Raw genomic sequence first — 47,636 nt, 5'->3', positions numbered from 1 at the left:
CTCCACCACCAACATCCCGATCTCGCCACCTGGAAAACCAGGCAGCCCGCTACACCATCGGAATGAGGGGTCCCTTTTAGACGCCGATCACCCCGCTAACGGGGTCCCTTTTGCACGCCGGTCCACAGTCAGCGCGCATGCGCCCGCCCCCATGTCACGTCCGTTTCCCAAGCCCGCAGAGCAGCAACTACGTCAACAATGTCGCGGTCCAGCGCCCCGCTTTCGATGGCGGGCAGAATGTCGTTCTCAACCCATGAATCAAAACTTCCGAACCAGATAGCAATGGGTGACTGTCTCGGCTTCCCCGCGTCCTCGATCCGCTTCACACGGCGCTGGAGTGCGCGGAGACTCATGTGGTCACCTAAGCCCGAGCCGCGCGCGCAGATTGTCCGGTCGCGCGCGCTCGCTGATGACCACGACGGGCGGTGCTACCTTGCGCAGCGGTTCCGCCTCAGGGGCTGTGACAGGTGCGGCAACAGGCGGCATTGGCGTCCGGTTGAGCACCGCATAGGCGGTACATGCGATGCGGAGGTTGTGGTCAAGCACACCGGCAGCGACTAGCTGTTGCTCCTCCATCACCTCGAAATGGCGTCGGACAAGACGGTTTGCGTCAACATTCCCAACGGCACTGGCAAAGCCAACCTGTCGATTGACGGCATACAGAATTAGACGATGCAAGGCTTTTGGATAGCCCTTGGCGTTGGCGTGTTCATGCCACGCCCGTTCAGGTCCACCGGAAGGGCAGGCTGGCGGCTGGCGAGCATGATAGCCGTGCGCACGAAGCACAAATTGGGCGTGAACGGGTTGCCAATGGTCTTGGCAGTTGCCGCCGCTGGAATGGCCTGGCGCAGGCCCGGCGCGGCAAGAGCGGCGCGGCAACGCCAGTGGCCACCACATACTTGTTCGGGTCGCCAGCGAACGTCACCACGTCACCCGCCAGCCAAAATGCACTTTTCATGCGTTGCACCTCTGGGGATATGGCCAGATTTTTACTGGCGAGGCCCCTGACGCGCGGGGGCCGACTTGGCCTGCGTCGGGTTGGTTTCCTGCTTGTAGAGCGCCAGTTGCTCGCGCGAGATATAAGCGTGGATCGCCTTGGCCTCGCCTGGCGTCACGATGTCGGCAAAGCTGCCCATTCCCATCGATGCATAGGCGCCCTCGAGCACGATCTTGTTGAAGTTTTCGTGCGTTGCGTCTGATATCCGGCGCAAATCGGGTACGAGGCCGCGTCCGGGGACGTGGCAGCCACTGCAGCCCTTGCGCGTAAACAGCAGCTCGCCTCGTATCGCTTCTGCGGCCAAGAACGCAGGCGGCCTCGGCGGAGCTTCGAAGCGGGCGGGCGGCACGGGCTTTGGCAGCGGCACTGGTCCGCCATCGAGCTTGAACGCCAGCACGCGGCCTTCATTGCCATATTTGTATCCGGCCGTGTCGGGCGCGAACAGCCAGTTACCAGCGCCGCCCATGCCGACGGTTATCGCCACATATTGCTGCCCCTTGACCGTGTAGGTCATCGGCGCAGCCATGATCGCGCCCCCGGTATCGATCGAGCGAACCAGCGCGCCGGTATCGGCGCGGCGGATGTTCAGATGCCCGGTGATGTCCCCGCTGAACACCAGGCCGCCCGCCGTGGACATGACACCGCCTTCGGTCAGTGCTCTGGCACGGGTTTGCCAGACCACGCGCCCGCGCACCGGATCCCACGCGCGAATGAAACCCTGACTGGCAGGCTTGCCCGGACCACCTGCGGTGCGGGCAAGATCGGCCATCACGGGCAGATCACCGAACATCGACTGCAGAGCCTTGGGATCATAGTCCTCCACCATCAAGCCGGCGGAGGTGAATGCGCCCGGAATTGATCTGATCGGGCGTTTTGCGATGTCGACATAGATCATCGGCGCATCGACAACCGGAATATAAACCAGACCGGTATCGGGGCTGTACGACATCGGATACCAGTTGTGCCCGCCAATCATCGATGGATAGACCAGCTTGGGCGATTTCATGTAATTGGCATCGGGATTGAAAATCGGCCGTCCGGTCTTGAGATCGATCCCTTTGGCCCAATTCTGATAAGTATAGGGCTTGGCCGAAATCAGCTCGCCGGTCGCGCGGTCCAGGACATAGAAAAAGCCATCCTTGGGAGCCTGCATCAACACATGCCGTGTCTTTCCACCGATCTTGAGGTCGGCGAGGATCATCTTTGCAGTGGCGGTGTAGTCCCAATATTCGCCCGGCACGGTCTGATAATGCCAGCGCGGAACACCCGTCTTTGGATCGATCGCGACGATCGAGGCGAGGTAAAGATTGTCGCCTTTGCCTTTCGAGCGGTCGAGATAGTTGTAGGGGCTGGCATTGCCCGTGCCGACATAGAGCAATTTCAGCACGGGATCATAGGCCATGCCATCCCAGGCGGTTCCCCCACCTCCCTTGCTCCAGTCCGACTGCGGATCCCAGGTCTTTAGCGCAGCGTCGAGATAGGGCCTTTCCTGCGGGCCATTCTTCGGGTCGTGCGGCACGGCCCAGAACGTCCATTTGCGCGCACCGGTCTTCAGGTCGAACGCGCGAACAAAGCCGCGAACACCATAGTCAGCCCCGCCGTTGCCAATGACCACGACATCCCCTGCGACCTGCGGCGCACCCGACGTGGTGTAAGGCATATGCTTCGCACGCGCCTCGGCATCGAGAATATCGACCTTCCACAAGCGCTTGCCGGTGGCGGCGTCGATTGCGTGCATGTAGTTGTCGGTCGAGCCGACATAGACGACCCCATTTGCCACCGCGACGCCACGGTTGACGACGTCGCAACAGGCGTAACGGCCCCATTGGCCATCGACTTCCGGGTCGTAAGTCCACAGCTCCTTGCCGGTCTCGGCGTCCATGGCCGCGACATGTCCCCAGTTGGTCGAGACATAGAGCACGCCATCGACAACGACCGGGGTCGCTTCCTGCCCGCGGGTCTGGTTCAGGTCGTACTGCCAGGCAAGACCCAATCGCTTGGCGTTGGAGGCATCGATCCCGCGCAGCCCCGAATAGTACATGCCGCGCCAGCCGTTGCCTCCGGTGAGCCAGTTACCGGAATCGCCCTTGTCCGCCAGCAAGCGCGCCTCAGTCACATCACCCGCAGAGTGCTGTCCGCACCCTGCCAGCACGAGAAGCGCCGCCATCGCCGAACTTTTTACCCGATTGACCGGCCTCATTGGTCAGCCCCTTCCCTAAACTACTCAGAAGTCCGTCGAAAAAGTCAGCAAGCCGCCAAGCTGCGCGAACCACAGCAAGGCAACGAAGGACAGTGCGAGCAATCCCCCCCAAAGCTTGGCAAACCAGCCAGACTTTTCGCTCAGCACGGCGTAGAGATTGTAGAACGCCGCCAGCAATCCGCCGCCAAAACCCAGCAGCACAAGGCCGCTGACCACCAAGATTGGCCAATCGTTCTCGGTCAGTGCCTGAAGCCCGCCATCGGCGGAAATGCTGGCAAACAGGGCAGCGACGGCGCCAATCGCCATGAGCGCCACAACTGCACCGATACGCACAAGGCGGTATGCCTTGGCCCGCTTGCCGATCAGAGGAAACTTTGCGCCATGCCGGCGCCGCACCAGCGCAATCACCGGCCAGCCAAGGGCGGTCAGGATGACGATCAGTGCACCTGCCCCAGAGAACGGCAAGATCCACGATGCATCCTGCCACCAGGCCACGCGGTTGAACACCATGAAGCCGGCCAAGCTGTCGGACGAGACGCGCACAACCTTGCCGTCCTTGACCACTGCACCGAAACGCTCATGACCGCCCACCGCGCGCCACACGAATGGCGCGATTTCGCGGTAGTGGATCGGCTCGCCGCTCGCGCGCGGGATCACCGGGAAGATGACAGTGCCGTCGGGGTCGGTGGTTACCGTGACTTGCCCCATCAGCCCGGCAAGCGAAAGGAAGTTCGTGAAAAAGCCCCGCACGCCATAGTAATTGCCCGAAACCAGCTTCGCGTGCTCGGCAGCGGTCTTGGCATCGACCTTGCCATCGTTCTGCACGCCGGGGAAATAGCGGTCGGCAAAGGCCTCGAACAACTGCCCCCGCGAGAACCCGTGGTTGACGCCGGAGCTGTTGACCGAGACGAAAAGGCCGACATTTTCGCCCATGAACAGCCACAAGCCGCTGTGGAACAGCGCGGTATCGCCACCATGGCCGATGACCTTGTGCCCGTTGATGTCGTTGACCATGAAGCCAAGCTCAAACCCGTGGAGCGGCGGCATGAGCTGGGTCAGCGAATTGTGCATCTGCTGGGCGGTCTCAGGCTTCAGGATTTGCGTGTTGCCGAATTTGCCGTCCTGCAAGTGCGCGATCATGAAATGCGCCATGTCGTCGCCAGTGCCCGCCATGTTGCCAGCGGGCGTTGCGACGATGTTTTCGAACGGCTTGGCTGGCTTGGTCGCGTCGGGATAGCCCTTCGACATCAGATCGAGGATGCGCTTTTGCATCGGCAGCGAGAAGCTGGAGTTCTGCATGTCGAGCGGCTTGAAGATATGGTTCTGCACATAGACGTCGAACGGCTCGTGCGAGACGCGTTCGACGATATAGCCCGCCAGCGACGCGCCATAGTTCGAATAAGCGGGCGTCGTCCCGGCATCGAACACGCGGGCAGGCGACCGGTGGCGCATGAAAGCACCCAGCGACGGATTGCGAAGCTTCGGATCCTCCATGCCCTTGAAGATTTCCTCGAAACCGGGCGTATGAGTCATCAGATTGCGCAGCGTGATTGGCTTGCCGCCCCGCGGCGGAATCCTGTAATCGAGATACGTGTTCACGTCGGCATCGAGGTTAAGCTTGCCCTGCTCGACCAGTTGCATCACCGCCGTCCATGCAAACAGCTTCGAGACCGAACCCGGGCGAAACGCGGTGCGCTTGGGATCGACCGGCGCGCCTGTGGCGACATCGGACACGCCAAAACCGCGCTCGGTCAATATCTGTCCGTCCTTGACCACGACAACGACCGCGCCCGCAACTTCGCCCCGCGCAAGCGCCGCAGGCATATAGCCGTCAAGCCAGGCATTGACGTCATCGGCCGTCAAGGCTCTCCCGGCGGGTGCAATGGGAGCAGCGGATGGCGCCGGGTTGGCTGACGTTTGCGCTGTGGCGCCGAACACGGCGAGTGTCGCCATCAAGGCCGCAGCCAGATATTTCTTCATGATCCCCCCAGGGTATGATCGACTCGCCGGGCACTTTGATGAAATCCACGGCAGGTTATTTTCCAATCAGCATAGTCTATCCCAATTGGAAAATGTCAATTGCTTTGCCAACCGTTTTGAATGCGGTCGAGCATTGCCGGATCGCTCAGTGCATGTTGCCGATAACGCCCTTGCCCGGATACGCCGTGGTCACGATCGCCCCATGATCGACCACGAGTTGGCCAGCGACGATGACATAGGGAATGCCCGTGGATGGCTCTGCCGGTTTACGGAAAGTCGCGAGATCCTTGACCTTGTCGGGATCGAACAGCGTCAGATCGGCATCGGCACCGACTTGCACGCGGCCTTTGTGCCGCATCATCGGCGCGACACCTTCCATGCGCCGCGCAGGCAGCAGAGTCATCTTGCCGAGCGCATCCATCAGCGACACTGCGTGCTTCTCACGCACGTAGACGCCGAGCGTACGCGCGAATGTGCCCGTCGACCGGGGATGGCCAGCGCCATTGACGATTTCGCCGGCGTCCGAGATGATCATCACCCCGGGGTGCGAAATTCCGGCAAGCACACCGGCTTCGGGGATCATGTGCAGGATGACGCCTGCCGACGGAAATTCCTTGCGGAATTTCTCGAAGCTTTCCGCAGTCAGCCGCTCACCGGTCGGCGGCCATTCGACATCCTTGTAATCGATGCCGATATGCCCCTGCCAACCCGGGTTGAAGATCGAACTGCCCAGAATTGTTCCTGCCGCGTCATAGGGATAGACTTCGGTAGTGACATCAACGCCATGCGCGCGCGCACCGTCCATCAGCCCCAGCAGCAAATCGACCGAGCCCTGCCCCTTGGAACCGATATGGCAATAGTGCACCGGCGCGCCGGTCGCCGCGCTGTCCGCGATCATTTCCTGCAAGGGCGCAAGCAAGTGATCGGGATCCGACCTTTCGGCCGCGCGCGCATGGACGAACACCGGGGCATGCACCTTGCCCGCCACGCCGAACATCTCCAGCACTTCGTCGCGCGCGAGCCCCGGCAAATATTCGTACAGCAAACCCACGCCAAGCCCACCTTGGGCAAGCCCATCAGCCAGCAAACGGTCCTGCTCGGCGCGTTCTTGCGGCGTGAACGCGGTTTCGGCCCATTCCGCTTTTCGCGAGAAGATCGCGTTGAACGGGCCGTTACTATCATCCTGCCCGGTCTTGATCCTGATCCGGATACTTTGGACGCCGACGCTGGCGCCGTAATTGATCCGGGTACGCCCCGCGCGCGCGGCATAGAAAGGTGCGATCGGATAGACCCCGGCCTCGAGTTCGAGCGCGGTCGTCACGCCATCGCGCGCCTGCAGATCATAGCCGAGCGGATATTGCGCATGCGAATGCAGATCGATGAAACCGGGGCCGACGACAAGGCCATGGGCATCGACTTCCCGCGCGCCGTTCAGCGGCTCGGCGGTGAGCGCGGCAATCTGCCCGTTCTTGACCCCCACGTTGAGCACCCGATCGGTACCGGTTTCAGGGTCCATCACGCGGCCACCCGTGATCACCAGATCAAACCGGTCTGCCGCAGCAGCGGCGCGCACCGAGCCGCCGCAAAGCAGTGCGGCCATGGCAAAAGCGGCCAGTCCGATCGGAAGGGCGCGGTGGTGTAGTTTTTTCATCGTTTGTATCCTCCCACTCGGCTTACTGACCGACGTAAACATATTCATGCTGGCCATCGCGGATGGTCAGGGTCGGATGACCATCCTTAGTGCCCGCGACAAACGTTCCATGGAATGAAGCGGGATCGGTACAGGCAAAGCTAACCATGCCCTCGGGCCCATCGATCTCGGCGACCCGGCTTTCGAACATGCCAAAGTTGAAAAAGACCTGCCCGCCGCCCCGCCGCACATCGATCTTGCCAAGATCGGGCGATGTGTAATGCGCCGCCAGGGCGTTCGCCGCCGCCTCGCTCGGCGGATACTTCGAGCCGGCCGTGGCCGCCGTTGTCATAGCGGCAGCGCGCCGCGCAAACTCTGCGACGTCAGCTGCGGCGCGCGGTTTGGCATCATAGACGATCTCGATCACGCGGCGCTCGAAAGCATCGATCAATCCACCGCCGCCTTCGGAGTTGGTGAGCAGGACCATGCCGATCTGCGCCTCGGGTATGACTGCAAACTTGCTGGCGAAGCCCGCCGAGCCACCGCTGTGGTGGACCACTTCGACCCCACCGTAGTCCTTGGTCGCCAACCCCATGCCGTAGTACTCGCCCTTGCCCATGAGCATGCCATGGCGTCGCCGCGCGAGCAGATTGGCTTGCGAGAACAGCACACGTCCATCAGGCGCACGCCCCTGACCGAGTTCGATCTGCGCATATTTGATCATGTCGTGGACGCTTGACCAGGCCGCGCCCGCCGGGCCAATCGCCTTGTAGTCCCCGATATAGGTTCCGGTTGCGGGCTTGCCCGAGCGATCGAAGCCGTGCGGCCAGGCATGGTCCATGGTCAACACACGGTCGAAGTCGAAGGTCGTCTGCGTCATGCCAATCGGATCGAAGATCTTTTCCTGCATCGCCAGATCATAGGCCTTGCCCAGCGGCAGATCGGGATGGAGCACATGCCCCGCGACGAACCCGGCGGCCGCCGCCATGGTATTGCTGTATTGAAACACCTGACCGAATTGCGAAGTCGGCTCGGTCGTCGCGAGCAGGCGGAAGGTTACGGCGGGATCGCTCCTTTGATCGGTGCCAAGCACCCAGTCGAGATCCTTGCGCGGCATGCCGGTGCACGCGCAGACAAGATGGCGGACTTCGACCTTGCTGGTGGTTTCGGCGCTGCCCAGCCGGAAATCGGGATAGATTTCGGTCACAGGTTCATTCCAGGTGATCCTGCCCTCGTCGACCAGCTTTGACAGCAGCAGCGTCGTCATGCCCTTGGTGTTGGAGGCGATCTGAAACATCGTGTTGCCGGTGACCGGCGCCGGGTAGCGCAAGTCCTTCACACCAAGGCCGTCCTCGGCGACCACTTTGCCGTGATCAACCAGCGCAAAGGCCGCGCCGGGGATGCCGAGTTGCGCCATGCCGGTTTTTAGGAACGAACGGAGCGCTTCGATCTGTTCGGGGCCAAGCCGGTGCGGTGTGCGTCCAGCCAACGTCTCGACGACATATCCCGGCGCCTGAAGACTTTCCGAAACGAGCCGTAGCGCTCCGAACCACTTTTCGGCACCGGCTGAACTTGCGCTGGTGAACGCGACCGTCCAGCCGCCTTCCCCTTTCAGCGCAAGGCCGCTCACGACCCGATTGGCGTTCGTGCCGCTTGCAAACGCGATCGAGCGCCGCGCGGTCCAGCCATTTTCGGGAGGAATGGCCGAGGTTTGACCGGGTGTCGGTGCCCGGTCGCCAAACACGGCTTGCTCGGCTTTGACGACGGTCGCATCAAGACCAGAGGCGTCCGCTATCGTGACAATCGCCACAAACGGATCCTCGCCCGGCGCGGACAGCCGCAGCACGCCGTTTTGATCGTTCAGTTCCCACCCCTTGGGCACCACGAATTGAACGCCAGACGGGGCCCTGGTGACCGTATCGGCGGCAACGGGTGTAGCCAACGTGGGCGCCGGAGCCGCAAGTAGCAGGGCGCAGACCGCAGCTTGCGCAAGACCTGCGCGCAGCAAGGCGCGTGGCCGGAGGGCGTAGGTCGATTTATGCTGCGACATCGTTGAACTCCGGCTCGCCCGCAATCGGGGCACTGCAAAATTTGGATAAAGTTCTCTGCAGCGCAGGGCGATACTGCGCGATTGCAGCAAGCTTGACCGGTCCATAGCCGCGCACCTGGTCCGCCAGCGACAAGGCCTCGACCGCCAGATCGAAATTGCTTTCATTCAGCCCGGCCTTGATGACCTCGATGGCGACCCGATATTCGGCGACCAGCGCGCGTTCGATCTTGCGTTCCTCGGTCGCGCCAAACGGGTCCAGCCGCGTTCCGCGCAGCCGCCGCCCTTTGGCCAGCAGCACAAGCATGGGCCGCATCCAGCCACCAAATTCGCGTTTTGCGGGGCGCCCGGTCGCCACATTCATGCGGGCGAGGAACGGCGGCGCAAGGTTGTAGCGAAGGGTGAAATCGCCTTCGAACTGGTCCTGCAGTTCGCGGGCGAAGTCCGGATCGGTAAAGAGCCGGGCAACCTCGTATTCGTCCTTGTAGGCCATCAGCTTGGCCAGATTGCGCGCTGCGGCAAGCGCCAGCTCCGTCGATCCGGGCCGCACGCGGGTTTCGGCGGCGCGAATCTGTTCGATGATGTCGCGAAACGCCTGCGAATAGGCGAAGTCCTGATAGGCCTCCAACCGTTCCGCACAGTTCCGGATGGTCGCCTCAAGCGTTTCGCCGGGTGTTTCGGGTGGCGTATTGGCGATAGCTTCATCGGGCTGCCCCGGCGAAGTTGCGATCATCCGTCCGCGCCGGAATGCGGCGAGGTTCTTGTCGACTGCAACACCGTTAAGGCGGATTGCTGCTTCGATCGCGGCGGATGGCAGCGGCACATTGCCAAGCTGGTAAGCCACCCCCAGCATGATCATGTTGGCGAAGATCGCGTCGCCAAACCGCATCTCGGCGTCCTTGGTGGCATCGAACTGCAGCCCGGACCTGGCATCGGTGGCTGCCTGTATGGTCGAGAGTGCGCGTTCGCCGCCGAGATCGAGCGTGCGATCCTGCTGAAACGCTGCAACCGCAACAAGGTGCGTGTTGAGCGCGACCGACGTAGCCGCATGGTAGGTCTTCACCGCTTCGGGTCCAGCTGCGACAAGCAGATCGCAGCCGATCACCGCGTCGGTTTCGCCCACCCCGATTCGAGCCGCCGGAATATCGGCGTCGGTCAGGGCCAGACGCACATGGCTGAGCACCGCACCGTTTTTCTGGCTGAGACCGGTCAGATCGAGCAGCGAACACGATTTACCCGACAGGTGCGCCGCAACGCCGATGATCGCGCCAACCGTCACCACACCCGTGCCGCCGATGCCCGTCACCAGAATGTTGAAGCATCTGGCTTCGCGGATCGGCGGGTCATCGGGCATCGTCTGGACGCCAGCATCGGCTGGGGACGGATCGGCCGCGCGCGAACGCACCTTGCCGCCGATCACCGTGACGAACGAGGGACAGAAGCCGTCGACGCACGAGTAGTCCTTGTTGCAGGAACTCTGATCGATCCGGCGCTTGGTGCCGAACGGCGTTTCGACTGGTGTCAAACTGACGCAGTTCGACTGCCTGCCGCAATCGCCACACCCTTCGCAGACCGCGCTGTTGATGAAGATCCGCTTCTGCGGGTCAGGAAACTTGCCCTGTTTGCGCCGCCTGCGCTTTTCGGCCGCACACGTCTGGTCATAGATCAGCGCGGTGACGCCCGGAGTGCGCGCAAGCCCTTCCTCGACCGGGATAAGCTGTTCGCGATCTTTGACTTCCACGTGATCGGGCAAACCCTGAATCTGGTGATAGTCGGCCACATTGTCGGTCACGACGACAACGTGGGACACGCCCTCGGCGGACAACTGCGCGACGATACGCGCGACTGTCAGCACGCCATCGACCGCCTGCCCCCCCGTCATCGCGACGGCATCGTTGAACAGTATCTTGTAAGTGATGTTGACCTTGGCGGCCACGGCTGCGCGGATCGCCAGGATGCCCGAATGGAAATAAGTTCCGTCACCAAGGTTCTGGAATACGTGAGGTCGCTCGACAAAAGTCGACATGCCGATCCAATTGGCGCCCTCGCCGCCCATTTGTGTCGGCCGCATGGTGGCCCGATCCGGCATGTAAATCGCCATGGTATGACAGCCGATCCCGGCGAGCGCAGCCGCGCCTTCGGGCAGTTTTGTCGATCGATTGTGCGGACAGCCCGAACAAAAGGCCGGCGTCCGGTTTACCGTCGGCCGCACCATGGCCAGCGCCGCCTCCTCACGCCGGCACAAGTCGGCATGGATGGCGCGCAGTTCGTCGGTCAGCCGCCCCAGGCGGTCAAGGCGGTCGACTACAACAGCGCGCACTTTGCCGGGCGTGAGTTCGCCCTGCTCGTTGAACAGAGCAGCGCCCTCGTGGCTGCGCTTGCCGCTCAACAGCGGGCGATCTCCGCCCGCATTGAACAGTGCATTTGCCACCTGAGGCTCGACGAATGCCCGCTTTTCCTCGATGATCAGCAGCTCCCGGCAGCCCGAGGCAAAGGCGCGCAGCTTGACCGGCTCGATCGGCCAAGCGAGTTGCAGCTTGTAAATGCCCAGCCCAAGCGCCTGAAGCTTTGCCACGTCGAGGCCGAGTTGGCCCATTGCCTGCATCAGGTCGCCATAGGCCTTGCCCACCGCGACCAGCCCAAGGCCACCACGCGGTGGCGCGACCACGATCTCGTCGATTGAATTGATCCGTGCAAAATCAAGCGCCGCAGGCAAGCGGTGGCCAAACAAGGCCTCCTCCTCATGGGCCTGCTGCATGACGTGCGCGGGATTGCGGAATTGCTGGGGAATGACGACTTCGCCCGGCTCGAACCGGATGCGCCCGAGATCGAAGTCGAACCCCGCGGTCGTTTCGATGATGTCGGTCACGCACTTGAAGCCGGCCCACAAGCCGGTCGCGCGCGACAGCGCCCAGCCAAACAGCCCGACCTGAAAATAATCGCGCACCGAGGCCGGATGCAGCACCGGGATCACGAACGATTGCAAGGCATGGTCGGACTGGTAGACCAGTGTCGACGACTTGCCGCCATGGTCGTCACCGGCCAGGACCAGCACCCCGCCCTGCCGCGATGCCCCCGCATAGTTGCCGTGCTTCAAGGCGTCGCCAGCGCGATCGACCCCCGGCCCCTTGCCGTACCAGATCGCAAAGACCCCGTCGTGACGAGCCCCGAATGGCAACTGGTTGGCCTGTTGCGACCCCCACACGGCCGTGGCCGCAAGTTCCTCGTTGACACCTGGCACGAAGTGGATGCCGTTCTGCTCCAACCGCTGTTTCTGACCGGACAGCGCCGTGTCGAAGTTGCCCAGTGGCGAGCCCCGATATCCCGAAATGAACCCGGCGGTATCGAGCCCGGCCGCCTGATCGAGTGCGCGTTGCAACAGAGGCAATTTGACCAGTGCCTGATTGCCCGTCAGATACTGGCGACCATCGATCTGGTCGAACCGGTCGCTCAGGCGCCAATCACTGTTGAACGCATTGGGTTGCATGTTCATCGCTTTTTTTCGGGTTGAGACCGGACAGGCCCCGATCGTACCCGGGGATGCTGACGGCCCGATAATCCGCCATGGCGACCGCGCTGTCTTGCGCGTTTGCCCCCGCTACGATGCCGCAATCGGCTAAATTGCGGATTGCACCTGTCTGGCCTGCCAGGCGCTGGGCGCGATCCCGAAAACCTTGCGAAAGGTGCGGGTGAACGAGCTGTGATCCGAATAGCCGCAGGCATAGGCGATGCTCGCTACGCTAGTGCCCTGATCGAGCAGTTCGAGCGCCTGCTCCATCCGCGTGCGCGACAGGAAATCACGTAAACTCATGGCGAACACGCGCCGAAAATCGCGTTCAAGCTGCGAGCGCGAGACGTTGGCTTCGCTTGCAAGCTGGTCCAGCCGCAAGGGCTGGTCGAATTCCGCGCGCAGCCGCGCGACAATGCGGGTCAGCGTCTGCAGCGCGGGATCGGCCGCCCCCCGCCCGGCGATCCGTCGCGCGTTGGCTGCAACGCCGATAACCGTTCCATCTGCAGCAATCACCGGACTACGCGTGAACAACAGCCACGACGCGCGCCCCGGCGCCGCGCTGAAATCGAGCACATTGGTCATCGACCGCCGCATCGTCAGAACCCGCCGGTCATATATGTCATAGCGATTGGCCAGTGGCCTTGCAAACAGATCGTGCGCGGTCTTTCCATAGAGCTCGGCGGGCCCCTTGACCCCGCACAAGCGCGCCATCGCCGGGTTGGCCGCAACATAGCGCAGCCCTTCGTCCTTGACGAAAAACGGACTGTCCGGCTGACACGCCATCAACTCTTCCATGAGCTCAAGGTCGAGCGTGCCGAACAAGCGGCGGGTCATGATCGCGCGTCCTGTTCGAGCAGGGTCATTTTTGCAGCGATGATTGCGACCGTTCGCAAACGGACTTGAACACGTTCGCCAGTTGCTGGAACTCTTGCGGGGCATCCTTGCGCGCCTTGGCCAGCACGTCTGGCGGCAGCACTTCCTGCGCAAAATAGTTGATCACGAACTTCGTTCCGGAGCGGGTTGGGACAAGACTGAAATCGACGAAGTTGCGAAAGGTCAGTCCATGCTTGGGAAAGGCATACCATACGATCCGCCGTCCCGGTTCCAATCGGGCAGTGACCGTCACGAATTCGTCGAGGGGTTTGCCTTCCTCGTCGGCGACGTCCTTGTGAATGAGCATGACCTCGCCCTCACCCCCACGCACACCGCTGACATGCTTGACTGTGGCTCCTACGAAACTGGGCTCCCAATCCTGAAAGTTCTTCATCACCTGCCAGGCGTGCGCCGGGCTGCAATGCGTCAGGCTTTCGGCATGATAGACCGACGGAATCAGGCCCAGTTCGTCGACGGGGGGAAGGTTGCTGGCCAAATCTTGCGCAAAAGCGCTGCTGCCATGGACAAAAGTCGTCGCAAGGGCGGCTGCAAGGACAGCGGTTTTGAGATGCATTCCAGGTACTCCACAGGCTCTGCGCACCTCACGGAGCGCAGTTTGGCTGATTTTGGGGTGCGCGATGTCGTCCATCACGGCATCGCTCAGATGACCGGCTTGCCGTCCACCTTGTAGATTTTGCCGCCCTTCATCACGAAGCCGACATGCTCCAGCACGGTGACGTCGCTCAGCGGATCACCGGTGACAGCGACAAGGTCGGCAAGACGACCGACCTTGACCGATCCGATGTCGGCCGAGTCACCAATCAGGTCGGCGGCGTTGCGGGTTGCAGCCAGAATGGCATCCATCGGAGTCATCCCTGCCGCGACCATGAGGGCGAATTCCTGCGCATTTTCGCCGTGCGCGCTCAATCCGAACGTATCGGTGCCGAACGCGAACTTCACGCCCGCAGCGTAAGCGTCATGCACGTTCTTCTTGATCAGGGCCGAGACCACCAACATCTTGCCGACGGTCGACGGATTGAACTCTTCGGGATGCGACCTGCCGCGTTCGGCGCCCTTGGCGGCGACCAGCATCGTCGGCACCAGATACGTGCCATGCTGCTTCATGGCGGCATAGGATTTGGCATCGGCGTAGGAACCATGCTCGATCGAATCCACGCCGAGTTCGCTCGCCCGCGTTATCGCGCCCTCGCCGTGCGCATGAGCCGCCACTTTCATCTCGAGCACGTGCGCGGTGTCGATGACCGCTTTGACCTCATCATCGGTCATCAGCTGGATCTTGGGATTGTCGCCGATCGACATGACGCCGCCCGACGGTGTGATCTTGATCAGATCGGCGCCCTCACGCCACAATCGCCGAACCGCCTTGCGTGCCTCGTCGGGGCTATCGACGACCGAATCGCCCCAGTGCGAATGCGCCAGTTCCGGGTCGAGCCCGTTGGCCGGGTCGCTGTGGCCGCCGGTCGGTCCCAGCGGAGTTCCCGAGACCCACATGCGCGGTCCCGGAATCACGCCCGCATTGATCGCGCGCTTGATTGCCACGATCACCGGCGTCGTCGCTCCGACGTCGCGGATCGTGGTGAAGCCCGCCAACAGCGTGGCGCGGGCATTGTTGATTCCGTCGATTTCGTCATCATAGCCGGTGCGCGTCACAGCGTTCCGGATCGGATCGCCCTTGTGGTACGAAACCGTGATATGATCATGGCAATCGATCAGGCCGGGCAGCACTGTCGAAGTGGAAAGGTCGATGACTTGCGCCCCGGCGGGCAAGGTGAATCCGGGCTGGATCGCGGTGATGCGATCATCGTGGATCACCACTGTCACGTTCGTGACCGGCGCCGCACCGGTGCCATCGATCAGCTTGCCGACATGGAGCGCGATGTCGCTCGCCGCTGCGGGCGCAGGCGACGCTAGCAAGGCACCCGCAAATCCACAAGCGAGAGCGCTGCGCATGAAACTTCGCTGCATGACGATAACTCCTTTGATCAGATCAGGCGAACACGGGCCGCGCAGCACAGGGGTCAGTCTTGGTCTGCGAATGCAAGGGCGCGGGAAATGCTGGCCGCCACTGCGGAAAGGTGGGCCTCGTTCTCGAATACCTGTGAGCGCACCACATAACCTTTGCCGCCACCCAGTTTGGACAGGCGGTCGGCAAGGTCGCGCACATTGCCGATCATGCGGGCGTTTGACATCACCGTGCGGGCTTTGGCCTCGCCCAGATCGGCCACAATCGCCTTCGACAGTGACTCTTCGAGGCCGCCGACCTCGATCAGAACACGCGGCGCAGCCTTGCCCGTAGTGACCGCAAGGCTGAACGCGGCTTCGTCCTTCAAAACCTCGCGATCGTTCCACCAGATCGACGGACTGCTGGCGATATAGCTGCGGAAAGCTTCGGGATGGTTGAACAGCACATGCAAAGTGAACAGGCCGCCCAGCGAATGGCCGTAAAGCGCCTGATTCTTCGGATTGACCGGGTTCGTGGCAGCGATTGCGGGGCGCAATTCTTCGGTCAGGAACCGATAGAACGCTTCGCCTCCGCCATAATCGGCCGCCTTGGCGTTGGGGCGATCAATAAGGACTCCGCTTGGCGGCGTCGGTGTCAGATCCTTGTTGCGCAACTGCATGGGGGCGGCAAGGTCGTCGGTCGGGTAACCGATACCGACAACCATCACGGCGCTGCCTTCCAGCGTGTTGATGTCCGCCTGGCCTGCGGCAACCGGGAAGGTGCCGTTGCCGTCGGTGACATAGAGCACCGGATAACCACCCGGCGGCGGCGGAGTAGCGGGCGTGTGCACAAAGATGCGATAGCTGCGCCCGTTGATCTTCGAGGTCATGTCGAACTGGACACTGCGCGACATGGTGTATGGCTTGACGGTTTGCTGCGCGAAAGCCGGACCGGCATGCACCGGAATGGTCGCGATCAGCAGCGTGGCAATCAGTGATTTGACAGACATTTCGAATACTCCCGCTGATGCGTTGAACTTCATTTGGACCAGGTCCAGTCCGCCGCCGAAGCGCGGCAACCGCCGCCCTGAGCACCCGTCCACGCGCGTCCGTGAACGAAGCGGCCGGTCGGCGCGCCGGTTGCCTTGCCGTCCTTCAGCGCAAAGCCGCCGTTGATGATCACATCGCTGACACCGGTCGCAAGCTGGGCCGGCTTTTCGAACGTGGCGTGGTCCTGAATGGTCACCGGATCGAACACCACGATGTCGGCGAAATAGCCCTTTTTCAGCATGCCGCGATCCTTCAACGACAGGTTCTGCGCGGGCATCGCCGACAGCTTGCGGATCGCTTCGGCCAGCGTCAGACGATGTTCGTCGCGCACATAACGGCCCAGCACCCTTGCGAAGTTGCCATAAGTGCGCGGATGGTCCGATGATTGCAGGAACACGCCTTCGGGCGCAGGCGCACCGGCGTCGGAACCGAAGCTGACCCACGGCAAGGCCACCTCGCGCCGAACGTTGTCTTCGGACATGAGGAAATAGGCGACGCCGACGCGGGTGCCATCTTCGATCACCAGTTCGATCGCCGCCTCTTGCGGTGAAACCCCACGCAAAGCGGCGACTTCAGCCAACGTCTTGCCGTTGTATTTCTTGAGGTCAGGGTTCTTGAACGCCAGCAACAGAGTGCCCTCGGCACCGGCAGCACCCAAAAGGTTTTCCCAATCCTTCGGGTGCTTGTCCAGCATCTCGGCTATCACCCTGGCGCGCGTTGCGGGATCTTTCAGACGTTCGACCCACCGGTCATATCCGCCATCCTGAACCCATGTGGGCATTGCGGCGTCAAGACCGGTCGCCCCGGCCACATAGTTGTACATGTTCGCAGTGATCCGGGTACCCTGCGCGCGGGCCTTCTCGATCTTGACGATTGCCGGATCGAGTTTGGACCAGTTGTCGCGCCCCGACTGCTTTAGGTGATAGATCTCGGCCGGCGCACCCGATGCCCTGGCGATCTCGATTGTCTCATCGACCGCTTCAAGGAAGCGATCGCCTTCGCTGCGGATATGCGCGGTATAAATCCCGCCACAACGCGCCGATTCCTGCGCAAGGGCGATCAGTTCCGGCGTCTTGGCGAAGGTATTGGGCGCATAGATCAGTGCGGTGGTGACGCCGAGCGCGCCTTCCTCCATCGCCTGACGGACCAGACCCTGCATGGTCTTGAGCTGGTCGGCGTTCGGCTGGGTGCTGTCCCCGTTGAACAGGTTCTGGCGTACGGTGCCTGCGCCGACGAACGAGGCGACATTGGGCGACACTCCGCGCTTTTCCAGACCGTCAAGGTATTGGCCAAGCGTGGTCCAGTCGACCGGGTATCTCAGATCACCCTGACTGGCTTGCAACTCTGACTTCATCTGCGGCGTCAACGGCCCCATCGACATTTCGCCCATGACTTCAAGCGTGACGCCCTGAACAAGGTCGCTAAGCGCGCGATGGTCGATCAGCAGGCTTTCTTCGGGGTGGGCGAGCATGTTGATGAAGCCCGGCGATACCGCCTTGCCGCGGGCATCGATCTCCGCCTTGCCGCGTGCCTTGATATGCGGCGCGATGGCGACGATGCGATCTTGCCGGACCGCGACATCGCCCTTGAAGGGGGTTTTGCCCGATCCGTCGTAGATCATGCCGCCCCGGATAACCACGTCATAGGCCGGTTGCGGTGCGGCTGGTGCGGTTGTCGCGATATTGGCAACCGCGATGGCCAGTACGCTGGCGGCAAGGCGTTTCGTAAACATGGCGGGTATCTCCTAGACTTGCGACAGCGACACAGGGTTCGGGCTATGCGCATGGAATTCAGGCATGCGTCTGACCGAAAGCGTCACGCCGGCGATGGCGCCCACGCCAACAAACGGCAGCATGGCGTAGAGCACGGTGGCAGCATCCTCACCCGCGCCGAGCAACTGCCCGGCCACCAGTGGCCCAAGCAGCGAGCCCAGACGCGCCGCCGCCACGGCCGCGCCTACCCCGGTGCCACGCACGCTGGCCGGATAGCACTGCGGCGCAAACGCATAGAGCATGGCCTGATTACCCAGGATCCCGAAGCCGACAAGCGCACCGACGACGATGGCCACTGCTGTCACCGCAGGCATCGCTGCCAGCGCCAGCAGAAAGGCGATGGTCGCAACGAAACTCGCCAGCGCAACGATCAGGCGATAGCTGCTGTCGATCAACCTGCCGATCACCACGCAGCCCAGCACCCCGCCAAGATTGAAGGCAATCTGCACTTGCGCGGCGACGGTCCGCGTAAAGCCTCGTCCGACCAGCAGGCTCGGCAACCAGTTGAGCAACAGATACATCACCAGCAGGATGAAGCTGAACGCCGTCCACAGCAGCGCAGTGCTGGCCGCGCGCCCATCGCCGAACAACGCCCGGACAATCCCGACACGCTGCTGTTCGGTGCGTGTGGCAAGGGCCTCGCGGTGTGAATCCTTCAGCGCAACGATCACGAATGGCACAAGGATCAGCGGCACACCGCCACCAAGATAAAACACGTCGCGCCAGTCGGACCCGCCGATCATCGTCACCAGGCTGGCCATCGCGCCGCCCAATGGCATGCCGCAATACATCAGCGCCACGGCGAGGCCGCGCCGGTCAGGACGGCTGTTTTCCGAAGCGAGCGTGACCAAATTTGGCGCCGCTCCACCAAGGCCGATCCCGGTGGCAAAGCGCACGACAAGCAGGCTGTCGAAGTCGAACGCGAAGGCGGTGGACAGCGCGAAAAGACTGAACACAACGATCGAGATGACCAGCATCAGCTTGCGCCCGACACGGTCGGCCAGCCATCCGGCCAGTGGTGCGCCGATCAGCAGACCCAACGTGCTGGAACTGAAGAACCAGCCCGTCTGGACAGGCGTCAGTCCGAACAGCGGCACGATGTGCGGTGCCGCAACCCCGGCCGCTTGCAGATCTACTCCCTCGCAAATGGCGACCAGAAAGCAGATCAGGACGGTCAGCGCCCCATGATTGCGCGCGATGGAGCCTGGCATTCAAATTCCCCCAATTGGTCGGCTCAACCGACCGCCGTTTCGGTTCTTTGGTTCTTCGGTTATTTTGCTGGCTCGATCACCGGCAGCACGATGCGCGAGGGCATGGTCGGCGTGGTGTAGATGCGTTGCCGCGCCGCTACGAAATCAGCGGCCTTGGCGGTATTGATGTTAGGCACGAAGGTCTGCGGGTTGCGGTCGATCAGCGGGAACCAACTCGACTGGACCTGCACCATTATGCGATGCCCTGCGCGAAAAACATGGTCGCGGTCGCGCAAGGGGACCGCCCATTTCAGCGGTTGGTCGGGCTTGAGCGCGGATGGGTGTTCAAAGCTGGCGAGATAGCGACCCCGCCGGACTTCCATCGCGATCGGCAATTGGTAGCCGTTGGGGCTTTGGGCAAATTTGCCCGGTTCTGGCCCCACGTCCTCGGCCCACGGCGGCGACTGCGCGTCATCGGGAAACACGTCGATCAACTTGACCACGAAATCGCTGTCGCTGCCCGATGTCGATGCGAACAACTCGGCCGACACTTCGCCGGCAACCGTGACATCGGACGCGAGCGGTGCGGTGACAAAGCTCAGAACGTCGGGTCGGTGGTCGACAAACCGCTGGTCCGCCGATTCCCAGCGGCGCCAGTCGCCATCGGGATAGGTCGGCGAGATCGGTCGGGCACGATAAGGCACCGGGTTCGCCGGGTCTGACACATAGTCGTGATGCGCGTTCTTTTCGTTTGGCCCCGGCGCGACGAAGCTGAGGCTGCCATCGGCATGAAGGTAAAGATCGGTCGCCTTGGCCGCGGGAGGCCACGCCTTGTAGGTGCGCCAGACGTTCGATCCCGTCTCGAATATTTTGGCCGCCCAATCGGGCTTCTGCCCTTTGCCGTGCAGCCAATAGGCGAAGTACGGCGCCTCGATTTCGCGGCGGAACGTCTGCCCGGTGTTCTCGCCAAGCGGCATCTCGCCTAGCTTGGACACATTTCCCCGCCACGCGCCGTGGAACCAGGGCCCGGCTACCATCAGGTTCCTGCCATCCGGATCGGACCGCGCGGACCGCTTGAATATCTGCCAGGGGCCCCATGGATCTTCCTGATCCCAAAATCCCGCCACGTTGAGATTGGGAACCGTAGCGCTGTTCACCGCGTCGATCCACGCCCGCTGTTTCCAGAACGCGTCATAGTCGGGATGCGCCAGGTTCTCGTTCCAGAACCCGATCTTGCCGTGCAGATAGGTGTCGTTGATGCTGGAGAGCGGGCCTGCCGAAAGATACCAGTCGTAGCTGTCCCATTTGTCGAACTTGAAGTGCGAGTTCGCACTCTTCTCGGCCTCTTCGAGTACGGCGTATTCCAGCGTATAGCTCAGCCGCAGCGCACCATAGCGGTGGTGGTCGTCGTTCATCCACTGGTCCACCGGTGAGGCCTGTTCGCTGACCGCCTTCAGCGCCGGATGCGGCCCGAGCAGCGTCGCCGCCGCAGTATAGCCATCGTAGGACACGCCATAGATGCCGACCCGGCCGTTGTTGCCCGGCACGTTCTTGACCAGCCAGTCCACCGTATCCCAGCCATCGCGCGTTTCGATGGTGCCCTTGCCCGGATCGATCCGCGTGTCTTCTGCAAGGCTGAACGTGCCTTCGGATTTGAACCGGCCGCGCAAGTTCTGCACGACAAGGATATAGCCGTCCGCCGCAAGCGCGCTCAGTTGCTCGGGCATTTCGGTGTAAGGCTTGGCCGGTACGCCATAGGGGGTGCGGCGCAGCAAGATCGGCAAAGCGCCAGTGGCGTTCCTTGGGACCATGATGACGGTCTGCAAGCGTACGCCATCGCGCATCGGCACCATCACCTCGCTGTAGGAATACAGCGCGTGAGAGTCTGGCGCCGCAGCTACCGATTGCGCCGCCTGAGCATTCGCAACGCCCTCCTGCACGGCCAGCAACGCCAGAAGTGTCACCGCCATTTTCGACGATTTACGCATATTGCCCCTCACCCGTGCCCACTCCGCCAGTGATCGCTGTGGCAGTGACCGCTGCGGCAGTGACCGCTGCGGCAGCCGCGCGCAGCCTTGTTTCAGACTACGCTTACCTGCGCCAAAGATCATCCGGCATGCCCTGATCGCAACGCACCGAATGGCGCAGAACCCTGTCATTGTTTTTCAAATCAAGACGCTATATCCCGATCAGAAAACTGTCAAGGCACCCGCCAACAAGGGGGTATCCGGACAGGAATGCTCTGAAACACAACAGGAAAGTTGAACGGACCGCGCGCCGGTTAATGGTCAGACGACCCGCACCCTCGTTTGCGTCCCTGCGTCGGAGTGATCGCGTTAGGCCCGCAGAAAATCAGCGATGGCTGCGATCACCGCACGGTTTTCGTGTTCAAGGCCGAGCGTGATGCGCAATGAATCGGTGAGCCCATACCCCGCAACGCCGCGCACGATGATGCCACGACTGGCAAGGAATGCCTCTGCCGCCTTGGCCGACTTGTCGCCGGTTCCGGGAAAGCGCACGAGCACGAAATTGGTGGCCGATGGCCAGGTTTCCAATCCCAGCTCGGCCAGTTGCTCGGCCAGCCAGATACGCCAGTGCGCGACGTGCTTGAGCGAGGCGGCGATGAACGCATCGTCATTCAACGCGGCCAGCGCTGCGGCTTGCGCGGGCAAATTGATGTTGAACGGACCGCGGATGCGATCGAGCACCGAAACGACCTCGGCCGGTGCATAAGCCCAGCCGACCCTCAGTCCCGCAAGCCCGTGCAGCTTCGAGAACGTGCGCGCCACGACCACGTTGTGCGCGCCACGTGCCAGCGCCAGCCCGTCTTCGTAGGCCGGGTCGTGGCAGAATTCGGCATAGGCGCCGTCAAGAACCAGAATGACGTCCGAAGGTAGCCCGGCATGCAATCGGCGCACTTCTTCTCCGCTGTTCCACGTACCGCTCGGGTTTGCCGGGTTGGCCAGAAACACCAGCCGCGTACGATCGTCCACCAGCGCGAGCAGTCCATCGACATCGACCCGCCGATCGGGCTCGGGCGCGCTGCGGACAACGCCCTGCACGCTTCGCACCGCAATCGAGTAGGACAGGAAGCCGTATTCGCCCTGAACCGCATTGTCGCCGGGATTGAGGTAGCCGCGGCACAACAGCGTGAACGCTTCGTCCGAACCGGCGGTAAACAGCAGCCGTTCCGGCTCAAGGTCGTAGCGTTTGGCCACCGCTGCGCGCAGATCGGCGCTGTGTCCGTCAGGATAAAGATGCAACCGGTCGGCGGCAGCAAGATAGGCGTCGCGCGCGCGCGGCGAACAACCGAGCGCATTTTCGTTCGAGGACAGCTTGTGCGAACGCTCCACGCCCTCGACATGCGACTTCCCGCCAATGTAAGCATGGATGTCGAGCAGACCGGGCCGTGGGCGCGGCAGGCTGAGTGTATCGGTCATTGGCGGCAACCTTTCATCACTTGGTCGACGAGGTGGAGGAGACAGGTCGTTCGAACCGCTTGAAGAAGCTGTCGCTGTTCCAGTGCGGAACCACCGGCTCGCTGGCGACTCTGGCAACCAGCGCGGTCAGATAGGCGTTGAATACCGAGGCGGCGACTTTATCGACCGGCTGCGACAGGTTGTCCTGTGGGGTATGGTAGCGGGTCAGGAACCAGTCCGCGACCTTCGCGTCCTCGGGCGTTCCCTTGGGATGGCCGAAGGTGAGGCCGATCGCCGGGACACCTGTCCTGATGAAGCTGTAGTTGTCGGAACGAACGAACAGCATCCGATCCGGCTCACCATCGGGAACCGTGTCGAACCCTTGCGCAAGCGCGGTTGCGCGGGCGATGGGACCAAGCGAACTCTGCTCCTCGCCCATGACAAGCAGGTGTTTGAGAGGGAACAGCGGCAAAGGCTGGTCAAGATTGATGTCCGCAACAATCGAGCCCTTCGGAACCGTCGGATTTCCGGCGAAATAACGCGATCCCAGCAAGCCCTTTTCTTCGCCGGTCACGGCAACCAGCAGGATCGAACGGCGAGGCTTGTCGGCTTTTTTCGGCAATTGGTTCGCAACTTCGAGCATCGAGGCGACACCCGAGGCATTGTCCATGGCGCCGTGATGGATTGGATCGCCCTTGACCGGATCCCCGATCCCGACATGGTCGAGATGCGCGCTGATCACCACATATTGTGTCTTCAGCTTGCCCGAACCCGGCAGCAAGGCCACCACGTTGGGCGAGGTCAGTTGCCGTGTTGTCATGGCAACGTTCGCGGTAATCGAACCGTTGAGCGGGAAACCGGCGATCGGCTGTTGTGCGCTGGCTGCAGCGAAAATGTCGTCGAGGGAATGGCCCGATCCCGCAAACAGCGCCGCCGCCTTGGCTGGGTTGATCAAACCGTTGAGATGCGGCCCGACGAAATCCTGCTGGGCCGGATCATCGATATACATGCCGCTGTGCCGGCCGTTCCTGCGGACGAAGTCCCACGGGATGTCACGATGATGCGGCGGGATGATCGTGATCAGGCCGACCGCGCCCGCTTTTTCGAGCGCCTTTGGCAGCGCATAAGCCTGAGAATGTGCCAAGAGCGCACCGCTGATACCGCTGGGTCCGCTATAGATCCGTACCGCGACTTTGCCGCGCAGATCAACATCGGCAAAGTCGTCGTGACCCGCCTCAGGGATGGCGAGGCCATAGCCGATGAACGCAAGCGGCGCGGTCAGCGCAGCAGGCTGCGGTACCCCGGCCGACAGGACGATATCCTCGCCGACCGCCAGCGGCGTCGATGCGCCGGCGACGTCCACCCGCACGCCCGAGCGTGCCGCATCGATCGCTTCGGAGACGAGCGGAACCGCCTGGAAATAGGTTCCCCCTGCTCCAGCGGGCTTGGCCCCGGCCTTGCGAAATTCCGCAGCGACGAAGTCGGCGGCAGCGAGGTGGCCGACCGATCCGGTGTCGCGCCCCTCGAACGTGTCGCCCGCCAGTGTCGCGATATAGCCCCACCACTGCGTCCCGTCGGGATCAGCGCGGTTCTCGGCCCGCACCGGGGTCACGACAGATATTGCCAGCGCCACCAGCGCACATCCACTCAGCCGCTTTCTCATCAATTCCCCCGAATTTTCAATTATTTATTCTGCGATTTCGCCGGAATAACGTTCGCCCGAGCCAGTTTCGAGCACGATCGCGCCTTTGCCGGGCTGGCGCGGATTGCCCCGGTCGATAATCAGCGTGAAGCTCTGTCCGGCAGGCGAAGCGGCCCAACCTGTCACGCTCATCCAGCGGTCGCCAAGCTGCAACGGCCCCAGCGCGCGCGCCGAGAGCAACACATGGTTGTTCTCATCGGTCAGTGTGACGCTGCCCACCGCTTTGCCATCGACGGTCTGCGCGATATCGAGCGACAGCTTTGCTGGCTGGCCAGTTTTCGAGCGCAGCGGCACGCTTGCAAGCGAGCTTGCGCCATGCCCGGCCACATTCATTGGGCGCGTCGGCATGTGTTCGCTGCGCAGCAGAACTGCACCCGCTTTGGCACCGGTCGGCTTGCCGTCGCTCAGTTCGACCGTGCCATTGACCAGAACGAAGCGGATGCCATCGGACAACGCGGTCGGATTTTCGTATGTCGCATGATCGATTACGGTCGCCGGGTCGAAGATGGCGATGTCTGCGGCCATACCCGGCGCGATGAACCCGCGATCGACCATGCCAAGGCTCGATGCTGGCAGACCGGTCAGTTTGCGGATTGCCTCCGCCCAGGACAGCACGTGCTCATCGCGTACATAACGACCAAGTATGCGCGGATAGGTTCCGTAGAGACGTGGGTGTGTCCGCGTTTCCAGATCGGCCCCGCAATCGCAAGTGATCGACACCGCCGGATCGCGCAGGAAAGTGCGTACATCGTCCTCGCTGCCGAACGTGAAAACACCGACGAACTCGCCCTTTTCCATGACGCGCAACAGCGCCTCGCCCGATGACACGCCCTCGGCCTTGGCCACATCGACCAGCTGGCGGCGGGACATCGGCAGATACACGCCCTTGGGCCCGCCAAAACGCGCATCGAGCGCGCCTTCGGCATTCGCGACGATCTTTGCGCGCAGATCGGGGTTCTTGAACCGCTTGAGCATCTCGTCGATGCCGCCCTCCTGCGCCCAGCCGGGCACAGTGAACGAGAACAAGCCGGTCATCCCGGCAGTGTAGGGATAGACGTCGCCAGTCGAAAAATGCCCGTTCGCCGTCGCCTGGTGCATCTGGTCGAGGATTTCGGCAGCGCGCCCCTGCTCGCGTCCTTGCGCCTTGATATGCGTAATTTCGGGTGAGAGGCCGGCAGCTGAGGCAATGGCGATCGTTTCTGCCACGCCAAGTCGCGAACTGTAGCCGGTTTCAGACCGCAGCCGGTCATGGTTGGGGAAATTGGTCCGCCATTTCGACGCGGCACTGACCACGCTGACGACTTCATCCGCGCTGGCATAATAGGCAGGCTTGTAATCGAGCCCCGCCGAAACGCCCCACGCGCCCTGTTCGAGGTCTTTTTCGAGATGGCCGCGCATGGCGGCGATCTGCGCCGGAGTTGGCCTGACATCGTTCGCGCCGACCGTCTCCTCCCAGATCGCGTTGAAGCCCGAATAGGCGCCGATATTGAGTGCCATGCCCGGCTTCGCGAGATCGGTAAGCTGCTTGGCAAGATCAGGTTCGCCATACCCGTCGGGGTTGAGGATCGCGGTCGTTTCACCTTGCGTGAGCATGTTCAGCGCCGTCGGCAACCCTTCGGGCGTCGAATGATCGTGAACGTTGATGAAACCGGGTGCCACATAGAGGTGGCTCGCGTCGATCCTTTGACGTGCGGCCACCCCATGCAGATCGCCCAAGGCGGCGATGCGACCAGCGATCACACCGATGTCAGTGCTTTGGCCGGGCGAACCCGTGCCATCGAACACCGTCCCATGTTCAATGATGACGTCGTAAACAGCGCCGGATCCGGTTGCCGCCAAAGCGCCGGTCGCCGACAGCACTCCGACTATGGCCGTGGCTGTCAGCCAGGCCGAACGAGATGATTTCATCACCGAAACAGGCTCCGTTCCCGATTGCTCGCACGACAGCAGCGTGAATCGCCTGCCCGGTTCGGGCAGCGCGTCACGCCCGCCGATGCGGCGCGATTTTCATATCAGGATAGTTGAAGCCTGTTCAAGCGAATGTCAACGCCGGGATTCAAACTCGTCGAGGCGACTCAGCCCAGCTCACGAATGCGCTGTCAACAATTCGTCCAGATGGTCTTCCTGCGCACTTGAACACGAGCCGATCATCAAGGCGTCTTCGTATCCTTCACCAACAACATAGGCATGGCCCATGCCGCTATCGAGATAGATGATCTGCCCGACGTCCAGCGTTACCGGGTCATAGAACTCGGTATGGACGACGATCTGCCCCTCAAGGACATAGGCCCATTCCTCGCCGGAATGCCGGACGAGTTGCCCGAATTCGCTGACGCTGTGCGCCCGGATGCGGGTCAGCACCGGAATCATCCGCTTCTTGCGCAGTTCGGTGCATAGATAGCTATAGTCGTAGTTCGGCGTTTCGACGCGCATGGCGGTTTCGGCCGACCCCACACTCCGACGTGCAAGACCGGAAGGCGCCGATTCATGCGGTTGGGGTTCGGCAAACAGGTCGGACATCCGCATGTTCAGACGCTCAGCCAGTTGCAAAAGCTTGTCGTATGTCAGCGTCAGCCGATCGTTCTCGACCTTGGACAATGTTGAGAACGGAATCCCCGTCTTCTCACTCATCTCCTTGAGCGTCCACTTGTTGGCCTGACGCAACGAGCGAACAACAACACCAAGCGTTGGCTTCACTGGCGCGACCTTGCGCATGGGGATGTCGTTTACCGGGGAAAGCGCGGCGGGAACCTTCGCCGCACGACTGCTCTTGATCTTCGGCAAGACCCAAATCCTTTGTAAATTTAATTCCCGCAGCAAGTTGCGGCGGGCAGCTCATTTTTCAAGCCTGATCATATAGCCGCTTTGAAGGATTTTGCGAGAGCATTGACAATTTTCCAATCAGGACTGCAGATAGCCTCCAGAGAAATTCATTGCGGGCTGGGTGATTCCCGGATGCCGACAATGCGGGTCAGGGGTGCAAATGCGTAGACTGTTCGCCACGCTCGGTTTGGTTTGGGCCCTTTTCGCGTCCACAATCGTTGACGCGAACCCGCAGGCGCCAAGCCTGCAATCGACCAGCGCGCCTGCAGGCCAGTTGCCCGCTGCGCACCCGCTCAACACCGCCGATGCGGAAGCATGGCTGGACGGGTTCATGCCCGCAGAGCTGGCACGCGGAGAGATCGCGGGCGCGGTCGTGGTGGTCGTGAAAGACGGTCAGGTCATGCTCGAAAAGGGCTATGGCACCTCGGACGTCGCCACCGGTGCACCGGTCGATCCCAAGAGAACCGGGTTTCGTCCCGGCTCGGTGTCCAAGCTGTTCACCTGGACGGCGGTGATGCAACTGGTCGAGCAAGGCAAGCTGAGCCTCGATGCCGACGTCAACTCCTACCTCGATTTCAAGATCCCGCCGCGCGGCGGCAAGCCGATCACGCTGCGCAACTGCATGACGCACACTCCCGGCTTCGAGGAAGCGGTCAAAGACCTGATCGACGCCCATCCCAGAGACACCTCGCTGGGCAATTGGCTCAAGCGCTGGACCCCGACGCGCGTGTTCGATGCAGGCACCACCCCTGCTTATTCCAACTATTGCGCGGCGCTTTCGGGGTACATCGTTGCGCGCGTCTCGGGGGAACCGTTTGACGCTTATGTCGACCAGCATATTCTCAAGCCGCTGGACATGAACAACTCCAGCTTTGCGGTGCCGATGCCCAAGCGCATCCTCGATACGATGTCGAAAGGCTATCAGGACGCGACCAAGCGGGCCCAGCCGTTCGAAATCGTCGTGGCATCGCCGGCCGGCAATCTTGCCGCAACCGGCGAGGACATGGCGCACTTCATGATCGCGCATCTGCAGAACGGAAAATACGGCAACACGCAGATTCTGAAGCCCGAAACCGCGCAGATGATGCATAACACCACAACGCGGCTGATGCCGCCACTCAACGGAATCGAGTTGGGGATGATGGTGTCAGACCTCAACGGGCACCGCATCATCGGCCATGGCGGCGACACAGCGTTCTTCCACAGCGGCCTGTACTTGTTCATCAACGACAATGTCGGCCTGTTCGTTTCGGTCAACAGTGCCGGGGTAAAGGGCGCCGGATCGCTCCGCGGCATGCTCGTATCGGGCTTTGCCGATCGCTATTTCCCGGCCCCCAACACCGACGGCAAGGTCGATGCCGCAACGGCAGCCGAACACGCGCGGATGGTTTCGGGCAGCTACATCAGCGCGCGGGGCGGCTTCAGCAATTTCCTCGCGCTCATGGGCGTTGTCGGTCAGCTAAAGGTCGTCACCAACCCGGACGGCACGGTGAGCTTTCCGCTCATTCCAAAGCCCAGCGGCGAGCCGATCCACTACCGCGAGATTGCTCCGTTTGTCTGGCGTGACATTGCCGGGCACGAACGGTTCGGCGCAATGGTCAAGGGCGGCAAGGTGGTCCGCGTATCGTCCGACACGGTGGCGGGCATTGCGGTTTACGACCGCGCGCCGTGGTACCTTGATGCGGCCTGGCTGATCCCGGCGACAGTCACGGGCTTTGTCGTGGTGCTGCTGACCGCACTGGGCTGGCCAGTCTTGGCGCTTGTCCGCCGCAGCTATGGCGCAAGGCTCGCGCTCGTAGGGAAGCGGGCGCGGGCTTATCGGCTTGTGCGCCTTGGCGCGGTCGCAGCAGTCGCCGGAGCGGGCGCCCTGATCGGTATGTTTTCGATCATCACCGGCGATGGCGGGTTCGAGTGGCTTGGCAACAACAACTGGGCGTTGCTGTTGGTTGAACTGATCGTGCTGATCGGGTCGGTCGGCGGATTGGTAGCTGCACTTTACAACCTGTTCGCGGTCCTGACCGGAAAATCGAGCTGGATCGCCAAGCTTTGGGCCGCAGCGTTGAGCGTGTCGTTCCTGATGCTCGCATGGTTCGCCTGGGCTGGCGGCCTGCTGACGTTCACGACCAACTACTGACCAGTCGCAAGCGTGGGGGGTGCTGATAACGGCCTGCCCCCTCGCTTCCCCCAGGAAATTGAAGGAGACCTCGAAGTGGGCAATTGTGCAGACCTGCGCCTTGATGTGACGCGGATCGATCTGGCGTTGAAATCGCCGTTCCGCATTTCCGGCTATGTCATGGAAAAGACGCCGGTCCTTATCGCGACGGTCCGGCGCGGCAACGCAGTCGGCCGGGGCGAAGCGGCTGGCGTCTATTACCTTGACGACACAGCGGACAGAGGTGCCGATATCCTCCGCAAACTGGCTTTGAACATGCCCGCAGATCTGACCCGCGATACTCTGCGCACGCTGTTGCCGCCCGGAGGCGCACGCAACGCGCTCGATTGCGCGCTGTGGGAACTCGAAGCGCGCGAAGCGGGCAAGCAGGTTTGCGAACTCGCTGGCCTGCCTACACCGCGTCGCCTGCTCACCACGATGACGCTGGGCGCCAACGATCCTGACGTGATGGCGCGCGGCGCGATCGGTTTCGCCGGCGCACGGGCGATCAAACTCAAGCTGACCGGCGAGGCAGCGGTCGACAGCGACCGGGTGCGGGCCGTCCGCGCAGCACGTCCCGATGTGTGGATCGGGGTCGACGCCAACCAGGGCTATACGCCCGACACGATAGAGCCGCTGATCGGCGTGCTGGTCGATTGCGGCGTCTCGCTGCTCGAACAGCCGTTCCGCCGTGGCCGCGAAGCGGACCTAGATGGCCTCAAGCTACCTCTGCCCGTCGCGGCGGACGAAAGCTGTCTTGACCTCGCCGAACTTGAGACGCTGCCCGGTCGGTTCGACGTGGTGAACATCAAGCTCGACAAGTGTGGCGGCCTGACCGAAGGCCTGCTGATCGCGCGGCGCGCAAAGCAACTCGGCCTGCAGGTCATGGTCGGCAACATGGTCGGGACCAGCCTGTCGATCGCGCCGGCTTATGTCCTTGGGCAGCTGTGCGATGTGGTCGATCTGGACGGCCCGATCTTCATTGCCGAAGATCCGGCTCCGACCGTGGTCTATGACGACGGGCACGTGACCTGCGCGCCCGAAATCTGGGGCCCGGATGCAATGATTGCAGAGGCCCTGCCCGCTCAATGAGCACGGAATTTTCCGATCCCAGCGACTGGTTCGGTCAGCCCCGGGGGCTGACCGTGCTGTTTGCCACGGAGATGTGGGAGAAGTTCTCGTTCTACGGCATGCGCGCGCTGCTAGTCTACTACATGACCAAGAGCCTCGCGTTTTCCGGCGAAACGGCCTCGATGGTCTACGGGTTCTATACAGCGTTCATATATTTCACACCGATCATCGGCGGCGCGATTTCGGATCGCTGGCTGCGACGGCGGACAGGCGTGATCATCGGTGGCGCGATCATGGCTTTGGGCCATTTCCTTATGGCGTTTCCGGCGCTGTTGTTCGTCGCGCTAGGCACCATCGCGATCGGCAACGGGTTCTATCTGCCCAACCTGCCCAGCCAGATCGACCAATTGTACCAGCCTGACGATCCGCGCCGCCAATCAACCTACAATATCTACTACGTCGGCGTGAATCTGGGCGCATTCATCGCCCCGCTCGTTTGCGGCACGCTTGGCGAGGTCTATGGCTGGGATTACGGCTTTGGCGCGGCGGGCTTGGGCATGTGCCTTGGGCTGGCGATCTATTGCCTTGGCAGCCGATGGCTTCCAGACGAGGCCAGCCGCGAACACACTATGGCCGGAAATGACGCCCCCCCTGCATCCCTTGTGCAAAGCGCGGGGAGGCTGCGCGCGCTGGCAGGCGTGTTTGCGTGTGTGGTGGTGTTTCGCGGAGCCTATGAACAGATGGGCAATTCGGTTGCGCTGTGGGCCGATACCGACGTGAACCGTAGCGTGGCTGGCTATCTCATTCCCGGCAGTTGGTTCCAGTCGCTCAATCCACTGCTGGTGTTCGCGCTGACCCCGGTGCTGGTGGCGTGGTGGAACCGCTCGGCAATGCGGGACCGCGATGTTTCGCCCTTGCAAAAGATGGCGCTGGGCGCGCTGGGCCTTGCGCTTGCCTATCTCGGACTGGCCGGGGTTGTCTGGTTTGGCCATGTCAGCGGCGCAAAGCCACCTGCACTGGCGCTGGCCGGGTTCATCGGCGCCTATACGCTGGCTGAGCTCTACATCCTGCCAGTCGGGCTCGGCCTGTTCAGCCAGTTCGCGCCCGAAGGCCATCGCGGGACGATGGTTGCCACCTGGTTTCTCGCCGCCTTCTTCGGCAACTTGCTGGCAGGCTACCTCGGAAGCTTCTGGCCGACCCTGCCCCACACGATCTTTTTTGCACTGCTTGGGGCGATCGCGATGAGCGCTGCGGCAGGGCTTCGGCTGTTCGATAAACCGGTCAGGGAAATGGCACGCGCCATTGGCGGACAAGATCCGACCACGCAGCGCCCCTTGCATAGCGAAGACCGGGGGCGCGCGCCGGACATTGGCCTCGCGACTGACACGCTCGATCGGCAAAATATTTTCCTGAAATCGTGAGAATTCTCGGATAAGAACGCAGAATAAACACAAACTGTTGAAAAAATTCACTATTTTATCCAATCAAGATTCTTGACCTTTTTCTGATTAGGATCATTATTTCCATAGAGGACAGGTTGAGGCAAGGATTCGGGTGGTGACGTCGCCGACAGAATGATCCGTACCTGAGGGGGGCGAGCCGCAGACGATATGATCTTGTCATGTTGCCCAGAACAGCTTGGACCCAACCAAAACTCTGATTTCAATATACAAAGTGGGGGATTTCAATGATGAGGATGAAAGCCGGTTCTGCCCGGAACGTGTTGAACACGACGGTTGCCTGCGGCGCACTGACCCTGGTGGGTCTTGGCTTTGCCCCGACAGCCTTTGCGACCGAGGCGCAGCCCTCCGCCGCCGACCAGTCCAACAACCGTGAAGAAATCGTCGTGACCGCGAACAAGCGGGAAGAGATCCTTCACAACGTGGCAAACTCGATCACCGCCGTTACCGGGCGCAGCCTTGAATACCGCGCGATGTCGGATTTCAAGGATTTTGCCGCGCAAGTTCCCGGCCTGCAACTTCAGCAGATTTCGGCGGGCACCAACCGCCTGATCGTTCGTGGTGAGAACGCTGGCGGCGGCGGCGCGCTGGTCGGCACGGTGCTTGACGAAATCCCCCTCAACTTCTCGACCGGCAACGCGAACGGTTCGACCACGACCACCAACCCCGACACCTACGACATGCAGCGCGTCGAAGTGCTGCGTGGGCCGCAGGGCACGCTTTATGGCGCCGCGGCCGAGGGCGGGTTGATCAAGTATGTGACCAACAAGCCGGTGCTCGGCGCCTGGCAGGGCGGTATCGAAGCGGGTGGCTCCACCGTCAGCCATGGCGAGGCGGCCGGCAGCATCAAGGGCTTCATCAACATCCCCGTCAGCGACACGCTCGCATTGCGTGCTACAGGCTATTACGAAGGCCTGCCGGGCTGGAAGGACAACTTCGTCACCGGTCAGAAGAACATCAACCACGGCAGGCGCTCAGGCTTGCGGCTCAGCGCGCTGTGGCAGCCGAGCACCGACCTGAAGGTCACGCTGCAGGGATCGATGCAGCAGTTGCACGATTCGGGCAGCAGCTATGTCGATCTGGTCGGAGCGCAAAAACAGATCGTTGCCGGGTTGCCTGCCCCTGCAAACCAGCAGGCACTGGCCCACGGCCTGTCATTCAGCACGCCCCTGCAGCTCTTCGAAGACGCGCCGACGTATTACGCCTACCTCCAGGTCGATTACGACGCACACTTCGCCAAGATCACGTCGATCACCAGCCACGGCATCGTCGGTAACTCGACGCGCAGCGACACATCGGGCGCTCAGGTCGTGCCCGGCATCACCTATCCGAATTTCTTCGGTGCGGGCGGCCCGGTTCCGATCTACAAGGTGCCAATCCTTACCGATAGCCGTAACCCGTTCCGGTTGTACAAGACCACACAGGAACTTCGGATCTCCTCGGAGCCGGGTTTTGCGATCGCCGGCTTGCCGGTCGACTGGCAGTTCGGTGGTATGATCACGCGTGAAATCACGCACTGGAACCAATCTGCCAACTTCACCGCAGCCTCCGATCCCAACGGCCCGCAGCTCAATCCGCCTGCCGGTAACGCCCAGCTTGATGCGCCATATTTCGAAAAGGCAGGTTTTGCCGATGCGACGGTGCATTTCACACCGAAATTCGATCTGGAATTCGGCGGGCGCTATTCCAACATCGTGCAGACTTCGCAGATCAAGCTGCATTGCTGCGTGGTTTTCGGTCCGGCCGACACCACGTTGCAGGCCCTGCGCATTTCGCAGAACACGACAACATGGTCGGTGGCGCCGCGCTATCACGTCAGCGCCGACACCCTGCTTTATGCGCGTGTCGCTACCGGTTTCCGTCCGGGCGCGCCGCAGTTGATCCCGCCGGGTCCGCTGCCCGTCGATTTCCCGCTCGCATACGAGCCCGATCACACCACCAACTACGAGGTCGGTCTGCGCACCTACCTGCTGGACAAGGCGATCTCGATCGACGTCGCGGCCTATTACATCAAGTGGAAGAACATTCAGGTCATCAGCAACTTCGTGACGTCGGCGGGCATCTTTGGCCTTGAAGGCAATGCCAGCGACGCCAAGAGCGAAGGCATCGAATGGAACCTGTCATGGAACGCAACCCGCGAACTCAGTTTCGGGCTGATCGGTGACGTCGACAATGCGCGACTGACGTCCTCCAACGATGCGTTTGGTGGATACAAGGGCGATCGGCTTGCCTACATTCCGAACTTCGTCAACACCTTCAACGTCGACTATCATCACAAGGCCTTCGGCGATTACGAAGGCTTCATCGGTGGCACCTGGACGCATACCGGCAACCTCTACACCGATTTCATCAGCCCGACGGCTGCCCCCATCTCGGGCAAGCGTGCACAGCTTCCGGCCTATGATACGTTCTCGATGCAGGCGGGCCTGCGCAACGGGCACTTCACCTACGACGTCTACGTCCACAACCTGTCCAACTCGCGGGCACTGCTCACCTACCGGGCAGAGGGCACGTACGGTGGTTACGGCTCTGGCGCTGTACTTCAGCCCCGCACCATCGGCTTCCGGATCTCGTACAAGTACTGATCCGAGAAGCTGGTCCCCGGAGAGAGTGTCCAGTCTCTCCGGGGGTTTTGGCCTAAGCCGCGATCGATATGCAATTCATTTCAAGGAAATGACGTCCATCGGCCAGCATCAAGCATGTCAGGCCGAAACAAACCGATAATCGGGTCGCAACCCCATAGACGTTCAATCCAGAAAATCTGGATTCCATTTGTGCAACGGCACGATGCAATCGGTTCACATAGGTCGAGAGACATCATGACTATTCAAGTAAAGGCGCCGGACTTCGGCGTGATCCAGCTCCCGCAACCCTATCTCCTGTTCCTTGGCGACGCTGTTGATCCGGCTTATGCCAAGACCGCGCTCGGCCTGCGGGATTGGGCGGGGGACCAATGCGTCGGCGAACTGTCGCTGCCGCAGGCCACGGTAACGACAGGTCTGCCGAAGTTATCGGCAAAAGCGGCGTATGACGCTGGCGCGCGCGGGCTGGTCATCGGCATCGCCTCAGTCGGCGGGCAGATCCGCCCCAACTGGGTTCCGGCGTTGGTCGAAGCACTCGAAGCCGGGCTCGACGTGATCAGCGGCATGCATTCAAGCTATCTGGATGTGCCCGAACTGGTTGCCGCGATCGAACGTACCGGACGGCGGTTCATCGAAGTGCGCAGGCCACCTGCCGACATTCCGATCGGCAGCGGCCAGAAACGCAGCGGCAAGCGCTTGTTGACGGTGGGTACCGACTGCGCGCTCGGCAAAAAGTATACTGCGCTGGCAATTGCGCGTGCCTTTGCCGCGCGCGGGGTCGACAGCGACTTTCGCGCCACCGGTCAGACCGGAATCATGATTGCGGGGTCGGGCATTCCGATCGACTCGATCGTTTGCGACTTCACCGCGGGTGCGGCCGAGATCCTCTCACCCGCCGCCCCAGATGATCACTGGGACGTGGTCGAAGGTCAGGGATCGCTGTTCCACCCGTCGTATGCCGGCGTGTCGCTTGGCCTGTTGCATGGCAGCCAGCCCGATGTGCTGGTGGTATGCCACGAAGCGGGACGGACCGCGATGGCGGGCGTGCCCGGCTATGTCACACCTACGCTGCAACAGACCATCGATCTCAACCTGCTTCTCGGATCGCGGACCAATCCGGCCATCCGCTGCGCCGGGATCAGCTTGAACACTGCTGCATATTCCGCCGAGGAAGCTGCAACAATCATCGCCGAAACAAGTGCGGCGCTGGGCCTGCCGGTGGCTGATCCGATCCGTGGCGGCGAAGCTTTTGAACGACTGGTCGATGCATGTCTGATCTGAACGAGCAAAGCCCGAGCTGGTTTCAACGCTTCATCCTGCCCGGGTTTGCGTTCAAGGCGGTGGTCATCGGCGGTGGCTATGCCACTGGCCGCGAAATGGCTGAATTCTTTCTACCCAGCGGCGCATGGGGTGGTGTGCTGGGCATGTTGCTCGCCGCGCTGGTGTGGAGTGCGGTGACCGCATTGACGTTCGTATTCGCGCGCCAGACCGGTGCGGTCGATTATCGCCACTTCTTTCGTGGGCTGCTCGGCCGCTTCTGGGTGCTTTACGAAATCGCCTTCGTGCTGATGCTGGTCATCATTCTGGCCGTGTTCGGCGCCGCTGCCGGATCATTGGGACAACTGCTGCTGGGCTTGCCCACGATTGTCGGAACGCTTGTGCTGGTAGCCGGAATTGCCGGGTTCACCGCGTTGGGCAATGCCTCGGTCGAGGCGCTGTTCAAATGGGTCTCGATCCTGCTCTACGGGGTCTATGCGCTGTTTCTTGGACTGGCGCTCACCCATTTCGGCGACCGGATCAATGCGGCATTTTCGGATCACACTGTCGGCCCGGAATGGCTCCTTGGCGGCCTGACTTACGCCGGATACAACCTGATCGGCGCGATCAACATCCTGCCGGTCACGCGCCACATGAAATCAGACCGCGACGCCGTGATTGCCGGTCTGCTTGCCGGCCCGCTGGCAATGGCTCCGGCGATCCTGTTTTTCGTGTGCATGGCAGCCTGGCCAGAAGTCAAAGGCGTGCCGCTGCCATCCGACTTCCTGCTGAACAAGCTGAACATGCCGCTGGTGCACTGGGCGTTCCAGATCATGATCTTTGCAGCTCTGCTCGAAAGCGGAACGGGCACGGTCAACGCGTTCATCGAGCGCATCGCCGGGGTTTTCCACGAACGCGGTCAAACGATGTCGCGCGCCCTGCGGCTCTTCGTTTCGCTGGTGCTGCTGATGTGCGCGGTGTTTCTGGCTGACCGGTTCGGGATCGTGCAGCTGATCGCCCAAGGGTATCGCTTCCTCGCATACGCTTTCCTGGCAATCTACGTCGTGCCCTTGCTCACGCTCGGCCTCTGGCGTGTCACGAGGCCGCATGCATCGCCTGGCGCGAACGCTTCCCCGCTCGCCTGATGAGGTTCGCCATGCGTCGATTTGCCAGAGCACTGCTTGCCACGACCGTGCTTCTGGCTTTGGCTTCCACCGCCAAAGCCGATCCGCCCGCGGACATTGACGCCACAGTTCAGCAACTGATGGCCAACGACGGTGTTCCGGGCATGGCGGTCGGCATCGTGGAAGGCGGCAAGACGGTTTTGGCCAAGGGCTATGGCGTGCGCGAACTGGGCAAGCCAGCGCCGGTGGATGCCCGCACGCTGTTCCAGATCGGATCGACGACCAAGGCCTTCACCAGCGCGGCGCTGGCGCTGCTGGCGGAACAAGGCAAGCTGGGCTGGGACGACCGGGTGGTCGACCATCTGCCCGAATTCCAGATGGCCGATCCCTATGTCACGCGCGAGTTCACCTTGCGCGATCTGCTCACGCATCGCAGCGGGCTGGGCCTTGGCGCGGGCGATCTGACGTTCATGAACCACGCGGATTTCACCCGCGCCGAAGTGGTCAAGGCGCTGCGCTGGCTGAAACCGCAGACCAGTTTTCGCAGCCAGTTCGCTTACGACAACGTGCTCTATGCGGTGGCCGGGGTGGTGATAGAACGCGACAGCGGCAAAGTCTGGGAATACTTCGTGCGCGATCGGTTGCTGCGCCCGATCGGCATGTTCGACAGCACCACCGACGAAGCCGCGCGCTATCTGAACGCCGACCGTGCGCAAGGCCATGCGCGGCTCGGCCCGCCGTTTCGCGGCGAGGGTGCACAAAGCGTGCTTGACGAAAAGCAGGGCCTTGGCGCCAGTGTCTTTCCGGCAGGTGGCATTATGAGCAGCGCTACCGACATGAGCCGCTGGATCGCGGTACAACTGGCGCATGGCCAACTCGCCGACGGCAAGAGCCGCCTGTGGTCGGAAGCATCTGCAGCAGAGATGTGGAAGCCGGTCACGCTGATCCCGCCCCGGTCGGGCCCCAAGCCCCTCGCCGCGCCGCCCCCGCAGTTTCAGGAGTATGCGCTGGGCTGGTTCCTGTGGGACTACAAGGGCCACAAGATCATCGAGCACGCGGGCGGCACGCCGGGGTTCCTGACCGAGGTCGTGCTGATCCCGCAAAAGAACACCGGGTTCGTGATCATGCAGAACAGCGAGGATCTCGCGTTCAAGGCGCTGATGTACACACTGCTCGACCATTACCTCGACCTGCCGAAAACCGACTGGGGCAAAGCGTACCTTGATGCGGGCAACCTGAGAAAGGCCGCCGCAAAGACCGCGCTCGCCACTGCCGAAAAGCCCGCGAGGATCGTTCCCCAGACGCTGGATGCGGCCTCGCTTGTCGGCCAGTTCAAGGACAACTGGTATGGCGCGATGGATGTGCAAAGCGACCAGAGCGGGCTGGTTCTGACGATGCGCAAGACCCCCGGCATGCACGCCGTGCTCAAGCGTATCAACGGCGATATGTACCTTGCGCGCTGGATCGATCCGGCGATCGAACCCGCCAACGTCACGTTTGTGGCGGGTGAAGACGGCAAAGTCGCGCATGTGACGATGAATGCTGCCTCGCCGCTCGCCGATTTCAGTTACGACTACCAGGACCTCGACTTCACGCCTGTGACACCGCGGCCGTGAACCTCAATTTTCGGGAGATCACCAAAATGCGCGATCATCAATCCGGGCACCTAGCCCTGTCGCGGCGCCACACGCTCGGCTTGCTCGTCGGCGGCCTTGCCACTGCTGCGACTGCCCGCGCCGCGACGCCCAAAGCATGGGCAGCGGTCGATCAACTGGGCGCGGCCACGCTTGCCGATCACCTTGAACCCGGATTTTCGCTCAGCGTGATGAAGAACGGCGCGTTCGTCTATTCCAAGGGGTTCGGCTTTGCCAACCTTGAGACCCGCACGCCGGTTTCGCCGACGTCGGTGTTCCGCATCGGTTCGGTCAACAAGCAGTTCACTGCTGCCGCACTTGCTTTGCTGGCCGAAGAGGGCAAGCTCTCATTCGACGATGCGCTGGCCAAGTACCTGCCCGAATTTCCGCGCGCCGCCGATGTGACCTTGCGCCAAATGCTGAATCACACCTCGGGGATCGGCAATTATACCAACCGCGTAAACCCTCAGGACATGTTGCGCGCGATGCGGGCGGATTACAACTCGGCAGAGCTGCTGAAAGCGATGATCGAGCATACCTCGCCGACCTTCGTGTTCGAACCCGGCACCGACTGGGCCTATAGCAACACGGCTTATGTGCTGCTGGGCCTGGTGATCGAGAAGATCACGGGCGAGGCTTATGCGGCGCACGTGAAGCGCCGCCTGTTCGAACCCGCGGGGCTTACGCGGACGTCAGTCGACAGCGCCGCCGAGATCGTGCCTGACCGGGTTTCGGGCTATACCAGCCATCCCGGCTCGGCGACCGAGTTCGACAATGCCGCCTACATCTCGATGACCTATCCGGGCGCTGCCGGGGCGATGCGTTCGACCAGCGAGGACTTGTGCCGGTGGCACCTCGCGCTGTTCGGCGGCAAGATCATCAAGCCAACAAGCCTTGAAGAGATGCTGAAACCGGGCCTGTTAAAGAACGGTCAGTTGCCCGAAGTGTCGCGCGGACCGGGGCCCAAGAAGCCGCTGAAGTATGGCTTCGGGCTTGGAATCTCCGAGCTGGATGGCCGCAAGATGATTGCGCATAGTGGTGGCATTCCCGGCTTCGCCAGCCTGTTGACCACACTGCCTGACGACCACATCACCGTGGCCACGATCGCCAATACCGATGACGTGATGCGCGGGAATTTCATGGCCCGGCAGCAGGCTGTGGTCGATGCGGCCATACGGGCTGCGCTCGCTTGAATCGGGTGAAGGTAACCGCACCGATGACCAGCGCCCGCCATGCGTTTACCGTAGTCCTTGCGGGCGCACTCGCCTTGCTTGCCTCTGACACCGCGATGGCCGGGGTGGACGCCGACCCGGTGACCAGCGACATCGCCGCTCTGGCCAAGACCGGGGCGGGTTCGACGGGCGTGGTCGGCGTTGCCGCTTGGCGGCTTGATGGCACCGGACCAAGCGTGCTGCTGAACCCCGATGCCCGGTTTCCGATGGCCAGCACGTTCAAGGTCGCAGTGGCCGGTGCGGTGCTCAAGCGGGTCGACGACGGTTCCGTCAGCCTTGACCGGATGATCCCGATCACGCTGGACGAGATGGTCGATTCCGAAGTGATCCAGGACCGCTTCATCCACCCGGGTGTCAGCTTGTCGGTCTACAACCTGCTCGAACTGATGCTGACCGAAAGCGACAACACCGCCACCGATGTCATGTTGCGGCTGGCGGGTGGGCCCGCTGCGGTAAATGCATGGGTTCGGGCACAAGGAGTCGATGCGTTCAGCGTCGATGGCGGGACCGACGAGATCATCCGGCGCTACTATGGCGTCAGCGCGGATGCTGGCCCGTTCCATCAGGCAATGGTCGCGAAATTTGCCGCACATCCTGAACTGGCAAGACTCGATAACGGACCTAACCCCGCATTTGATAACGATCTTCGTGACAGCACCTCGCCACGCGCGATGGGACATCTGCTGACCCGGATCTGGTCCGGCGCGGCCCTGTTGCCTGCTTCCAACAAGATCCTGATCGCAATGATGGGCCGCTGTCGCACCGGCGCTGGGCGCCTGCGTGGGCAAATGCCCGCTGACAGCCCGGTTGCACACAAGACTGGTACGATCGGCGGTACGGTCAACGATGTCGGGGTGGTCACATTGCCGGGCAAGGCCGGGCAAGTGGTGCTTGCGGTATTCATCAAGGGCAGCGACGCGACCATGGACCAGCGGGAACAGACGATCGCGCAGATCGGCCGATCGGTGCGCGATTATTTCCTGTTTCGCAACGCGGATACCCGCCCATGAGCACGCATGAGCTTCGTAAATTGCGCATTTTCATCGGCGGTATTGCTACCGAAACCAACACCTTCGCCCCGTTCCCGACCGGCATGTCCGGATTTGCCGAGAACGGCTTGACGCGCAATTCGTCCAGAACCGGGGCAACCCCGTTGTCAGGACCGCTCAGCGTGTTCCGCAATCGGGGCGAGGCCGACGGCCACGACATCGTCGAAAGCCTGTTCGCCAGCGCCCAGCCCTCGGGTATCACGGTGCGCAGCGCCTACGAAAAGTTGCGCGATACCATCCTTGACGACTTGGCCCTTGCCGACTTGTCCGAAGCGGGCCGCATCGATGTGGTGCTGCTGATGCTGCACGGCGCGATGGTCGCGCAAGGGTACGACGATTGCGAGGGGGATATCATCTCGCGGGTGCGGACGATCGTACCCAACGCAGTGATCGGGATCGAACTCGACCCGCATTGCCACCTGACCCACACGATGGTGGCGCAAGCCGACCTTGTGGTGATCGGCAAGGAATATCCGCATGTCGATTTCGAGGATCGCGCGCACGAACTCTATGATCTGTGCCTGCGCGCCGCATCGGGCAGGATTCAGCCGGTGGCGGCGCTTATCGACCTCAAGGTAATCGGCTTCTACCCGACATTCGATCCGCCAATGTCCGATATTGTCGCCGAAATGAAGGCTGCCGAGGCGGCTGCGCCGGTGCTTTCGGTCAGCATCGCGCACGGTTTCCCCTGGGCGGACACCGCAGATGTAGGCACGCGCGTGCTTGTCTATTCCGATGCCGATGCCGATAGGGCAGCGGCGGTTGCCAGCAGGTTTGCATCGCGGCTTTACGACTTGCGCGAGACGCTCATGCCGCGATATCCCGATATCGCAACGTCACTCGACAAGGCGCGAAGCCTGAACGGCCGGATCGTACTGGGCGACTTTGCCGACAATCCAGGTGGCGGTGCGTCGGGCGACAGCACGTTCTTTCTGGCCGCGATGCTGGAACGCGGGGTGACCGACGCGGTGATCGGCGCCTTCTGGGATCCGCTGGTGGCGCAAGTCTGTGCCGATGCCGGAACGGGGGCGCATCTGCAGGTGCGTCTGGGCGGGAAATGCGGTCCTTGGTCTGGGCAGCCCGTGGACCTTGCGGTCGAAGTCATGGGCGTGGTCGAAGACCACAGCCAAGGCGTCTTTGGCCAACGCCAGCCGATGGGCCGTTCGGTCTGGTTGCGCCATAATGGCCTCGATATCGCGGTCTGTTCGGTGCGCACGCAGGTGTTCGAGCCCGATGCGTTTACCGGGCTTGGTATCCGGCTCGACGACAAGCGCCTGATCGTGGTCAAGTCGAGCAACCATTATCAGGCCGGATTCCGCCCCGGTGCCGACCATATCTGGCATGTGCGTTCGCCAGGTACGATGGGCATGGATTTTGCCACGATCCCCTACACCAAACGCGCCCCCTGCTTTTTCCCGAAGGTATCGGACCCTTGGGCTGAATCCGGCGCGCCCGTTCCGGTGATCGTGCCCCGTTCATCGAGGTCGATCGACGCCATAGCGACCGGATGAAACGGGATAGTCCAATCCCGATTGGAAAATTCATTGTAAAATGCGCTCTGCCGTGATGGTTTGTGCGCGCTTGTTTGGGGGAACATGCAGGATGCGATCAGCCATTTGGGTTGGCTTGACGGTGGGCGCTTTGACGACAACCGCACTTCCCGCGCAAGCAGCGCCCGAGCGCGTAGAGGCCAGGGATTACGAGCGCGCGGCGCAGTTCTTTCCACAATATCGGTCGCATTATCTGCTGAATGCCAAAGTCACGCCGCATTGGCGCAATAGTCCGCGCGATCGTTTCACCTACCGCAAGGAGCTGGCCGACGACCGCGCCACGTTCATCTCCGTCGACGCCGCCACCGGCAAGGCAAGCGCCGCGTTCGACGCCAAAGTCGTGGCTGCGGGGCTGTCTGCCGCGCTGGGCAAGCCGGTCGAGGCGGACAAGCTGCCCTTCCCCGACTATGACGAGGTTTCCCCGCAAGCGATCCGGTTCCTTGCTACCGGCAAGTACTGGACTTGTTCGACGGTTGCCGCCCATTGCGATGGGGTGGACGCACCACGTACCGCGTTCGATGCCGTCGCCTCGCCAGACGGCAAGTGGCTGGCATTCATCAAGGACGGGAACATCTGGGTCAGGTCAACTGACGGTGCGCAGTCGTTCGCGCTGACCTCGGACGCAGAGCCTTATTACGGGTACGGTCAGGAAACCGAAGGCCTGCGCGGCAACCTGGCTGGCGGTGGCCAGGCGGTGACCCCGTCCAACGTGATCGCATGGTCGCACAAGTCGGTTCCACCTGGCCCGCCCGCTCCGCTTGAGATCGCGTGGTCGCCCGACAGCCGCAAGATTCTGAGCTTTCGCGTTGACGAGCGCAAAGTGCGAGAAGTCACGATCATCCAATCCACGCCGACCGACGGAACGGTCCGCCCGATCAGCTACACGTGGCGCTCGGCCATGCCCAACGATCCCGACATACCGATGGCCGAGCCATGGATCTTCGATCTTGCCAGCCGCGCGGCGCAAAAAGTCGACATGGCGCCAATCCCCGATCTGTTCCTCGGGCCGGTCCTGGCGCACGAGGTGATCTGGTCGAAAGACAGCAAATCGGTCTATCTTGCCTCGCGCACGCGTTACCTCAAGACCAAGTTGCTGGACCTGATCGACGCCAATACCGGCAAGACACGGCGCCTGATCAGCGAAACCGGCAAGACGTTTGTCGAATTTGGGTCGATAGGCGAACAGCCGATGGTCTATCCGCAGGACAACGGCGATGTGATCTGGTTTTCGGAACGCACCGGTTTCGGCCATTTGTACCTTTATGACAGTACGGGCAAGCTCAAGCGCCCACTCACGCAAGGTCCGTTCACCGTGCGCAACGTGGTGCGACTGGACCCTGCCCATGACACGATCGTGATCGCCGCCAACGAGAATACCCGCGGCCTCGATCCCTATTTTCGCCAGCTTTACCGCGTCAGCCTGAAAAGCGGTGCGATGACGCTGCTGACCCCCGAGGGGGCCGATCACGAGGTGGCTTCTGCGCAGGCTACACCGCCCTTGCCAGTGCAGATGCCGGGACAGCCCGATCCGTCGACAAGTTACGGGTTTTCGCCTTCGGGGCGCTACTTCCTCGACACTTACGCGCGGACGGACTTGTGGCCAACTACGGTGCTGCGCCGGGCCGACGGCAAAGTGGTGGCACAGATCGAACAGGCCGATCCGACGCCGCTGGCAAAGGTCGGCGTGCCCACGCCCGAGCGGTTTCAGGTGCTGGCGGCCGATGGCAAGACCGTGCTTTATGGCAACATCATCAAGCCAAGCAATTTTGATCCGGCCAGGCGCTATCCCGTGCTCGACAGCATCTATCCCGGACCGCAGAGCCATCGCTCGCACCCGAACCGGGCTGCTGTTGTGTTCGACCCGATGCTGCCGCAGGCGATGGCCGAACTCGGCATGATCGTGATAACGGTCGACGGGCGAGGCTCACACGGCCGCTCAAAGGCGTTTCACGACGAATCCTATGGCGGGCTGGCGCAGGCCGGCCATCTTGACGACCATGTCGCAGCGATCCGGCAGTTGGCAGCACAACGTGCCTATATGGATCCAGATCGCGTCGGAATTTTCGGTGCCTCTGGTGGGGGCTATGCGACGACGCACGCGATGTTCACTTATCCTGATTTCTTCAAGGTGGGCGTGGCAGATGCCGGCAACCATGACCAGCGCGGCTACATCGCGATCTGGGGCGAGACCTTCAACGGCCCCGAAGTCGGCGATAACTACACCGCTGCGGCCAATGCGTCGCTCGCCTCGCACCTCAAGGGCAAGCTGTTGCTGGCACATGGCGACATGGATGCGAATGTCATGCCGTCACTGACGCTTCAGGTGGTCGATGCACTGATCAAGGCGAACAAGGACTTTGACCTGATGATCGTGCCCAATGCCGGGCACACCGCGCTTGCGTCCTATGGCTATCCGTTGCGCCGCGTATTTGATTATTTCGTGCGCAACCTGATCAAGGCCGAACCGCCCGAGGAATTCGATCTCGCAAAGGTCAAGCCGCAATGACAATTCCCTCCTCCAGACCAGAGTTCCGCCGCATGCGCAAAACCGCCCTGTCCGCCATCATCCTGGCAACGGTTGGCTGGACCACGAGCGTGGCAGCCGCCGAAAAGCCAGTCGACCGCGCACAGTGGTACGTCGGCGACAACACGACCAGCGACGATCTCCGCCGTGTGCCGGTGCCCAAGGGTTTTGGCGAACCGGCTGACGTGATCCTGATCCGCAATGCCCGGCTGTTCGACGGCACAGGCGGGGCGGCACACCCGGCCCAAATCCTGATCGAGCGCGGTCATATCACGCGGATTGCCTCGGGGGGCGAGTTGATCGCCGCGCCCAAGGACGCGCAAATCATCGACGCCGCGGGCAAGACCGTGATGCCCGGCCTGATCGACCTGCATACCCACCTGACCTATGGCGAAGGCGGCGCGGCGACGGGTGCCGATGGTGAGGACGATCAAGCCTCTGCCGCCTTGCGCGGGGCGGAAAGGCTGCGTTTCTTTGTCGAGAGTGGCGTGACTGCGATACGCGACGTCGGCTCGACCGGAGTAACACCCTTCGTGCTCAAGGAATGGGTGTGGGCCGGCCGCATCCCCGGTCCACGCGTGTTCCCGGCCGGGCAACTGATCACCGGCATCGGCGGACATGGCACCGAAGGCGGTGGCCGCACGGCGCCCACGCACCCCGAAGCTGCGGTTTATGAAGCCAACGGTCCCGACGGATTTCGCGCCGCCGTGCGACTGCAGTTCAAGCGTGGCGCCGATCTGATCAAGCTGGGCAGCCATTTCTCGCCCGACGAGGTCAAGGCCGCTGTGGATGAGGCCCACAACCTCGGGCTAAAGGTGACAGTCGATGCCGAAACCATCTTCACCCGCATGGCGGTCGAAGCGGGGGTCGATTGCGTCGAGCACCCCCTGCCCCGTTCGGACGAGACGGTGAAGCTGATGGCTGCCAAGGGCATCTGCTCGGATATGACGTTGGTGCCCTATCAGTACATCAACGCCGGCGGCGGCTATATGGGTTCGACGTCGCGCCGCTTTACCGAAACCAACGCGACCACGCTGGCCATGGCGAAGAAGCTTCAGGACGCCGGAGTCAAGATCGGCATCGGCACCGATCTTGTTGTCGGCTGGTACAGGTATCTGCCCGATGCCTATTTGCAGGAACTGCGCAACTACCGCTTGCTCGACCACACCGCGGCCGAAGCGCTGGTCACGGCAACCCGCACCAATTCGGAAATCCTTGGCATGGCGGACCGGCTGGGCACAGTGCAAACCGGCAAACTTGCCGACCTGCTCATCGTCGATGGCAAGCCCGATGAAGCACTTGAGGATCTGAAAAAGCTCGACGTTGTGATCGTCAACGGCCGCGTCGTCGTGCGTGGCGGGCATGTCGATCTGGCACGCCACAAGCAGGACAAGCCGCCCTACTCGACGGCACCGGCACAATGACCGGAACGCTTGCACTGGCATCAGCGGCATTTGCGCTGGTCGCGGCGCCGCCTGCCATGGCCGATCCCGCGCCCGCCATCAGTGCCGCCGCCGCACTCGGCCATCCGTCACAAGTGAGCATAGCGGACACCAAGCGGATCGACTTTGCCTCGAGCGTCAACGGACGGCGGTATTCGATCGATGTGGCGCTGCCCGATACGCCCCCTCCGCCGGGCGGCTATCCGGTAATCTATGTCCTCGACGGCTATGGCTATTTCGCCAGCGTGGTCGAGGCCGCGCGCGGCAATGGCAACAGCCCCGATCTGGTGGTCGTCGGCATCGGCTATCCTCATGATGCGGCATGGTTCGACCCGATCATCGCGCGACATCAGCCGCTGCCGCCCATGTTCGCTTCAGCCCCGCGCTTTTCGGTAGCGGCGGCCTTCGAACGTCAGCGCGACCTCAGTCTGGCGGCAGATGACACGACGATCAGCGGGATGAAGGCGACCGGCGTTAACGCCTCCGCTTCCGACTTCAATGGCCTCGATGGCTTCCTGCAGACAATCGAAACCGACGTGAAGCCCCGCGTCGCAGCGCTGACAGCGATCAACCAGGCGGACCAGACGCTGTTCGGCCATTCGTTGGGCGGGCTGGCGGTGTTGCAGGCGCTGTTCACCGAGCCCACCGCCTTTCACAACTTCGTCGCCGCAAGCCCGTCGATCTGGTGGAGCAACAAGTTGGTGTTGGCCGGGGAAGCACGCTTTAGCGCGGCGGTCACTTCCGGCAAGGCCAGCCCACGCGTGCTGATCGCAGTCGGCGGGCTTGAGGAAACCATGCCCGATCTCCCCCCTGAAATGGCAAGCAAGAAGGCCGAGATCCAAGCCGGGGTCAAAGGCGCCCGCATGGTCGGCAATGCCTGCGATCTGGCGGATCGGCTGAAATCGTTGCATGGTGCCAACGGATACACCGTTTCGGGATGCATCACCTTTCCGGGGCAGAACCATGGCATTTCGGTCTGGCCCGCAATCGGTCAGGCGATTGCGTTCGTGGCGAGGCACTGATCGCATGGGCGGGACCAGATGCTCGGCAGGGCTGCTTTGCCATGTTGCGGCAAGGCTCCGGTCCGATGGTTATAGAACGCTGTGCGCAGTGTAGGTTATCGCAGAACAACCGTTGCCCCGTTTCCTTCCTTTTCGAACAGTCCTGTTCAGGAGCACGCCATGATCAGCCTTACCGTCAACCACCAGCGTCACGAGGTCGACGTCCCCGACGAGATGCCACTGCTATGGGTGCTGCGCGACGAGATCGGGCTTAAGAGCCCGAGCGAAAAGTGGTTGAGCGATATCAGTAGGTTGTGATTCAGCGTCGTTGTCGAGACGATGGAGGAAGCACATGCCCTGGACTGATACCGCTCGCCGCAAGCATATGCGGGAAGGTGCGGG

The 47,636-nt window shown here is 62.1% G+C and carries 31 protein-coding genes; 14 read left to right on the top strand and 17 right to left on the bottom strand.

The genetic code is table 11. The annotated features are described in order from the left end of the window. Positions 1-357: 357 nt before the first annotated feature. The 17 genes from LDN95_RS18565 to LDN95_RS18485 all read right to left on the bottom strand — a co-directional run bounded on the left by LDN95_RS18565 (position 358) and on the right by LDN95_RS18485 (position 27,117). Positions 358-786 carry a hypothetical protein gene (locus tag LDN95_RS18565; RefSeq protein WP_226019060.1) on the bottom strand — a complete coding sequence of 143 codons (429 nt, stop codon included), beginning with the start codon at positions 784-786 and terminating at the stop codon, positions 358-360. A 203-nt stretch (positions 787-989) separates the two neighbouring features. After that, positions 990-3,197, bottom strand: a complete 2,208-nt coding sequence (locus LDN95_RS18560) for a PQQ-dependent dehydrogenase, methanol/ethanol family (RefSeq protein WP_226019059.1) — start codon at positions 3,195-3,197, stop codon at positions 990-992. A gap of 24 nt (positions 3,198-3,221) precedes the next feature. Continuing rightward, positions 3,222-5,177 (bottom strand): serine hydrolase, encoded by a 1,956-nt coding sequence (locus tag LDN95_RS18555; RefSeq protein ID WP_226019058.1) that lies wholly within the window; start codon positions 5,175-5,177, stop codon positions 3,222-3,224. Between the two features lie 145 nt (positions 5,178-5,322). Further along, positions 5,323-6,828 carry an amidohydrolase family protein gene (locus LDN95_RS18550; protein WP_226019057.1) on the bottom strand — a complete coding sequence of 502 codons (1,506 nt, stop codon included), beginning with the start codon at positions 6,826-6,828 and terminating at the stop codon, positions 5,323-5,325. Between the two features lie 22 nt (positions 6,829-6,850). Continuing rightward, positions 6,851-8,857 carry a serine hydrolase gene (locus LDN95_RS18545; protein WP_226019056.1) on the bottom strand — a complete coding sequence of 669 codons (2,007 nt, stop codon included), beginning with the start codon at positions 8,855-8,857 and terminating at the stop codon, positions 6,851-6,853. Next, positions 8,844-12,347: an indolepyruvate ferredoxin oxidoreductase family protein gene (locus tag LDN95_RS18540; protein ID WP_226019055.1), complete on the bottom strand. Its 3,504-nt coding sequence runs from the start codon at positions 12,345-12,347 to the stop codon at positions 8,844-8,846. Before LDN95_RS18540 ends, LDN95_RS18545 begins: the two co-directional genes overlap by 14 nt. A gap of 123 nt (positions 12,348-12,470) precedes the next feature. Beyond that, complete coding sequence (locus LDN95_RS18535; RefSeq protein WP_226019054.1) at positions 12,471-13,199, bottom strand: AraC family transcriptional regulator; 729 nt, start codon at positions 13,197-13,199, stop codon at positions 12,471-12,473. Between the two features lie 25 nt (positions 13,200-13,224). Then, positions 13,225-13,887 carry a hypothetical protein gene (locus LDN95_RS18530; RefSeq protein ID WP_226019053.1) on the bottom strand — a complete coding sequence of 221 codons (663 nt, stop codon included), beginning with the start codon at positions 13,885-13,887 and terminating at the stop codon, positions 13,225-13,227. Positions 13,888-13,898: 11 nt separating this feature from the next. Continuing rightward, the gene (locus tag LDN95_RS18525) at positions 13,899-15,224 is read right to left on the bottom strand and encodes an amidohydrolase family protein (protein WP_226019052.1); all 1,326 of its coding nucleotides are present in this window, start codon (positions 15,222-15,224) and stop codon (positions 13,899-13,901) included. Between the two features lie 53 nt (positions 15,225-15,277). Next, entirely contained in the window at positions 15,278-16,210 is a 933-nt protein-coding gene (locus tag LDN95_RS18520; RefSeq protein WP_226019051.1) for an alpha/beta hydrolase, read from the bottom strand. Positions 16,211-16,239: 29 nt separating this feature from the next. Next, positions 16,240-17,982, bottom strand: a complete 1,743-nt coding sequence (locus LDN95_RS18515) for an amidohydrolase family protein (protein WP_226019050.1) — start codon at positions 17,980-17,982, stop codon at positions 16,240-16,242. Between the two features lie 12 nt (positions 17,983-17,994). After that, entirely contained in the window at positions 17,995-19,233 is a 1,239-nt protein-coding gene (gene mhpT, locus LDN95_RS18510) for a 3-(3-hydroxy-phenyl)propionate transporter MhpT (protein ID WP_226019049.1), read from the bottom strand. A gap of 59 nt (positions 19,234-19,292) precedes the next feature. Next, positions 19,293-21,182 carry a CocE/NonD family hydrolase gene (locus LDN95_RS18505; RefSeq protein ID WP_226019048.1) on the bottom strand — a complete coding sequence of 630 codons (1,890 nt, stop codon included), beginning with the start codon at positions 21,180-21,182 and terminating at the stop codon, positions 19,293-19,295. Positions 21,183-21,548: 366 nt separating this feature from the next. Further along, positions 21,549-22,652, bottom strand: coding sequence for a histidinol-phosphate transaminase (hisC, locus tag LDN95_RS18500; RefSeq protein ID WP_226019047.1), 1,104 nt, complete (start codon positions 22,650-22,652; stop codon positions 21,549-21,551). A gap of 16 nt (positions 22,653-22,668) precedes the next feature. Then, on the bottom strand, positions 22,669-24,294 hold the full coding sequence (locus tag LDN95_RS18495; protein WP_226019046.1) for a M28 family peptidase: 1,626 nt from the start codon (positions 24,292-24,294) through the stop codon (positions 22,669-22,671). 24 nt (positions 24,295-24,318) lie between these two features. Then, entirely contained in the window at positions 24,319-26,241 is a 1,923-nt protein-coding gene (locus tag LDN95_RS18490; RefSeq protein ID WP_226019045.1) for an amidohydrolase family protein, read from the bottom strand. Between the two features lie 177 nt (positions 26,242-26,418). Continuing rightward, the gene (locus LDN95_RS18485) at positions 26,419-27,117 is read right to left on the bottom strand and encodes a helix-turn-helix domain-containing protein (protein ID WP_370631713.1); all 699 of its coding nucleotides are present in this window, start codon (positions 27,115-27,117) and stop codon (positions 26,419-26,421) included. A gap of 199 nt (positions 27,118-27,316) precedes the next feature. Between LDN95_RS18485 and LDN95_RS18480 the strand changes: the two genes are divergently transcribed. From LDN95_RS18480 to LDN95_RS18415, 14 genes are all read left to right on the top strand, one after another. Continuing rightward, positions 27,317-29,290 (top strand): serine hydrolase, encoded by a 1,974-nt coding sequence (locus tag LDN95_RS18480; protein WP_226019044.1) that lies wholly within the window; start codon positions 27,317-27,319, stop codon positions 29,288-29,290. A 75-nt stretch (positions 29,291-29,365) separates the two neighbouring features. Further along, positions 29,366-30,400, top strand: coding sequence for a dipeptide epimerase (locus LDN95_RS18475; RefSeq protein ID WP_226019043.1), 1,035 nt, complete (start codon positions 29,366-29,368; stop codon positions 30,398-30,400). Then, on the top strand, positions 30,397-31,800 hold the full coding sequence (locus LDN95_RS18470) for a peptide MFS transporter (RefSeq protein WP_226019042.1): 1,404 nt from the start codon (positions 30,397-30,399) through the stop codon (positions 31,798-31,800). Before LDN95_RS18475 ends, LDN95_RS18470 begins: the two co-directional genes overlap by 4 nt. A 275-nt stretch (positions 31,801-32,075) precedes the next feature. Next, positions 32,076-34,424 carry a TonB-dependent receptor gene (locus tag LDN95_RS18465; RefSeq protein WP_226019041.1) on the top strand — a complete coding sequence of 783 codons (2,349 nt, stop codon included), beginning with the start codon at positions 32,076-32,078 and terminating at the stop codon, positions 34,422-34,424. Positions 34,425-34,658: 234 nt separating this feature from the next. Next, positions 34,659-35,702: a DUF1611 domain-containing protein gene (locus tag LDN95_RS18460; protein WP_226019040.1), complete on the top strand. Its 1,044-nt coding sequence runs from the start codon at positions 34,659-34,661 to the stop codon at positions 35,700-35,702. Continuing rightward, a complete protein-coding gene (locus tag LDN95_RS18455) occupies positions 35,690-36,823 on the top strand; it encodes a hypothetical protein (RefSeq protein WP_226019039.1) in 1,134 nt (377 codons plus the stop codon). The genes LDN95_RS18460 and LDN95_RS18455 overlap by 13 nt, the downstream gene beginning before the upstream one ends. A gap of 11 nt (positions 36,824-36,834) precedes the next feature. Beyond that, on the top strand, positions 36,835-38,418 hold the full coding sequence (locus tag LDN95_RS18450; protein WP_226019038.1) for a serine hydrolase: 1,584 nt from the start codon (positions 36,835-36,837) through the stop codon (positions 38,416-38,418). A 26-nt stretch (positions 38,419-38,444) separates the two neighbouring features. Next, entirely contained in the window at positions 38,445-39,629 is a 1,185-nt protein-coding gene (locus tag LDN95_RS18445) for a serine hydrolase (protein WP_226019037.1), read from the top strand. A gap of 23 nt (positions 39,630-39,652) precedes the next feature. Further along, positions 39,653-40,678, top strand: a complete 1,026-nt coding sequence (gene bla, locus LDN95_RS18440; RefSeq protein WP_226019036.1) for a class A beta-lactamase — start codon at positions 39,653-39,655, stop codon at positions 40,676-40,678. After that, positions 40,675-42,228, top strand: coding sequence for a M81 family metallopeptidase (locus LDN95_RS18435; protein WP_226019035.1), 1,554 nt, complete (start codon positions 40,675-40,677; stop codon positions 42,226-42,228). The genes bla and LDN95_RS18435 overlap by 4 nt, the downstream gene beginning before the upstream one ends. Positions 42,229-42,358: 130 nt before the next feature. Further along, complete coding sequence (locus LDN95_RS18430) at positions 42,359-44,773, top strand: DPP IV N-terminal domain-containing protein (RefSeq protein WP_226019034.1); 2,415 nt, start codon at positions 42,359-42,361, stop codon at positions 44,771-44,773. A gap of 32 nt (positions 44,774-44,805) precedes the next feature. Next, complete coding sequence (locus tag LDN95_RS18425) at positions 44,806-46,215, top strand: amidohydrolase family protein (protein WP_226019033.1); 1,410 nt, start codon at positions 44,806-44,808, stop codon at positions 46,213-46,215. Then, positions 46,212-47,255, top strand: coding sequence for an alpha/beta hydrolase (locus LDN95_RS18420; protein WP_226019032.1), 1,044 nt, complete (start codon positions 46,212-46,214; stop codon positions 47,253-47,255). Before LDN95_RS18425 ends, LDN95_RS18420 begins: the two co-directional genes overlap by 4 nt. Positions 47,256-47,414: 159 nt before the next feature. Then, the gene (locus tag LDN95_RS18415; RefSeq protein ID WP_226019031.1) at positions 47,415-47,552 is read left to right on the top strand and encodes a hypothetical protein; all 138 of its coding nucleotides are present in this window, start codon (positions 47,415-47,417) and stop codon (positions 47,550-47,552) included. The last annotated feature ends 84 nt before the right edge of the window (positions 47,553-47,636 follow it).

The organism is Novosphingobium sp. FKTRR1, from assembly GCF_020404405.1.
GTDB lineage: Bacteria > Pseudomonadota > Alphaproteobacteria > Sphingomonadales > Sphingomonadaceae > Novosphingobium.
This window is presented reverse-complemented; position numbering and strand designations above follow the sequence as displayed.

Excerpts from the sequence above, each read along its gene's own strand:
- LDN95_RS18560 (WP_226019059.1), bottom strand. The coding sequence starts at position 3,197 with ATGAGGCCGGTCAATCGGGTAAAAAGTTCGGCGATGGCGGCGCTTCTC.
- LDN95_RS18555 (WP_226019058.1), bottom strand. The coding sequence starts at position 5,177 with ATGAAGAAATATCTGGCTGCGGCCTTGATGGCGACACTCGCCGTGTTC.
- LDN95_RS18550 (WP_226019057.1), bottom strand. The coding sequence starts at position 6,828 with ATGAAAAAACTACACCACCGCGCCCTTCCGATCGGACTGGCCGCTTTT.
- LDN95_RS18545 (WP_226019056.1), bottom strand. The coding sequence starts at position 8,857 with ATGTCGCAGCATAAATCGACCTACGCCCTCCGGCCACGCGCCTTGCTG.
- LDN95_RS18540 (WP_226019055.1), bottom strand. The coding sequence starts at position 12,347 with ATGAACATGCAACCCAATGCGTTCAACAGTGATTGGCGCCTGAGCGAC.
- LDN95_RS18535 (WP_226019054.1), bottom strand. The coding sequence starts at position 13,199 with ATGACCCGCCGCTTGTTCGGCACGCTCGACCTTGAGCTCATGGAAGAG.
- LDN95_RS18530 (WP_226019053.1), bottom strand. The coding sequence starts at position 13,887 with ATGGACGACATCGCGCACCCCAAAATCAGCCAAACTGCGCTCCGTGAG.
- LDN95_RS18525 (WP_226019052.1), bottom strand. The coding sequence starts at position 15,224 with ATGCAGCGAAGTTTCATGCGCAGCGCTCTCGCTTGTGGATTTGCGGGT.
- LDN95_RS18520 (WP_226019051.1), bottom strand. The coding sequence starts at position 16,210 with ATGTCTGTCAAATCACTGATTGCCACGCTGCTGATCGCGACCATTCCG.
- LDN95_RS18515 (WP_226019050.1), bottom strand. The coding sequence starts at position 17,982 with ATGTTTACGAAACGCCTTGCCGCCAGCGTACTGGCCATCGCGGTTGCC.
- mhpT (WP_226019049.1), bottom strand. The coding sequence starts at position 19,233 with ATGCCAGGCTCCATCGCGCGCAATCATGGGGCGCTGACCGTCCTGATC.
- LDN95_RS18505 (WP_226019048.1), bottom strand. The coding sequence starts at position 21,182 with ATGGCGGTGACACTTCTGGCGTTGCTGGCCGTGCAGGAGGGCGTTGCG.
- hisC (WP_226019047.1), bottom strand. The coding sequence starts at position 22,652 with ATGACCGATACACTCAGCCTGCCGCGCCCACGGCCCGGTCTGCTCGAC.
- LDN95_RS18495 (WP_226019046.1), bottom strand. The coding sequence starts at position 24,294 with ATGAGAAAGCGGCTGAGTGGATGTGCGCTGGTGGCGCTGGCAATATCT.
- LDN95_RS18490 (WP_226019045.1), bottom strand. The coding sequence starts at position 26,241 with ATGAAATCATCTCGTTCGGCCTGGCTGACAGCCACGGCCATAGTCGGA.
- LDN95_RS18480 (WP_226019044.1), top strand. The coding sequence starts at position 27,317 with ATGCGTAGACTGTTCGCCACGCTCGGTTTGGTTTGGGCCCTTTTCGCG.
- LDN95_RS18470 (WP_226019042.1), top strand. The coding sequence starts at position 30,397 with ATGAGCACGGAATTTTCCGATCCCAGCGACTGGTTCGGTCAGCCCCGG.
- LDN95_RS18465 (WP_226019041.1), top strand. The coding sequence starts at position 32,076 with ATGAAAGCCGGTTCTGCCCGGAACGTGTTGAACACGACGGTTGCCTGC.
- LDN95_RS18460 (WP_226019040.1), top strand. The coding sequence starts at position 34,659 with ATGACTATTCAAGTAAAGGCGCCGGACTTCGGCGTGATCCAGCTCCCG.
- LDN95_RS18455 (WP_226019039.1), top strand. The coding sequence starts at position 35,690 with ATGTCTGATCTGAACGAGCAAAGCCCGAGCTGGTTTCAACGCTTCATC.
- LDN95_RS18450 (WP_226019038.1), top strand. The coding sequence starts at position 36,835 with ATGCGTCGATTTGCCAGAGCACTGCTTGCCACGACCGTGCTTCTGGCT.
- LDN95_RS18445 (WP_226019037.1), top strand. The coding sequence starts at position 38,445 with ATGCGCGATCATCAATCCGGGCACCTAGCCCTGTCGCGGCGCCACACG.
- bla (WP_226019036.1), top strand. The coding sequence starts at position 39,653 with ATGACCAGCGCCCGCCATGCGTTTACCGTAGTCCTTGCGGGCGCACTC.
- LDN95_RS18435 (WP_226019035.1), top strand. The coding sequence starts at position 40,675 with ATGAGCACGCATGAGCTTCGTAAATTGCGCATTTTCATCGGCGGTATT.
- LDN95_RS18425 (WP_226019033.1), top strand. The coding sequence starts at position 44,806 with ATGCGCAAAACCGCCCTGTCCGCCATCATCCTGGCAACGGTTGGCTGG.
- LDN95_RS18420 (WP_226019032.1), top strand. The coding sequence starts at position 46,212 with ATGACCGGAACGCTTGCACTGGCATCAGCGGCATTTGCGCTGGTCGCG.
- LDN95_RS18415 (WP_226019031.1), top strand. The coding sequence starts at position 47,415 with ATGATCAGCCTTACCGTCAACCACCAGCGTCACGAGGTCGACGTCCCC.